41 protein-coding genes and 1 tRNA gene are annotated in these 44949 nt (G+C 39.0%); 17 read left to right on the top strand and 25 right to left on the bottom strand.

Going from position 1 to position 44949, the window contains the following annotated elements; genetic code table 11:
• Positions 1-93: 93 nt before the first annotated feature.
• Complete coding sequence (locus R0J88_RS16325) at positions 94-780, bottom strand: M48 family metallopeptidase (RefSeq protein ID WP_410900458.1); 687 nt, start codon at positions 778-780, stop codon at positions 94-96.
• Positions 781-1056: 276 nt separating this feature from the next.
• On the opposite strand from R0J88_RS16325, the gene R0J88_RS16320 reads away from it, so the two are divergent.
• Together R0J88_RS16320 and R0J88_RS16315 are read left to right on the top strand one after the other, a co-directional pair.
• Positions 1057-4380 (top strand): MHYT domain-containing protein, encoded by a 3324-nt coding sequence (locus R0J88_RS16320; RefSeq protein ID WP_410900457.1) that lies wholly within the window; start codon positions 1057-1059, stop codon positions 4378-4380.
• Between the two features lie 8 nt (positions 4381-4388).
• On the top strand, positions 4389-5381 hold the full coding sequence (locus R0J88_RS16315; RefSeq protein WP_410900456.1) for a two-component system response regulator: 993 nt from the start codon (positions 4389-4391) through the stop codon (positions 5379-5381).
• Here the strand turns inward: R0J88_RS16315 and R0J88_RS16310 are convergent.
• Both R0J88_RS16310 and R0J88_RS16305 read right to left on the bottom strand, forming a co-directional pair.
• Positions 5378-5818: a VOC family protein gene (locus R0J88_RS16310; RefSeq protein WP_410900455.1), complete on the bottom strand. Its 441-nt coding sequence runs from the start codon at positions 5816-5818 to the stop codon at positions 5378-5380. The two genes, R0J88_RS16315 and R0J88_RS16310, sit on opposite strands and share 4 nt — an antisense overlap.
• A gap of 1 nt (position 5819) precedes the next feature.
• Entirely contained in the window at positions 5820-6509 is a 690-nt protein-coding gene (locus tag R0J88_RS16305) for an HD domain-containing protein (RefSeq protein WP_410900459.1), read from the bottom strand.
• A 106-nt stretch (positions 6510-6615) separates the two neighbouring features.
• Between R0J88_RS16305 and R0J88_RS16300 the strand changes: the two genes are divergently transcribed.
• Positions 6616-7806 carry a class I SAM-dependent methyltransferase gene (locus tag R0J88_RS16300; RefSeq protein ID WP_010557560.1) on the top strand — a complete coding sequence of 397 codons (1191 nt, stop codon included), beginning with the start codon at positions 6616-6618 and terminating at the stop codon, positions 7804-7806.
• Between the two features lie 15 nt (positions 7807-7821).
• Here R0J88_RS16300 and R0J88_RS16295 read toward each other — a convergent pair whose 3' ends face one another.
• The 11 genes from R0J88_RS16295 to R0J88_RS16245 all read right to left on the bottom strand — a co-directional run bounded on the left by R0J88_RS16295 (position 7822) and on the right by R0J88_RS16245 (position 22931).
• Positions 7822-8118: a PilZ domain-containing protein gene (locus R0J88_RS16295; protein ID WP_006792347.1), complete on the bottom strand. Its 297-nt coding sequence runs from the start codon at positions 8116-8118 to the stop codon at positions 7822-7824.
• 8 nt (positions 8119-8126) lie between these two features.
• The gene (locus tag R0J88_RS16290; protein ID WP_008129771.1) at positions 8127-8507 is read right to left on the bottom strand and encodes a response regulator transcription factor; all 381 of its coding nucleotides are present in this window, start codon (positions 8505-8507) and stop codon (positions 8127-8129) included.
• 75 nt (positions 8508-8582) lie between these two features.
• The gene (gene hrpA / locus R0J88_RS16285) at positions 8583-12470 is read right to left on the bottom strand and encodes an ATP-dependent RNA helicase HrpA (RefSeq protein WP_410900454.1); all 3888 of its coding nucleotides are present in this window, start codon (positions 12468-12470) and stop codon (positions 8583-8585) included.
• Positions 12471-12594: 124 nt separating this feature from the next.
• The gene (locus tag R0J88_RS16280) at positions 12595-13629 is read right to left on the bottom strand and encodes an isoaspartyl peptidase/L-asparaginase family protein (RefSeq protein ID WP_410900453.1); all 1035 of its coding nucleotides are present in this window, start codon (positions 13627-13629) and stop codon (positions 12595-12597) included.
• 125 nt (positions 13630-13754) lie between these two features.
• Entirely contained in the window at positions 13755-14459 is a 705-nt protein-coding gene (locus R0J88_RS16275; protein WP_410900452.1) for a SapC family protein, read from the bottom strand.
• A 344-nt stretch (positions 14460-14803) separates the two neighbouring features.
• Entirely contained in the window at positions 14804-15514 is a 711-nt protein-coding gene (gene pgl / locus R0J88_RS16270) for a 6-phosphogluconolactonase (RefSeq protein WP_410900451.1), read from the bottom strand.
• Positions 15515-15516: 2 nt separating this feature from the next.
• Positions 15517-16989 (bottom strand): glucose-6-phosphate dehydrogenase, encoded by a 1473-nt coding sequence (gene zwf / locus R0J88_RS16265; RefSeq protein WP_276755012.1) that lies wholly within the window; start codon positions 16987-16989, stop codon positions 15517-15519.
• Positions 16990-17257: 268 nt separating this feature from the next.
• Complete coding sequence (pgi, locus tag R0J88_RS16260) at positions 17258-18904, bottom strand: glucose-6-phosphate isomerase (RefSeq protein WP_410900450.1); 1647 nt, start codon at positions 18902-18904, stop codon at positions 17258-17260.
• Positions 18905-19278: 374 nt separating this feature from the next.
• Entirely contained in the window at positions 19279-21525 is a 2247-nt protein-coding gene (locus tag R0J88_RS16255; RefSeq protein WP_410900449.1) for an aminotransferase class V-fold PLP-dependent enzyme, read from the bottom strand.
• Positions 21526-21640: 115 nt separating this feature from the next.
• Complete coding sequence (locus tag R0J88_RS16250) at positions 21641-22720, bottom strand: AI-2E family transporter (protein WP_058428673.1); 1080 nt, start codon at positions 22718-22720, stop codon at positions 21641-21643.
• A complete protein-coding gene (locus R0J88_RS16245) occupies positions 22713-22931 on the bottom strand; it encodes a hypothetical protein (protein ID WP_410900448.1) in 219 nt (72 codons plus the stop codon). Before R0J88_RS16245 ends, R0J88_RS16250 begins: the two co-directional genes overlap by 8 nt.
• Before the next feature lie 159 nt (positions 22932-23090).
• Between R0J88_RS16245 and R0J88_RS16240 the strand changes: the two genes are divergently transcribed.
• The 5 genes from R0J88_RS16240 to R0J88_RS16220 are packed head-to-tail and all read left to right on the top strand — an operon-like array spanning position 23091 to position 26609.
• A complete protein-coding gene (locus R0J88_RS16240; RefSeq protein ID WP_008129788.1) occupies positions 23091-23756 on the top strand; it encodes a hypothetical protein in 666 nt (221 codons plus the stop codon).
• 1 nt (position 23757) lies between these two features.
• Positions 23758-25215 (top strand): M48 family metalloprotease, encoded by a 1458-nt coding sequence (locus tag R0J88_RS16235; protein WP_006792335.1) that lies wholly within the window; start codon positions 23758-23760, stop codon positions 25213-25215.
• Positions 25216-25267: 52 nt separating this feature from the next.
• Complete coding sequence (arsC, locus tag R0J88_RS16230) at positions 25268-25615, top strand: arsenate reductase (glutaredoxin) (protein WP_033035949.1); 348 nt, start codon at positions 25268-25270, stop codon at positions 25613-25615.
• Entirely contained in the window at positions 25615-26169 is a 555-nt protein-coding gene (gene wrbA / locus R0J88_RS16225) for an NAD(P)H:quinone oxidoreductase (RefSeq protein WP_010557550.1), read from the top strand. The genes arsC and wrbA overlap by 1 nt, the downstream gene beginning before the upstream one ends.
• Positions 26166-26609 (top strand): DUF2069 domain-containing protein, encoded by a 444-nt coding sequence (locus R0J88_RS16220; RefSeq protein ID WP_410900447.1) that lies wholly within the window; start codon positions 26166-26168, stop codon positions 26607-26609. Before wrbA ends, R0J88_RS16220 begins: the two co-directional genes overlap by 4 nt.
• 66 nt (positions 26610-26675) lie before the next feature.
• On the opposite strand, the gene R0J88_RS16215 is transcribed toward R0J88_RS16220, so the two are convergent.
• On the bottom strand, positions 26676-28013 hold the full coding sequence (locus R0J88_RS16215; protein ID WP_006792331.1) for an ankyrin repeat domain-containing protein: 1338 nt from the start codon (positions 28011-28013) through the stop codon (positions 26676-26678).
• Between the two features lie 223 nt (positions 28014-28236).
• Positions 28237-28830, bottom strand: coding sequence for a phospholipid-binding protein MlaC (locus tag R0J88_RS16210; protein ID WP_006792330.1), 594 nt, complete (start codon positions 28828-28830; stop codon positions 28237-28239).
• Positions 28831-29073: 243 nt separating this feature from the next.
• Between R0J88_RS16210 and R0J88_RS16205 the strand changes: the two genes are divergently transcribed.
• Entirely contained in the window at positions 29074-29604 is a 531-nt protein-coding gene (locus R0J88_RS16205) for an acyloxyacyl hydrolase (protein ID WP_058428670.1), read from the top strand.
• A 76-nt stretch (positions 29605-29680) separates the two neighbouring features.
• Positions 29681-29827 (top strand): DUF2897 family protein, encoded by a 147-nt coding sequence (locus R0J88_RS16200; protein ID WP_006792328.1) that lies wholly within the window; start codon positions 29681-29683, stop codon positions 29825-29827.
• A gap of 31 nt (positions 29828-29858) precedes the next feature.
• Here the strand turns inward: R0J88_RS16200 and R0J88_RS16195 are convergent, their stop codons facing one another.
• Positions 29859-31229 carry a YjiH family protein gene (locus R0J88_RS16195; RefSeq protein ID WP_410900446.1) on the bottom strand — a complete coding sequence of 457 codons (1371 nt, stop codon included), beginning with the start codon at positions 31227-31229 and terminating at the stop codon, positions 29859-29861.
• A 65-nt stretch (positions 31230-31294) separates the two neighbouring features.
• Positions 31295-32353, bottom strand: a complete 1059-nt coding sequence (bamC, locus tag R0J88_RS16190; protein WP_410900445.1) for an outer membrane protein assembly factor BamC — start codon at positions 32351-32353, stop codon at positions 31295-31297.
• A 358-nt stretch (positions 32354-32711) separates the two neighbouring features.
• Between bamC and R0J88_RS16185 the strand changes: the two genes are divergently transcribed.
• The 4 genes from R0J88_RS16185 (at position 32712) to R0J88_RS16170 (ending at position 34583) form a co-directional block, all read left to right on the top strand.
• On the top strand, positions 32712-33245 hold the full coding sequence (locus tag R0J88_RS16185) for a glycine cleavage system protein R (RefSeq protein ID WP_410900444.1): 534 nt from the start codon (positions 32712-32714) through the stop codon (positions 33243-33245).
• Between the two features lie 9 nt (positions 33246-33254).
• Positions 33255-33734, top strand: a complete 480-nt coding sequence (gene bcp / locus R0J88_RS16180) for a thioredoxin-dependent thiol peroxidase (RefSeq protein WP_410900443.1) — start codon at positions 33255-33257, stop codon at positions 33732-33734.
• A 190-nt stretch (positions 33735-33924) separates the two neighbouring features.
• Entirely contained in the window at positions 33925-34143 is a 219-nt protein-coding gene (locus R0J88_RS16175) for a DUF6500 family protein (protein ID WP_410900442.1), read from the top strand.
• 86 nt (positions 34144-34229) lie between these two features.
• Positions 34230-34583 carry a 2OG-Fe(II) oxygenase gene (locus tag R0J88_RS16170; protein WP_277054282.1) on the top strand — a complete coding sequence of 118 codons (354 nt, stop codon included), beginning with the start codon at positions 34230-34232 and terminating at the stop codon, positions 34581-34583.
• Positions 34584-35151: 568 nt separating this feature from the next.
• Here the strand turns inward: R0J88_RS16170 and queE are convergent.
• A complete protein-coding gene (gene queE / locus R0J88_RS16165; RefSeq protein ID WP_039036702.1) occupies positions 35152-35817 on the bottom strand; it encodes a 7-carboxy-7-deazaguanine synthase QueE in 666 nt (221 codons plus the stop codon).
• 144 nt (positions 35818-35961) lie between these two features.
• Here queE and queC point away from each other — a divergent pair, with 144 nt between their 5' ends.
• Positions 35962-36618, top strand: a complete 657-nt coding sequence (gene queC / locus R0J88_RS16160; protein ID WP_006792320.1) for a 7-cyano-7-deazaguanine synthase QueC — start codon at positions 35962-35964, stop codon at positions 36616-36618.
• Between the two features lie 96 nt (positions 36619-36714).
• Here queC and R0J88_RS16155 read toward each other — a convergent pair whose 3' ends face one another.
• Positions 36715-37164 (bottom strand): methyltransferase family protein, encoded by a 450-nt coding sequence (locus tag R0J88_RS16155; protein ID WP_006792319.1) that lies wholly within the window; start codon positions 37162-37164, stop codon positions 36715-36717.
• Positions 37165-37420: 256 nt separating this feature from the next.
• On the opposite strand from R0J88_RS16155, the gene R0J88_RS16150 reads away from it, so the two are divergent.
• Positions 37421-37663 carry a hypothetical protein gene (locus tag R0J88_RS16150; RefSeq protein ID WP_286889202.1) on the top strand — a complete coding sequence of 81 codons (243 nt, stop codon included), beginning with the start codon at positions 37421-37423 and terminating at the stop codon, positions 37661-37663.
• A gap of 34 nt (positions 37664-37697) precedes the next feature.
• Here R0J88_RS16150 and R0J88_RS16145 read toward each other — a convergent pair whose 3' ends face one another.
• The 5 genes from R0J88_RS16145 to R0J88_RS16125 form a co-directional block, all read right to left on the bottom strand.
• Positions 37698-38723 (bottom strand): hypothetical protein, encoded by a 1026-nt coding sequence (locus tag R0J88_RS16145; RefSeq protein WP_410900441.1) that lies wholly within the window; start codon positions 38721-38723, stop codon positions 37698-37700.
• Positions 38724-38826: 103 nt separating this feature from the next.
• The gene (locus tag R0J88_RS16140) at positions 38827-39507 is read right to left on the bottom strand and encodes a tRNA (adenine(22)-N(1))-methyltransferase TrmK (RefSeq protein WP_410900440.1); all 681 of its coding nucleotides are present in this window, start codon (positions 39505-39507) and stop codon (positions 38827-38829) included.
• On the bottom strand, positions 39508-40446 hold the full coding sequence (locus R0J88_RS16135; protein ID WP_138740312.1) for a class I SAM-dependent methyltransferase: 939 nt from the start codon (positions 40444-40446) through the stop codon (positions 39508-39510).
• Positions 40447-40449: 3 nt separating this feature from the next.
• On the bottom strand, positions 40450-42444 hold the full coding sequence (gene uvrB, locus R0J88_RS16130) for an excinuclease ABC subunit UvrB (RefSeq protein WP_410900439.1): 1995 nt from the start codon (positions 42442-42444) through the stop codon (positions 40450-40452).
• Complete coding sequence (locus tag R0J88_RS16125) at positions 42441-43820, bottom strand: MATE family efflux transporter (protein WP_410900438.1); 1380 nt, start codon at positions 43818-43820, stop codon at positions 42441-42443. The genes uvrB and R0J88_RS16125 overlap by 4 nt, the downstream gene beginning before the upstream one ends.
• A 1053-nt stretch (positions 43821-44873) precedes the next feature.
• Between R0J88_RS16125 and R0J88_RS16120 the strand changes: the two genes are divergently transcribed.
• Positions 44874-44947: transfer RNA gene (locus R0J88_RS16120), tRNA-Asn, on the top strand.
• Positions 44948-44949: the final 2 nt, after the last annotated feature.

Here is a 44949-nt window from a genome sequence, read left to right as displayed (position 1 = left end):
TATTCCTATATTCCTATATTCCTATATTCCTATATTCCTATATTCCTATATTCCTATATTCCTATATTCCTATATTCCTATATTCAAATTAGCTTAAAACACCCACTGTAAACTTGTTCCGCTTGCTTTTAGCCAATCTGATGCAATTTTATGATCAGGAAAAAATGCCTCTACTCTAGCCCAAAAGTCCTTACTGTGGTTTAAATACTGCAAATGAGCAAGTTCATGCACTATTACATAATCAATCACGGCATGAGGAGCCCCTATTAGGTGTAAATTAAAAGTTAGCTCTCGCCTGCTGTTGCAACTCCCCCAACGGCGTTTATATATGGCAATACTTAACTTTTGAGGCAATTCTTCTTTCATTATTTTGCAATAATAGCTAATACGCATTTCAATATACGCCGCCAACTTCTCTTCTAAATACTGTTTAATCAAACTTTCGTATTTACCATTGTGATTTTTTACTCTAGTAGAGTGTATTACCAACAAAACATTATTGTGTTCTTGAATATCAGATAACGAACTTTCTAAAAAACTTAATTTAACCCAGTCAGAAAATATCTTAATTTTATTATGGATAAGGGGATACTGCTTAATATCGACTGCATTAAGCTGCTTTTTTAATTGTGCTTCAATCCAGGGCTGCTTTTCAAGTAACCAACTATCGATTTGTTTTTGGGCAACATAATGGGGAGCATATACAGTAACAGCTTGATCATGTACCTTTATAGCGACTGTTTTTCTTCGTTTACTTTTTTTTAGCTGGTAATCAAACACTACTTTTTCTCATTAACCTAATTTTAAGTATTCACTACAAATATTTATATGCTAATTTGATGTAACCCCATGTTGGTTATCATCTGTGTCATTCATATAATAGCAAAATATTTTTCTATCAGTTTGCATAAAATAAATATAAAAAATAATAACTTGAAAACTATACGTTAAAAAATTGAAACAAACTCATTTTTTATACCGCTCTAGTTAATTAAGTATTTATTTATATGATGAATATATTAAACTGGCTACCTAAAGACTAATTTTTGAGCCAATATGCTATCTGCATTTTTTATTACAGACCACGACCCTAGCCTAGTAGTTAACGGCGTTTACGACCCTCTTTTAGTATCTATATCTGTTTTAATAGCAATATTCGCTTCTTTTTTTACAACCCGATTGATTGATTTAGCCAAAGAAACAAAATTTCATAATTATGAACGCCTAGCAAAATTTACTGCCGCTGCTATATTTTCAGTCGGTATTTGGAGTATGCACTTTATCGGTATGCTGGCCTTCTCGCTCTGCACAAATATTAAATACGACCCAACAATAACTATATTGTCTTTTCTTCCTGCTTTTTTTGCTTGCCTATTTGCAATTTCTATTTTAATTAACAATAAAGCGAGCTTCAAAATACTTGGTTTATGTTCTGTATTATTAGGCGCAGGCATTGGCACAATGCATTATAGCGGCATGGCCGCTATGGAGTTGGCTCCTTTATTACGCTACGACCCACTTATGTTTGTTTTATCAATATTTGTTGCAATAGCACTTTCTTTTATTGCTCTTTATAGTCGATTTAACTTAGATAAATTTTTCCCTACATTAACGCCTCTACAAAGCCGCACCATAAGCGCAATTATTTTGGGCCTTGCTGTTGCAGGAATGCACTATATGGGCATGGCAGCAACCCGTTTTGTTGCAACTTCGCCACTGCTATTCGATGATATTAACGCATCCGCCGGTCTTACATTTGTCGCAATTGCTGTTGCTACAGCAACGGTTGCTATTACAAGCGTCGTGGCGGTTATTAACGGAATGGTTCGTTATAAAATGTTGCTAGAAGAAAAGTCTGCCGATGAGTCTCGCCTGAATGCCATACTCGAAACAGCCATCGATGCCATAGTAACGATTGATCACAGAGGGCATATTTTAAGTTTTAATGCCTCAGCCACACATATTTTTGGCTGGCAAGAACATGAAGTAAAAAACAAAAATATAAAAATGTTAATGGATGAAAAGCTCGCTAAGCATCACGATGAATACCTCTCTAATGCAAAAGATGTTAACTCAAACAAGGTGCTCGGTGTAAACCGTGAAATTTTTGCAAAACACAAAGAAGGCTATCTTTTTCCTATTAGAATAGGCATTGGTGAAGTTAACCAGCCAGGACAAACTCCATTATATGTTGGCTATATTACTGATTTAACCGAACAACGTGAATTACAACGCAGCCTTGTTGAAAAAGAGCAAAAATACCGTTCTTTAATAAACAATATGCCGGGTGCTGTATTTAGATGTAGGCTAGATGATAATTGGAGTATGTTATTCATAAGCCCAAGTATTTTAGAGTTAACAGGTTATCAATCAGATGAATTTACTGAGCATTGCTTAGAGTTTAACGACCTTATTTTAAAAACTGACCAACAGGCAGTAATAGATGCAGTAACTTCAGCAGTTAAAGAAAAGCGCCAATATTCTATCGAATATAGAATTCGTCATAGAAATGGTAAAGTTTTATGGTTATTAGACCAAGGTAGTTTTTACTTTAATAATAAAGACGAAGCTCAGTGGATAGATGGCGTGTTTGTTGATATCACCGAGCGTAAAGAGTACGAAGAGAAGCTCGAAAAAGCGAAACTCATCGCTGAAGAAGCCGCACAAGCAAAACAGTCGTTTATGGCTAATATGAGCCACGAAATACGCACCCCTATGAACTCTATTATCGGCTTTAGCGACCTGCTCATGGATACACCACTCAATAATGAGCAGCAAAAGCACCTTGTTACCGTTAATAACGCAGCCCGTTCGCTTCTTCGCTTGCTTAACGAGGTACTCGATTCAGCTAAATTAGAACGTGGTAAGTTGACCATTGAGGCAGTTCACTTTAGCCTTAAACCCGTTATAGACAGCATCATTTCAACGTTTTGGTTAGAAGCAAAAAAGAAAGATCTTTTACTTCATCTTATTATTAAAGAATCAGTGCAAAATACCTATTACGGTGATCCTGACAGGTTAAGACAGATTTTAACTAACCTTATTGGCAATGCGATTAAGTTTACAGAGCATGGCTCTGTGACCATTACCGTAAGCACCACACAAAATGGGCATTTATTTTTTGAAGTACAAGACACCGGCATTGGGATTGAAAAGGATAGAGTGAGCGCTATTTTTCAACCTTTTGTCCAAGCTGACGGAACGACTACCCGCCGCTTTGGTGGTACAGGGCTTGGAACAACTATCAGCAAACAACTTGTTGAGCTGATGGGGGGAACTATAAATTTAGTCAGTGAAATAAATAAAGGCACCTGCTTTTATTTTTCGCTTCCTCTTAAAGTGGGTGATGAAGAAAAAATTGACTATTTTGATGGCCTTCATACACAGTTACCTGCCCTAAGAATTTTGGTTGTTGACGACATAGAACAAAATACTGAGCTTCTCTCGTTATTACTTTCCAGGGATCACCATGCGGTTACAAAAGCGAGTAACGGTCTTGAGGCAATTGACACCTTCAAACAACACGATTTTGATGTCATTTTAATGGATATTCACATGCCAGAATGTGACGGTATTGAAGCTTCGATAAAAATACGCGAGATAGAAAAACAACAACAGTTAAAAAATATTCCTATTATTGCTTTAACCGCCAGCGTTTTACAGCAAGATAAACTATTAGCTAAAAAAGCAGGCATGAATGGGTTTGCAAACAAGCCAATTGACATTAATCAATTAAATCAAGAGATTGCACAAGTACTTGGTTTAGGTGTTTCGAAAGAAATCGAAATAGCACAAACAGATCCAAATGCAAAACACATCGATTTTAAAAAAGGATTAGCGTTATGGGGATCGAAGTGTAAACAGCTGACTGAAATCACTAAATTTATTAAAGACAATGACAAACGCTTCGACACACTTATAAACGAGCCTCAGCTAAACACTCAAAATAGCTATAGTTTAATACACACTTTAAAAGGGATTGCTGGAAACCTTGGTCTTATTGCACTAATGAGACTTTTATCCAATCTAGAGCAAGCTATTAAACAAGGCGAGGACGTTGATAATATTTTACAATCAATAAAAGCTGAACTGTCTGTTATTTCACAATTGTTAACGACAAAAGAATGTGATCAAACTGATAAACCTGAAAGTAAAAACAATGTAGTGTCAATTGATGAATTAACACAGCTGTGTGAAGCACTTTATGACTCAGCGCAAAACGCTGAATTAAACGATAATGCATTGACGAACCTGCAAACGTTTTCAGGTGAACCCTTTTCAGATGACATTGCCGCAATAGCTGATGCATTTGATGAATTTGATTTTGAAAATGCGATTCTCAAATTAGACACATTGATAAACAAACTAAACGATATATGAGTATATAAATGATTTTTGCTACACACAGGCCTCGGGTTTTAATTGTTGATGATGAACCTGCAAACCTTAAGGTTATGCGAGAAATACTGGGCAATCAGTACCGACTGTCCTTTGCAAAATCAGGAGAAGCAGCCTTAACGTTGCTTGAAAAAGAATTACCTAAACTCATTTTACTCGACATAATGATGCCAGATATGAATGGGTTTGAAGTATGTGAACACGTTAAACGTAATCCAAAAACAGCACACATCCCCATTATTTTTGTCACAGCACTTGGTGACGAGAGCGATGAGTATAAAGGGTTTGAATTAGGCGCGGTCGACTACATAACCAAGCCAATAAGCCCTGCTATTGTAAGAGCGCGTGTTAAAACACACCTTTCTTTGGTACAAGCAGAGCAATTAAAGCAAGCACATATAGATTTAGTTCAGCGCTTAGGGCGTGCCGCAGAGTATAAAGATACCGATACCGGTGAGCACATAGTTCGTATGAGCCAGTACAGTAAAGTTCTTGCGTTAGGCATTGGCATGTCAGAAAATCAAGCAGAGCTTCTACATCAGGCAGCCCCTATGCATGATGTTGGAAAAATAGGCATTCCCGATGCGATTTTATTAAAGCCTGGAAGGTTATCAGAGCAAGAATTTGAACACATGAAAGAGCATGCTTTAATTGGCGCAAAAATTTTAGCTAATTCATCTTCTCCATTGCTTCAACTCGCGCACACATTAGCAATAGAGCATCACGAAAAATGGGATGGAACAGGTTACCCTTTCGGTTTACAAGGCGATGAAATTTCAATCGAAGGAAGAATTGTTGCTGTTGCAGATGTATTTGATGCACTCACATCTAAGCGTCCATATAAAGACGCGTGGAGTGTAGAAAAAGCAATTGCTCATATGAAAGACCAAGCAGGTAGCCACTTTGACCCAGCTATTATTGATTTATTAGTTAATAAACTAGACGAAATACTCAATATCAAGCAAAGCAATCAAGAGCGTTAACTCTTTTTAGCACTGTGCGAGCCCTGCTCAACAGATGGGTAAAACATCTTGATATGTTCATATTCATGAGATGTTATTTCATGGCTATTACCGCTTTCATCTTTAAAGTATATTGAGAACGTAACACCGTGGTCGGCTAATACTGTTTTTATGTCCATTGATTTGAAGTGCGCGAGCCACGCTATAAATTGTTCTCCAGTAGCACCAAACGCAATTCCTTTGCTGCGAACTTGACCTTCAAACAATGCTAAGCGTGTTGTGGTATTTTGGTCTTGGAGTGTTAAAGGCCCTTTGCCTGTCTCGTCCCAAAACGCAAGCTCCTCAACTACTTTAAAGCCAAGTACTTTTTCATACCAAGTCACTGCATTCGAAAGGTTATTTACGTTTATGTGGCAGTGATCAATCCCCGATAGTAAAGGCATTGTTTTGTTGCTCATATTACTCACCAATCTCTGACTTTAACTGCTCTAAAAACGCATCCATATAGTGAGTGCGTCTTTGCGCTTCAGCTTTAGCTGATGGCGTGTTCATACTCTTAGCAATATTTAAAAGTTTTATAAAAAAATGATCTAAAGTAAATTTTTTATCGTCAGGCTCTCTAGTTGTACAAAAAGGATCGTCAGGGCTGTAAAGTAAACGCCCTATAGAGCCCCCTACTTTCATGCAACGGCTAACACCAATGGCACCAAGAGCATCCATTCTATCTGCATCTTGTACTATTTGCGCCTCAAGCGTTTTAATTTTAATGTTAGCACTAAAGCTATGTGCCGCTATTGCATGATGAATTTCTTCAAACAAGTTTGCGTCATAACCTAACCCTTTTAAAAACCCAATCGCTTTATCGGCTGCCATAGTCGATGCTTTGGATCTGTCAGGGTGATTTTTAGCCACTGCGACACAGTCGTGTAACCATGCTGCAGGCAAAACAATCGCCATATTGGCATTTTCAGCTTCACAAAGTTGTATTGCCACTCTAACCACACGTTCTATATGGGTAATATCATGAGCAACATCAGCATGTTTAAGCGATGTAATAAAGTCACGACATTGCCCAGAGAGTATTTGTAATGCGGGAGATAACGTGGTTTCTGCCAAGGTAGTTTCCAAAAATTTATTAACATATTGAATTAGTCATACTTTACCGCGCTTTATAGGCTTCATGCAAAACATTCATTGTATGTTGCCCCTGCCTTGACTAAAATACAGCGCTTATTTAATACAACCGAGAAGCCTTATGTCATCTGCCGTTTATCTCCAAGCTGGTCGCGATAAATCATTAAAAAGAAAACACCCATGGTTATTTTCTAAAGCCATTAAAAAGATCAAAGGTAAACCGGGACTGGGCGATACGGTAACTATTCACGACAGTGAAGGTAAATATTTAGCAACAGCAGCCTATAGCCCGCATTCTCAGATTCGAGCGCGTGTTTGGAGCTTTGACGAAAAAGAAATTATAGATCAACACTTTTTTGAGAGACGCTTACGCCGAGCACTTGAAGCTCGTAGCCAAGTAATTGAAGAAGGCGGATTAACTGGTTACAGATTATGTGCCGCAGAGTCTGATTACTTACCGGGTGTTACAATCGATAAGTTTGATAATGTACTTGTATGCCAACTACTAAGCGCAGGAGCAGAGCGCCACAAAGGCGAAATTGTAGGCGCGCTGATGGCTATATTTCCGGGCAGCAGTATTTATGAGCGTTCAGACGTAGACGTGCGTACAAAAGAAGGGTTAGAGCCAATTAAAGGGATACTCTGGGGCTCAGAGCCAACGCAGCCAGTGCTCATTGAGGAAAATGGTTTAAAGCTTGAGGTAGATATTTTAGAAGGTCATAAAACCGGATTTTACCTAGATCAACGCGATAGCCGTGCAGCACTTGAGCGTTTTTCAAAAGATAAAACTGTTCTTAACTGCTTTAGCTACACAGGGACATTCTCACTTTATGCGCTGCGTGGTGGCTGTACACATGTTACCAACGTTGACGTATCGCAACCGGCACTCGATACCGCAAAACGTAATGTTGAGCATAATAATTTAGATTTAAATAAAGTCGATTTTGTTAAGCAAGATGTTTTTAAACTTTTACGCCAGTACAGAGACGAAGGTAAACAGTTCGACACCATTGTTATGGACCCGCCTAAATTTGCCGACAACAAGGCACAGCTAACAGGTGCATGCAGGGGCTATAAAGATATCAATATGATAGCTATGCAAATATTAAAGCCAGGCGGCACACTATTAACATTCTCTTGCTCGGGCTTAATGGAACAAAACTTATTTCAGAAAGTAGTTGCAGACGCAGCACTAGACGCGGGTAAAGACTTGTTAATAATGGAACGTTTAAACCAAGCAGCTGACCACCCAATTGCGGGCAGCTACCCTGAAGGCTTTTACTTAAAAGGGCTTATCTGTAAAGTTTATTAATTAACATTTAATTGGTTAATTAAACTCTATTATCTCAAGCCCTGCCGTAATCGTGCCATCATCTTCTTTGCTGGCACGTATTACCTTAGCGGTCGCTTTTAAAGGGGCAATACTTGGATGAGTTGATGCAATATCAACAGACAAAAGTGTATTTGGTTCTAATAAATCATCTAAATGCAATGACAATCCCGTTGCACTTAAGTCTACGCATTCAGCAGTGTAAGTTAAGCCTGCAACCGGCTCAATAGTTGTAAGCATTGCAGTAGCGTTTACCTGCATGCGTCTATAGTTTCGTTTATCTTCTGTGAACATAATTCCCTCTAAACTATTGTGTTTATTTGCTCTAACAGTGCACTTATGGCAAACGGTTTGACTACATAAGCATCACAACCGGCGTCAAACCCTGTTTTCTTCTCAAGCTCAGACTCAAGGCCTGACACCATAACCACAGGAATGTTTTTAGTTTCTGGCGTATGTTTTAGCATTCTGCATGTATCATAGCCATCAAGGCCTGGCATACATACATCGAGTAAAATAATGTCAGGAGGATTGGCAATTGCAGACGCAAGACAGTTCTGACCAGAGTCAGCATAACTAACGTCAAATTTAGACTCTAGTGCAGGTTTAAGCATTTCGTAATTAAAATACTCATCATCTACAACTAATAATCGTTTTGTTTTAGGTTCAATCACCGAGGACATGCTTATGTCGTTTCCTTCTCAAAACAAAAATAAATCCTACCTTTAAGGTACTAACCTTCTTGATAAATGCAAGCATTATTCAACTTCTTTTATAGCATTTAAAATTCGTTTAGACGAAATAGGGTAAGGCGTTCCTAGCGTTTGTGCAAATAATGAAACTCTTAGCTCTTGTTGCATCCAAAATATAGCTTCTATCTCGCTGGGTATTGGCATACCTTTGGGTATTTTATTAGTCAGCTTTTTATACTCAGCTGCCACTTTATCAAGCTCAAGTACACACACTCTGTCTCTGTTTGGGTCAACAGGGAGCTTTTCTAATCGCTTTTGAATCGCTTTCAAATAACGAATTAAATCAGTCAGCTTAGTCGCACCATGTTGACTAACAAACCCTTTAAAAATTAACGACTCAAGCTGAGACTTAATATCGCCATGCGCAGTGATCATGGTCAAATCAACCCGCCCTTTCATTTTTTTATGTAGCGCATGCGCAATGCTAAGAACTTGTTCAACGTGAATAGCTATATCGACTACAGCGTCACCTAGCTCGCCACGTATTTCTTCTTTTACACTTTCAAACTCACTGCTCGTTCTAATATCGCCATATTTGAGTAATAAGCTATCAACACCCGCGGCAATACAATCATTAATTAAATCGGCTATTTTTCCAAAAGGATTAAAGTACAATCCCAACTTAGCCTTATTAGGCAGATTTTGCTGTAAATATTTAATAGGTGAAGGCACATTTAATAATACCAATCGGCGAAGGCCTTGCTGATGTGCAATCTGTGCCTTTATTTCGTTATCAAATAGCTCAACCGCAGCACTTGATTTTTTATCCACCAGCGCTGGATACGCTTTTATTTCGTACTGGCCTTGCTTTTTAACGTAAGACTTAGGCAGTTCACCAAAGTTCCATTGTGTTAAGTCTGCTTTTTCTATACCGTCATCCGCAACTTTAGAAAGTGTTTCGGTTACCTCTCCTTGAAGCTCTGCTTTGAGCTTCGCAAGGTCTAGACCGCGAGCAAGTAGTTTATTGTGCTCATCGCGTACTTCAAAATGTAAGCGTAAATGAGAAGCAAGTGATGTTAAATCCCACGCTTCAGGATCAACGCGTACACCGGTCATTCTCAACAAACGTGTGGTAAGTGCGTCAAGCAACGTGCCTTGCATCGGCTCTACCGCCGCAATAACAGCATCTGCATAATTAGGAGCGGGCACAAAGTTACGTCGAAGTGATTTTGGTAGCGATTTAATCAAGCCACTAACAAGTTCGTGCCTAAACGCAGGGATATGCCAATCAAAGCCGGTTTCTTGCACTTGATTTAATAAGGCAACGGGTATTTGCACCGCAACACCATCAACCGCTTGACCTGGATCAAAGTGATACGTAAGCGGTAATATTAAATTATCTTGCTGCCATGTATCTGGGTAATCAAACTCTGTAATACTGTTTGCACCATGGCGCATTAACTCATCGCGAGTCATATGTAGATAGTGTTTATTTTGTTGTTTTTGAGTTTTATACCACTTTAAAAAAGCGGCTCGATTATTAATTTCTTTTGGTATTTTTTTATCGTAAAACTCAAATAAGGTTTGTTCATCAACTAAAATATCACGTCGGCGCGACTTATTTTCAAGAACTTGTATATCTTCGATTAGCTCACGGTTAAACTGTAAAAAACGCTCGTTCAAACCAAGCTCTTGTTCAACCAGTGCGGTGCGTACAAACAGCTCACGACTAACTTTAGGGTCTATATTGCTATACACACAGCGGCGCTTATTAACAACTAACAACCCATATAAAGTTTGTTGCTCAAAGGCAATAACAGCCCCAGGTTTTTTCTCCCAGTGGGGCTCAGAGTAGCTGCGTTTTACCAAATGTTGGGCTAAAGGTTCAACCCAACTGATATCGATTTTTGCATTAGTGCGCGCATACAATTTACTCGTTTCAACAAGCTCTGCTGACATAATCCATTTAGGCGCTTTTTTAAATAAACCTGACCCCGGAAAAATATGAAACTGACTATTACGCGCACCTTTGTAAGCTTGTTTTTCGTCCTTAAAACCAATATGGCTAAGCATACCGCTTAGTAAGGCTTTGTGTACGGCTTCACTATCAGCAACATCACTTGTTGCCTTCATGCCCATTTCGTTACACACAGTACTTATTTGATATACGATATCTTGCCATTCACGCAGGCGCATATAGGCTAGAAAGTCTTTTTGGCATAATTTTCTAAACTGACTGTTTGTCAGCTGGCTTTGTTGCTCTTCTAAGTAATTCCACAAATTTAAAAAGGCAATAAAGTCTGAATCAGGATCATCAAAGCGGCCGTGTTTTTCATTCGCTGCTGCGCGTTTTTCCTGAGGTCGTTCACGTGGGTCTTGAATAGATAAAGCAGCCACAATGATAATAACTTCACGAAGTGCACCTAACTTATGCGCTGTTGACACCATTTTAGCCAAACGCGGATCAACGGGTAATCGGCTCAGCTCCCGACCTGATTGCGTTAACGCAGTTCTATTATCTCGTTTAGACGACTTTACTGCTTGTAACTCCTCAAGCAGAGTCAAACCATCATTAATATTTCTGCTATCTGGCGCTTGCACAAATGGAAATTGCGCCATGTCACCCAAGCCCAAAGCAAGCATTTGTAAAATAACAGAGGCTAAGTTTGTACGTAGAATTTCCGGGTCAGTAAACTCGGGGCGAGATAAAAAGTCATCCTCAGAATACAGGCGAATACAAATACCCGCTTCAACACGCCCACAACGGCCCATACGCTGATTAGCGCTTGCTTGTGAAATAGGCTCAATTGGTAAACGCTGTACTTTTGTACGGTAGCTGTAGCGACTTATGCGCGCAGTACCTGGGTCTATAACATAGCGAATACCCGGTACGGTCAATGACGTTTCAGCCACGTTGGTCGATAAAATAATATGGCGGCGCGAATGCGGCGCAAATATTCGATTTTGCTCTGCATTTGATAAACGCGAATACAATGGGAGCACATCAGTGTGTTTTAAATTTCGCTTACTCAACGCGTCGGCAGTGTCACGAATTTCACGTTCACCATTTAAAAATATAAGTATGTCGCCAGGGCCTTCTGCGCACAGCTCGTCAACGGCATCAAAAATACCTTGTAACTGGTCACCTTCAGCTTCCATACCCTCTTTTTTAATATCGCTAATTGGGTTGTAACGAACATCAACAGGGAAAGTACGACCTGATACCTCAATAATTGGTGCATCGTTAAAATGCTTAGAAAAACGCTCAGGATCAATCGTTGCTGAGGTAATTATAACTTTTAAGTCTGGACGCTTAGGCAGTAAGTTTTTTAAGTACCCTAAAATAAAGTCAATGTTTAGGCTACGCTCGTGGGCTTCATCAATAATTATGGTGTCGTATTGATTTAAAAAGCGATCTTGCTGAATTTCGGCCAGTAAAATACCGTCTGTCATCAGTTTGATGTATGTGCTGTTAGAAACCTGATCGCTAAAGCGGATTTTAAATCCCACTTGTTGGCCAAGTTCACACTTCATCTCATCAGCAATACGGTTTGCAACGGTGCGTGCGGCTAACCTACGTGGTTGTGTATGGCCAATAAACCCATCAACTCCACGGCCAAGCTCTAGACACATTTTAGGTATTTGCGTCGTTTTCCCCGAGCCCGTTTCACCGGCAATAATAACAACTTGGTTATTTGCTATTGCGTCTTTAATGGCTTGTTTTTTTTGACTTACAGGCAGCTGCTCAGGGTATGTTACCTGTGGCAAGTTAGCTAATCGTTTTTCTTTTGATTGTTGGCTGCGGGTTATATCTGCGGCTATTTTTTCAAGCGCATTGGCTTGTTTAGTTTCGTCGGCTATTTTTTTAACACCATGAAGGCGTTTTTTGAATATGAATTGATCTTTTTTTAAGCACGTTTTTAGCTCGCCAAACAACTGACCTAGGTTAACCACCCGCATACCTTATAAAATATGTAAAAGAGCCATAATTGTATCAAAGTTAACGGCTCGGGTTAATCCTACAAATCATTAAACACTCAGTTGTTTGACATTTAATCACATGCATCAGGCTATATTCCTATTCGCCTTTAAAAATGCCTACATAAGTTGCTTGCGTATTCGATTTACTCGCGCGATACATACCCGACGTATTAAACGGTAAACTAATATTGCCCTGCGTGTCGATAATAATAACACCGCCTGTACCACCTATTGGCTTTAATACCTTGTTTATTACTTCATCACCGGCTTGAGAGATTGTACTGCCTTTGTATTTAACACGAGCGCAAATATCGCTTGCCACATTGTAGCGAATAAAATATTCACCATGGCCGGTTGCCGATACCGCACATGACTCATTCTCAGCAAACGTACCAGCACCTATAACAGGAGCATCTCCAACACGGCCGTAGCGCTTTGCCGTCATTCCACCGGTTGATGTGCCTGCAGCTAAATTACCATTTTTATCAAGAGCAACAGCGCCAACAGTGCCCATTTTAAAGTTATTAGGGAGCGCATTGTGTGCAGCCTGATATGACTTAGTTGTTGCTTTGGCTTTATCGAGCTTATCTTTTGCTTTAAGCAGAGCATCGTAACGATGTTTAGTATCAAAAATATTATTTTCGATAAGTTCAATACCTTGCTCTTTTGCAAATTCCTCAGCACCTTGTCCACTGAGCATAACGTGCACTGAGTTATCCATAACTAAACGAGCAAGTTTAATTGGGCTCTCTACATGTTTTACACCTGCAACAGCCCCAGCTTGGCGGTTACGCCCGTCCATAATTGATGCGTCGAGTTCATGCCCACCGTCGTATGTATATACTGCACCGCGCCCTGCATTAAAAAACTCAGACTGTTCTAATACTGTAATTGCAGCAGTCACCGCATCTAAGCTTTCCCCGCCTTTTTCAAGTACGCTGTAACCTGCTTCAACAGCTTCGGATAATTTAGCACGGTAGGCTTTTTCTTGCTCAGGTGAAAATTTTGCTTTATCTATTGTTCCTGCTCCACCATGAATGGCAATGGCAAGCGGAGATTCTTCACTTAGTACACTGTGACTAAACCCTATGCTCGTACTGGCTAAAATAGATAATAAGATTATTTTTTTCATGACTGGCCCTTATCAAAAAAGTATTAAAACCAATGTGAACGGTTAAAACGTAAATTTCAACTAAAGTAAGTTTAAAGGCATAAAAAAAGCGCCTTGAGGCGCTTTTTATAGTTAACGTGTTTAAATTAAGCTTGTTTGGCTTTTAAACGCGCTAAACGTGCTACTTGGTGAGTAGACGTTAAGAAAGAGTAAATTGGTGCTAAATAGCCGCGCTTACGAAGCTCTAAGAAGTCTGCATCGCTTAGCTCATTTAGTTTTTTCTCGTCGATAAGGTAAATACCGTTGATGTCTTTTTTCTCGCCCTTGATGTCTACTGTTAACGTTTGTGCTATCAGTAGCTCTTTGTCAGCAAGGAATTTAGTGAACGCATCTGTTACTTGAGAAAATTCAATGAAAGACACTAGCGACTCTTTGCGACGTTTTAGGTAATCTGTTTCTTCACCGTTTTCAAACAACGCATTACCGTCTGTTTCGCTTACAAGTGGGCTTGCTTCATCAATAACAATACCAAATTGGTCTTGGTCTGGGTGTTTAACTAAACCTAGTGGGTAACGTGTAGACGCCATTGGTGCAAAAGAAGCTGTCCATTTGTCGCCTTCAACAAATAAGTTTTCGCCTGGCTCTAGGCCAAACATTGCAACTGCTTGGAAAGTACCTGCTTCGTTATTTTTAACAAACGACATAGGAAACTCATTTGCTACACGCGCAAACTCATGTGCTACTACAGGCACTAAATGTTGAGTTTTCATAAATTCTACATTGATGCCGTTTTGAATTTTAATGTTGGCATGTTTTTCATTGTGTAAAGGCTGTACTTGTTGCTCCGCCATGTTACTGCTCCGTTTTTAATTTTATAAGTTTCATTGTTAATGCACTAAGGCTAATGCTTTTGAGGCGAAAAAGGAAGGGAAAGTTTTATGACATAAGCCATCTAAAAATAAAATTTAAATAAATCTGCACGTTGCCAAAAAACATACACGTAATAATTTTAAAATACGCTTAAAAATAAAGCGTTACGCGGCTATTTAGCATACAAGACTAAGCAACCCATTTACAATAGTTAACAGATTTTCACCTATAAACTTACTCATATTGGAGAATATTTAAACAAACAAAAAGGCAGCTAATTTAGCTGCCTTTATAAAATTGAGTGAGTACTGCAAATTTGATTAAATTATGGAGCCCAATAAACTTCAATATTTATATCAGGATGGTTTAGCACAGCACGCAGAGGCATATCGTTAACATCGCCCCCTGCCTTAGCTTGCTTATAAACAGCGAGTTTTTCTTCACCGCTAATAAGTAGTTTTACCACTTTAGAATTTGCTATTGCATGCAAGGTAAGCGTCATACGCTCGGTAATACTCCCCGTCACGTCGCTTTGTATTGCGTTAATCGCACAAACCGTTTGAGTGGTGGTTAAACCATTTTCTAATCCATCTGCGTGTGGAAACAAAGACGCAGTGTGCCCATCAGGCCCCATACCTAAAATAGTTACATCATAAGGCGCTTTCAGTGCACTATACGCGGCTTCACATTTTTCAGCACCTTGTTGTGCAGTAGAAGCATCGTTTTTCATTGTTATAAAGTTGGCTGCATTGCCAAAATTTTGCAACAACGTACATTTAATAAAAGCTTCATTACTTTTCTCGTGATTTGGCTCAACCCAGCGCTCATCAACCATGGCTACATCAACGTTCTGCCAATCTAAATCAAGGGTTGATAAATGCTTGTATGCTGCAGCGGGTGATGACCCGCCTGATACCATTAGTACCGCGCGGCCATCATCTTTAATACCATCTATTAATGATTGCTCTAAGGTTGCCGATAACTCTTTTGTTAGTGCATCTTTGTCATCAAAAAATTTTTCAACTAAAGTCGCCATAATTATGCCTTATCACCTGTGTTAAACCACAAGTGGTTGTTTTCTGCTAATAACTCATCGGCATCATCAGGCCCCCACGTACCGGCGCGGTAAAGTGCAGGCTTACCTTTTTCTTGCCAACGCTCAACAATCGGGTCAATCCATTTCCATGCTTGACGAACCTCATCACGGTGAATAAACAATGATGGGTTATTTGCAGCCGCATCAAGCATTAAACGTTTATATGCATCAGAATGGAAACCGTTACTGTAAGCTTGTGATAACTCAATGTTCATCGTTACCGGCTCTAATTGCATTTCAAGGTTATCCAAACGTTTTGACATAAGCGTTAGCTGAATCGTTTCTTCAGGCTGAAGACGAATAACTAAGCGGTTTGGTTCAATGTTGCCAACATTTTCTTCATAAATATTGTGCGATACTTTTTTGTACTCAACCACTATTTCAGCACAACGTTTTGCCATGCGTTTACCTGTACGAAGGTAAAATGGTACGCCAGCCCAGCGCCAATTATCAATGTGTGCACGAATAGCAACAAAGGTTTCTGTTTTACTAGCGCCTTCATTTAGCTCTTCTAGGTAGCCAGGAACTATTTTTCCGTTTAAATCGCCCGGTACATATTGGCCGCGTACTATGTTGCTATCAACATCTGAATCAAAAAGTGGACGAAGCGCTTCGAGTACTTTTAGTTTTTCGTTACGAATACTATTAGCATTAAGCTTATTAGGTGCTTCCATTGCAACAAGGCACAAAAGCTGTAATAAGTGATTTTGAACCATATCACGAAGTGCACCGGCTTTGTCGTAAAACCCAGCTCTGCTCTCAAGGCCTACGGTTTCAGAAAGACTAATTTGAATATTATCAATCGATTTAGCATCCCACATGTTTTCAAACAATGAATTTGAAAAACGCAGTGCCATTAGGTTTTGTACTGTTTCTTTACCTAAGTAATGGTCTATACGGAAAATTTGGTCTTCTTCAAAAAATTCAGCAATTTTAGCGTTTATTGCTTCTGCAGATTCACCACAGTAACCAATTGGTTTTTCTACTACTACACGCGATGTTGGCGTAATCAAATCTTTTGTAGAAAGAATTTCACAACACTTGCCATAAACGGCTGGTGGTAAAGATAAGTAAAACACGCGAGATTTAGTGCTATCGTGCTCATCTAAGATCTCTTTAAGTACATCCCAGTTATCGTCAGCTTCGGTAACATTACTCACCACTGGCACTAAGTAAGTAGAAAATGCTTTCCAATCTTTGGCGTTAAATTCACCTTTACTTAAAAACTCTTGCAGTGCTTTGTGCGCTGTTTCAATGTATTCGGCACGTTTGCTTTCTTCACGAACTGTTGGCAGGATGCGTGAGCCTTCAGGTAAGTTCCCTTCTTGATATGCTCTGTACATTGCAGGTAGTAATTTGCGTAACGCAAGATCACCACCGCCCCCAAAAATTATGATATCAAAAGGATTAAGCATAGTTACTCTCTACGTTGTGATACCCCGTCCTAAATAAGTTCGCGGGTATGCCTGTTTATAACTTGGATTATGATAGCTTTTATAATGTGTTAAAAAGCCTGCTGAATTGTTCTTGATTGATGATGTATTATTATTTTTTTATCATCTACGCTTTATTAAATGAGCCTTAGGATTCTGTATCTCCTCTCACAAAAATACAGACCCTAAGCACTCCAGCGCTACCCGTTCAAAGGTACTCGGTTTACCTACTTTTAAGTAGGTTAAATTGTTACTGCGTACGGTGTTGCTTATAGTACGCCATCAGTCCACTTGTAGAGCTATCGTGATCGTGATTTACACTATCATCTGTCAGCTCACTTTCAATTTTAGATGCCAAGCCTTTACCCAGCTCAACACCCCATTGATCAAATGAACAAATGTCTAAAATTATGCCTTGGCAAAAGATTTTATGTTCGTATAACGCAATTAAACGCCCTACCGTTTTAGCATCAACAGTGTCTAGCAACATTGATGTTGTTGGACGGTTTCCTTGATGAATTTTGTGATTTAGTAGTTCATCAATCTGCGCCTGCGATTTACCTTTAGCTGTTAAGTCGGCTGTAACTTGTTCTGCATCAACGCCACTCATCATTGCTTCTGTTTGAGCAAAAAAGTTTGATAATAAAATGTCATGATGCTTATCAACATTAATTTGTGGTTTAACAGAGGCAATAAAATCTGCTGGCACAATCACGTTGCCTTGGTGCAGGCATTGATAAAACGCATGCTGACCATTAATACCAGTCATACCCCAAATGATTGGTACCGTGGTGTACGGTACTACTTTGCCTGCAAAGTTAACATGCTTACCGTTACTTTCCATTTCACCTTGTTGTAAATACGCAGGTAACATGTGAAGAGATTGGTCGTAAGGTAAAATTGCTTGCGACGTATACCCTAAAAAGCTGGTATTCCAAACACTTAACAAAGCCATTATTAAAGGAATATTCTGCTCAAGCGGCGAATTTTTAAAGTGTTCATCAACTTCAAAAGCACCTGTTAGTATTTCTTCAAATGCGTCATAACCTAAATACAGCGCAATTGGTAAGCCTATCGCACTCCATAATGAAAAGCGACCACCTACCCAATCCCACATAGTGAATACGTTTTCATCAGCAATACCAAAGGCAGCTGTTTTTTCTAAATTTGTACTTACTGCAACAAAATGTTTAGCAATTGTGCTTTCATCTTTTGTTGTTTTTAAAAACCAATCTACCGCTGTTTTAGCGTTCGTCATGGTTTCTGATGTAGTAAATGTTTTTGACGAGATAACAAATAATGTTGTTTCGGGATCAATATTTTTAAGTACAGAAGCAATTTGTACACCATCGGCATTTGACACGTAGTGCACATTTAACGTGTTATCTGCGAGTGCTTTTAACGCCTCAGTTGCCATTTGAGGACCTAGATTTGACCCGCCTACTCCAATGCTAACAACGTCTTTCACCGCTTTGCCCGTATAACCAAGCCATTGGCCGCTTCGCACTTTTTCAACAAATACTTTAATTTTGGCAAGTTCATTATCAACCGCTTGCGTTACATTTTCTCCATCAACAATTAATGGAGTATGTGCACGATTACGTAATGCAGTATGTAGTACAGAGCGTTCTTCGGTGATGTTGATTTTCTCACCGCTAAACATTTTATCTCGCCAAGAGGCAATATCGCACTCTTTAGCAAGCGACACTAAATTAGCAAAAACATCGTTATCAATTAATTGTTTAGAGTAGTCGAATAATACACCTGGGATCTGAGTTGAAAACTTAGAAAAGCGGGTACCGTCTTGTGCAAATAACGTTTTAAGATGTGTTTGTTTCATCTTAGCAGCACTTTGTTCAAGGGCTTGCCAACTTGCTAATTGCGTTCGGTTCGACATTTAAATATCCTCTAAAAATTTTAACCGGTTGATTTATAGTTTCTTTTTATAATGTAAAAGTCTTTAATCCGCGCTAAACACACTAAAATAAAACGCTGATAGTATAGTTAAAAACGTAAAAAAAGCGCTGCTTTTACTATTTTATACGCAGATGATAACGCAATTTTTGTCTTTTGACACCGGTATCATAAATATTTTGCAAATTATTTTACCCGCAATTTCAAAGGCACCCACAAAGCTTAATCGATTAAGTTGCTATGTTCGTGAATTTTACTAAACGTTCAGTACTTTTTTAATAGTTATGACATTTATGTGAATAAATAAAAATCGGCTACCACAGCCGATTTAATTTGAATCCTATTAGTGTCGTATAATTAGAGGCTCAATGCCAAACCACCCTCTAAGTTATACACTGTTTGATACCCTAGTTGCGTTAGGTTAGCAGCCGCAAGCTTTGATCGGTTACCGCTACGACACAACAATATATATTTACCGCTCTTACTAAGCTGACCTTCCATCAATGCGTGAGCCATTCTACTAAGCGGTATATTAAGTGTTTTTATTTCTTTGGTGCGAAACAATTGCGATACATTATTGGCACCATGCTCGTATGGCTCTCTGGTATCAATCAAATACGCATCGTTTTTAGTAAGCATTGCCTTTGCACTATCAAAACTTAATTGCTGAATAGATGATTCGGGCAACGCGGTGACATAACCACACAATTGTGACCTCGATTTTTCTTTAGCCTGATCATCAAGCTGTTTTTTAATAACAAATTCATCAAGACTCATTTGGCCGTTTATTAATCCGTTTAATAAAGGTGTTTGTTGTTGCTCTGCCTCCCAGGTCATCGCAAAACATTGTAAATAATCATGTCCTGAACAAATCACACTTGTTTCATCTAGCTGCTCAGCAAGCGCTAGAATAGAATGAGCCATGGCCTTTGCATTGCCACCAGCTAAAGACGTGTTCCCCAAACCTGCGGGTAATATTAGGTCACCACAAAAGCAATAATTAATGTGATTATCTTCATTTTTTAGAACATAACTTACGCTATCTTCACTGTGCCCTGGTGTGGCTATTTTTTCTAATCGTTGGTTATTGAGGTCAATATACGCTGCATGTATTGGCCACCCCAGTTTATCTATTTCAATGTCATCGCATCGACTCGCTAATACATTGCGTAATAAAGTAACGCCGCAATGGCGCTCTTGGTGAGCATGCGTATTAAGCACTGCCTTAATAGTGAGGTTTTGTGTATTGGCTATTTTTTCTAAACGCGGTATGAGCTCTACAATAGGATCTATAATAATTGCCTGTTTATTCTCACTTACATATAACCAACAACAAGCTCCTTGGTGCCTAAACTGCGTTAAACCAATCGCGCACACATCTTGGTGAGGTGTTGCGCTATCAGATACGATTAAACAGTTAGCCTGCAAAATGGCTTTTAATGCACGTATAGATTCACACGCATTTGCTATTTCTTCGGCTGTAGCTGCGGGACCAAACGATAGCCTAATTGCATTTTCACTCTGCCATTGGTTAACGCCCATAGCATCAAGCACAAAGCTTGTTGAAGAACCCGTGCTACATGCAGACCCTCCACTGACACGAATACCAGCAGCATCAAATAAATCAATCACTTCTTTGCTTGTTAGTTCATTTACCGCAAAGTTGAGCGTTGTTGGTACCGAATGCTCAAAACTATGATTAAACGTAACCTCACCAAAAGTATCTTCAATCGCGCATTTTATTTGCACGCGGTAGCTATTGAGCACATCGATTGGTTTAAACGTGGTATCTGACCTGTCTAGCAGTAAGCTAAATAGTTTATTTAACCCGGCAATACCGGGTAAGTTCTCGGTACCCGAACGCATCCCGCTCTCTTGCCCACCCCCTGCTATAAACGGTGTATAGGCACTGCCAGCTCGTATATATAAAAAACCGATGCCTTTGGGTGCATAAAGTTTATGGCCCGAAAAGGGAGCGTAATCTATTGTGGTCGCGCTTAGATTAAGTTGCTTTTTGCCCAATGCCTGAACACAATCGACCATCCACGACACGTCAGGGTTTAAAAAACGAATCGTTTGTTCAATAGCATCTAAATCTTGATACACACCGGTTTCATTGTTTACCGCCATTGTGCATATCATAAGCGCATTAGGAATGTGTTCTGCAATGAAAGTAAGGTCTAGAATACCCTTACTATCTACCGGAATTGCTAAAATTTTGGCATTAATACCCAATACATCATTCCAATGTTTTAAGGTATTAGGTACCGCTTTGTGCTCAGTAGCACCATACAATAGCACTGGATTATCTATTTTATGAGTTTTAGCATTAATGAGTGTGGATACGACAGCGGTTTGAATGCCTTCAGTCGCGCCAGAGGTAAACAAAATATTTCCCTCTTTTGCGCCTATCACTGTTCGTGCGTTTTCACGGGTTTGCTCTAACAAATGCTTAGCTTGAATACCTGTAATGTGTGGGCTTGATGGATTACCAAAGCAAATTTGCATTGTATGAGAGACCACCTGAGCAATGCATGGCAACACCGGCGTTGTTGCATTTGCATCGAGGTAAATTTGCTCAGAGCTAAATAAAGAGTCAGACATCTAAAAACGCACCTTATTACTAAAAGATATATCTTATTACCAATATTACATAACTTTAGACGTATTGAGTAATAATCAATTAGTACTGACGGTGCGTTTTCTATGCCTTTTTGAACTAACCTTCTGTCAGTTTATTATTTAGCTCTTCTTGCGTTGAAGACCAAGCGGTAATCAATGCCTTAACAAGCGAAGCCAAAGGAATGGCAAAAAATACCCCCCAAAAGCCCCAAAGACCACCAAAAAACAAAACTGCGACAATTATAAATACAGGATTTAAATCAACCGCTTCTGAAAATAACAATGGCACGAGAACGTTGCCATCAAGGGCCTGTATAATCCCGTAAATAATCAAAATAGTCCAAAACTGAGTTTCTAATCCAAATTGAAATAACGCCACAGCAGCGACCGGAATAGTCACCAGCGCAGCACCCACAAACGGAATTAACACAGAAAAACCAACTAACACACCTAACAAGGCTGCGTAGCGCAAATCTAAAAATGTAAACGCAATAAACGAAACGCCGCCTACAATTAAAATTTCAAACACTTTTCCGCGAATGTAATTCATAATTTGTTGGTTCATTTCATTCCATACTTGCAAAATTAAACGACGCTGTTGTGGAATTAATTTAGCCACACTGCCCGTTAACTCGAGCTTATCTTTAAGCATAAAAAACACGAGCAACGGCACAAGTACTAAGTAAATTAACCACGCCACTAAATCTTTTAACGACGTTAATGAAAATGATAAAACCACTTGGCCAAACTCAATAACTTTAGCCTCGACAGTAGCAACAATACCCTGTACTTGGTCGGCATTTATTAAACTTGGGTATTGCTCGGGTAAGGCAACTAAATACGACTTACCTTGCTCTAACATATGAGGGGTTTCTTGCACTAAGTTACTGGTTTGTTTCCACAGAACAGGACCAATCACTAAAATTAAAGTAAGCATAATGCCTGTAAATATAAGCATTACGATCACGGTTGCAGTAAATCGGCGTAAGCCAAGGCGCTCTAAATGTACAACAGGCCAATCAAGTAAATACGCAATAACTAATGCTACTAAAACCGGGACAATTAACGAGCCAAAAAAGTACAGTAAGGCAACAGAAACGAGTAGTAAAAATAATAGGGTGACCGAATGAGGATCAGAGAATTTTCTTTCGTACCATGTTTTTATATATTCAAACACGTAATGGCTCCACTAATAATAAACCTTGTTGCTTATCTAAGTTGTAACTGTAAGCATATTTTTTTAAAAACCGCTCAATATCATCCACGCTCTCATCACTAGCAATTGTAAATGTGATGGCTTGCTGTTTGGATAATGCTTCACGTAGCCCTAATTTAAACTGAATAAACTGCTGAGGGCATCTATAACTTCGTAAATCTTGGTGTAACATACTCGCTTTACCGATTTATTAAAATGGATAATAAGTCGTATTGATGTGCATCGGTAGCCTATAAAATATCAACAAATGTAACTTTTTCTTAAAACAATGCCTGCAATGGTTTATTCTGTAATACATAGTTAGTAGTAAGGACAGGTTAAGGACAGATTAATGTCTCGCACACATAATAAAGCGCATTTACCAAGTAATCCAACACTCAAAGAGATTAATTGGTATAAAAAGCAAATAAATTGGGGGGAGCTTCCTCCTTTTTATCATTTAGTTGCCTCTTCAGTTAGCGAGTCTGAAGGTGTTTTAGAGCATGGATTTGATAACGCCGTAAAACAACTTATCGACAGACGTAACTGGAATCTAGACATACTCGACGGCTTTGAGGACGATTTAGGTGAGATCCATACCAAACATAAACCTCGCATTGCATTACACCAGGTATTTACAGACAGGGGCTTTGAATTGTGGGCACTGCCTTATGCAAAAGATATTATTGTTGACCAATACATAAAAGATAACCGCTTTATGGAGTTTAGAGTGTGGGATCCGCATTCAATGAAAGTACTTTTTAGGTTAAATCAATTACATAAATTTATTGGCTCTTACTTTGAGCGCGGTGATAAAGCCGATAAAGCCCTCATTTTGCACTCACACAAAGTGGTTCATAAAATTATTACTTTTTTGCAGCGAGAGTTGAACGTAATAAAGATAGATGGAGTCTCAATAAAAGAACTCTACCAATTGTGCGAAAAAGACATCCGTGCAAGCAGTGACGAAATAGACATAGCCAAAATTGCCATTGGCGAGCCAATAAACAAGGAATAAGATGCAGCTAAAATCAGCCTTTATCTCTTTATGCAGTGCCGTACTTACATTTAGCCTTCTAGTAAGTGAGCCATTAAAGGCGCAAACTAACTTTAATCTTCCTGACTTGGGAACTTCTGCATTACAAGTACTTCCCCTCGAAAAAGAACAAGCAATTGGGGAAGTAATGATGATGCAAATACGTGGTGGTTCACCGATTATTAACGACCCCGTATTAGATGAATACCTAACTACCATTGGTAGAAAGCTTGTTGCAAACGCAAACGATGTACGTTTCCCGTTTTCATTTTTTTGGATCAATAACTCTGACATTAACGCCTTTGCTTTTTACGGCGGGCATGTCGGTGTCCACACAGGTCTTATTGCGCAAGCCGATAGCGAAAGTCAGTTTGCATCTGTACTCGGTCACGAAATCGCTCACGTCACTCAGCGCCATTTAGCACGCAGAATTCAGCAACAACAAGATAACAGCGCAATGACCATAGCGGGTATGATAGCCGGTATTTTAGCAACTATTGTTGCCCCTGACGCTGGTATTGCTATTATTTCAGCAAGCCAAACACAATCTGCGTTTAGCCAATTAACGCACAGTCGCTCTGCTGAACAAGAAGCTGATCGAATAGGCATGCAAACACTTAATAATGCAGGGTTTGATGCGCGTGCATCTAGCGACTTTTTGACTAAACTGGCTGCACAAATTCGTTATAAGTATAAACCACCTGCATTTTTGCTTACTCACCCACTGCCAGAAAGTCGAGTGTCTGATGTACGTCTTCGTGCTGAGCAGTACCCAAAGCGTCGCTTACCTGCAAGCCTCGAATTTAACCTTGCTAAAAGCCGAGTACTTGCGCGTTACGACAACAAACCAGAAAATGCTGAAGCCTTATTTAGAAAACTCCTTCGTGAAAACAGCTACAGCAATACAGCACTTAATTACGGTTTAGCGTTAAGTTTACTTGATCAAGAAAAACTTGATGAAGCAGACACTATTTTAAGCAAGCTATTAAAAAGTGACCCTAAGAATTTATTTTATATTGATACGCAAACTGATTTACTGATAGCGCAAAAAAAAGCCGACGAAGCCGTTTCATTTTTAGCTGAACTACATAATTACCGCCCTAACAATCAAGTAATTACGCTCAACTATGCAAATGCAGCATTAGAAGCTAAGCAATACGAACTTGCTGAAAACGTGCTTAAAGGTTTTTTATTGGAAAAACCAGAGCATAGTTTAGGTAAAGAGCTACTGGCTGACGCGTACAAAAAACAAGACAAATTGGCGGCCTATCACGAGGCAAACGCTGACGTGCTATCTCAATACGGTGCTTACATGAAAGCCGCTGATGAAATCCAAAAAGCGCTTAACTTCGTAGAATCAACAGAGTTAATAAAACAGCAGCGATTAAAAGCATTACTTACTCAGTACCGCCGTTTACAAAAAGAGCTTGCAAGGCTTTAAGTCTGCAAGCTGTTGCCCTAAAATAGAGGCAATTCACACTATGGAAACTTTTATGTCTGTTACTATTTATCATAATCCGCGTTGTTCTAAATCGCGTGAAACACTTGCCCTTTTGCAAAGTAAATCAATTGAGCCCACCGTTGTTGAGTATTTAAAAACACCTTTAACATCTGATCAAATTACTACACTTATAGAACAACTTGGTTTTAGCTCTGCTCGTGATTTAATGCGTACAAAAGAAACCGAGTACAAAACGCTAAATTTAAAAGACGAAACAAACGAAACCACGCTTATAAACGCCATGGTTCAGAATCCAAAATTAATTGAACGCCCTATTGTTGAACACAATGGTAAAGCCGCAATTGGTCGCCCACCAGAAAACGTTTTAAGCGTTTTATAATGAGTACAACCATCGTGGTACTTTACCACTCGAGCCATGGCTCGGTTGAAGCAATGGCCCATGAAATAGCTGAGTCAATAGAGCAACAAGGCGCAACAGCCCTACTGAGAACGTTTGTAGCTAAAAACCCGCACGACATTGTCATTAGTAAAGATGACCTTATACAGTGTGATGGCTTGGCTTTTGGTACACCTACCCGATTTGGTATGATGGCTTCTCAAGCCAAAGCATTTTGGGAAACCACCAGCGAGCTATGGCTCAAAGGCCAACTAATTGATAAGCCCGCATGTGTGTTTTCATCGTCAAGCAGTATGCATGGTGGTAATGAGGCCACACTGCTTAATTTATCATTGCCCTTACTACACCACGGAATGATGCTACTTGGTGTACCTTACGATGTGCCCGAATTATTAGGCACTCAAACTGGCGGGACCCCCTATGGCGCTTCGCACGTTGCCGGTAGCAACAATAGTGCCCAGTTAAGTAAAGACGAAATTAAAATATGCCAAAGCGTTGGTATACGCCTGGCAAAAATTGCGAGTAAACTTCAATGAACACAGCGCAACCCCCTGCTAAAAAGCCAATAACCGTAAAATTTCAACGCATTGCTTTAATTGGCTATATTGGCCTGCTCATTTTAATGCCATTATGGATGTACTTTGTGCCGCCTCAAGAAGGCCCGCTCGATGTTATGTCGTTATTTGTGCCTATAATTCCTCTATTACTTCCACTCAGAGGTATTATAAAAGACAATACTTATACCTACGCTTGGGCAAACTTTGTTGTTATGCTTTATTTTATTCATGGCTTAACTATGCTTTGGATTGCACCTGATGAGCTGATTTGGGTGTTACTTGAGTTGTTATTTGCATCTTTCATGTTTATTGGGTGTACTTATTATGCAAGGCACCGCGGGCAAGAGTTAGGCTTAAAAATTCGCAAACTAAAAGAAGATTTAGCTGACGAAAAAGCCGCTAACGAGCTTCACAAGTAAAATAAAAAAAGCGCGTTTACTATTGAATAAACGCGCTTTTATACATTCTAAATATGTATTAACTATTTAAACCAATTCACTTAGTGCAGCCAACGTCACTATACCCGCTAAACCTAGCTGAGCTAATAAGCTCAACAACGAAAAGCCCCTTAATACAAATAAACCCCAAGGGTGTTTTATATGTGGATACAAAGCGCAGCGCTTTAAGCTCATAGCAAAGAAAAAACAAATCACCGTAACCATAGTTAAACCAAGCGTCAATTCACTTTTTATGGTCAGCGCTTCATCAAAAAAGAAAAATAGCTGTAATGGCAATAATAAAGTCACAATAGCATGTAAAACATGCACTTTTTTAATACGATCAAATTGCCCTTCTGGGGATAGCTCTTTAATTCCAAAATCACGCTCTAGGCATTTAACTAGGTTTTGCGCTTTAATGCTCACAGCCAATCGGTAGCAACTTAGGCCCTCGTTATTACGCGCTCTAAAATCAAAGCCTGCTTTTATTAGCATCACCATTAACGATTCATTTTTAGAGAGCACAGCATAATGCAATGCAGTATTACCAAGGCTATCAAGGGCTTTTTTATCTTGCTTAGGCAGTAAGGTTTGCACAACGTTTACAAAACCACGCTCTGCCGCCCACATAAATGCCGTTTTACCGTTATCATCAGCTAATGTGCCTGTTGCACCTTGCTCAATAAAGCGCATAGCCATTGTTTGCTTGGCCGTTTTTTTACGTAAATGTGTTAGGAGCGCTTGCTCAAGTAAAACCACAGAATCAACATCAGGCGATACTTGTTTCAATAAAGTAAAATAGTCTTTACCCATTGCTACTTTGTCACTTGCAAGCCCACTTAACACTTCTAAGTCAGCAATTGACTCAGGTATAAAGTGACTTAAGCGATCTCTAAAATCAACCTCTTTCCATAGCGATAACGCATCAACAGCACTAAGCTTACTGCCATTATTTAAAGCATGTTCAATGAGTGTAAAATAGCGTTTGCTAAAAAATAAATTAAATAATGAAAGCGGTGTTTCAACTGCATTTTGTGCGGCAACACTCGCGTATTTTTCTAAACGCTGACACAACAATAGCACTAAGCTTTCTGGAGTATATTCGTTATCGTAAAAGTGGGTTTTCATTGCGCCTACGTATGCCTGTGCATCTTCGTCGTATTCACAAATATGTTGAAAATAGCATTCTTCAAAAGGCTCAAGCGGTGTTAACCACGCCAAATAATAAATCGGGGGCAAAACAGTGGTACACACACCATCGTCTTCATTGGTAGAACGACAAGCTGGCCAAGCTTCTAAAGCATCTAAAATAAAGGCACCGTTTTGCTCTACAAGGCCTTTAATGAGTAACGGATATTCCTTTGGCCAAATCAGTACATTTTCCATTAAAACAACACAACTCCAGTGTAGCTTGGGTAAGTGGTCAGGTTATAGCAGCTTTCAGCTGACACCACGCTTAATCAAAGAGGCGATATTCTAGCACACCCAGATCGCCACGCTAGAACAAAGTAGATGAATAATGAAAAATATAAAAGCAGCCAAGTAAGTAATTACATGGCTGCTTTTTAGGTTGGAGTTGGGCTTAATCTCTTCCACACAAAAAGATTAATTATTTATTCTTTAACTCGCTAATTACTTGGTCAATGCCTACATCTGAAATGCGCTGAATTATCTCTTTTTGCTTAGCACTTAAAAGCGAAATACCCTCGGCTACAATATCATACACCTTCCATTGGTTATCTTTACCTAGGCGTAACTTAAAGCTTAAATCAATTGTGGGGGCGTTAGGCTCTATAATTTGCGTATTAACCGTGGCATATTCTGAATCGCTTTGTGCATTATTGTGCTCAAAAACCACTTTTTGACCTGTGTATTTCATTAATGCACCGGCATATGTACCAGTTAAGTAATGCTCAACCGCGTTAATAAAATCAACAGCTTGTTGGCGCTCAATGCCTTTAATGTGTTTACCTAATAGTTTAAAAGACACAAACTTAATATCAATATGTGGCATTAAACGTTTTTCAACAATTCCCGACATTTCACTTTTACTGGCATTACCTTTACTGTTCACTTTGCCTATATCAGCAAAAAGGGTGTCTGCTACAGACTCTAAAAGTATATCTGGTGATTGCTGAGCTTGTGCATAAAGCGATGTGCTTAAAAATGCGGTAGCAATTAAAAATAGTTTAATAAGTTTCATAATATTTTTTGTTTGTGTGATTAAGTTAAGGCTAATTTACGTCATTAATACGCAATAAAAAAGGCACAAATAAGCAACTTATTAATGCCCAAAAAGCATCAATAGATTAAGTAATTAAATTTCAATAAGTTAATAAAACCTATTAACACACCGTATACATCCCCATTTTCGCTCGCCTTGAATTTATAACCTCCCCACCCTCATCATTTGTTTTTTCGATAAACCAACTATCAGCGAGCAGCTATGAAATCCTTTTTTAAAATACTTATTTTATTAATCGCCTCACTTTTTATTAATACTACAGCATTAGCGCAATCAAACCATGGCTACGCAGTCGACGTACTTAAAGGCACGGGTAATATAAATGGAATAAAATTAGCTTATCAATACCATATGCCAAAAATGCAAAACTTAGTTGGAGATACCCGCTTTTATATCGAAACCAGTGTAAACCTGTGGGAATTTGCGCATAACCACCACTCACAATCTAACATGGTATTAGCGGTATCGCCTGTATTGCAGTTTCCAGCGTTTAGTTTTAATAACACCCCGTTTTATGTTGAAGCAGGCATTGGTGTTTCACTTATTGACGAAACACAGTTTGGTGGTAAGAATTTAAGTAGCCATTATCAATTTGAAGATCGTATTGGACTCGTTGCTGACTTAGGTGATACAAACATTGCTTTACGAATTATTCATTATTCTAATGCAGGGTTTCAAAAGCCCAATCCAGGCCTTGATTTTATGACCTTATCGGTTGCCAAGCGATTTTAATACCCTCTGATTTGTTTGCTGGTAATTACTATTTAAAAACGTAAAATAATCAGCAAACAAAAACTGAGAAATTAAAATGCAAACATGGCAAGTAATCCTCATTGTGGTGATGGTATTTGGTGTTGTAATAGGAAATATTGCCTTAATAAAACACAGTGCTAATATGGAATTTAAAAAGTCAGACTCGCACTTAAAAAACAAACAAGACACAAAAAAGCCCTGATAAATCAGGGCTTTTAATTTAAAAAACAAGCTTAACCAACAAGCCAATGTGCCATTAACGAAATAATTGGCAATGTTATAAGTGTTCTGAGAATAAATATTACAAACAGCTCAACAATATTTACTGGGATTTTACTTCCTAACAGCAGCGCCCCCACTTCAGACATATAAATAAGCTGAGTCACACTCATCGCGGCAATGATAAAGCGTGTTACATCACTCTCAATAGTCCCAGCTGCAAGGATTGAAGGGATAAACATATCGGCAAAACCAACCATGATTGTTTGTGCTGCAGCCTCAGCTTCAGGCACTTGCAACAATTCTAAAAATGGAATGAACGGCATACCTAAATATTGAAATAGCGGCGTGTATTCTGCAATGATTAATGCAAATGTACCCACTGCCATAACAACAGGTAATACAGCAAATACCATATCAAGTGCGTTGTGTACGCCTTCTTTTAACGTCCCCACTATACCCGGCGATTTATCTGCCTTGGCCAGCGCAATATCTAAAGAATGACCCACTAATGATTTACCTTCAGGCACCAGCTCAGCGTTTGCATCAGGCTCTGAGCCATCAATAAGTAAATCTTTTTTAAACCTAAGCGGTGGCAAGCGCGGCACAATAATAGCAGCAGTAATACCTGCCAAGCACACCGTTAAATAAAACGGAGCAAATAAATACTCAAGCTTTACTTGGCCAATAACCACTAAACAAAACGTAATTGAAACAGCAGAAAATGTAGTACCAATAACAGCGGCTTCGCGTTGTGTGTAGTATTTATCTTCGTACTGGCGCGCAGTCATTAATATTCCCACACTGCCATCACCTAACCACGATGCCACACAGTTAACGGCACTTCGCCCTGGAACGCCAAATAACGGGCGCATTACTTTAGTTAATAACGTACCTACCAACTCAAGCAACCCAAAGTTAAGTAACAAAGGAAGTAAAAGTCCTGCCAGTATAAATACCGAAAACAACACAGGAAGTAAGTCGTTTAACACGAGTGCCCCTGTATTTTCAGACGTGATCGCATGCGGCCCCACGCCTAAAAAGGTCATTAATACAAATGCAGTACCAAATAAACGCGTAATCAACCAAATCCAACTAACATTAAATAAGTGGTTTAATAGTGGTACTTTGCAAATCACTTGAGGCTTAAAAACACTTACAATGAGTGAAAACGCACCCGTTATACAAATTATGGCAGTAATAATGGCTTGTGCTGTATCTGCAAAAAATACTTGCATGGCTTTGGCCATCATTGCAATAGGAATGGTCATTGCTTCACCGCTCGACACCGGCGTCATAAACAAAAACACACCAATTAGCGAAGGCACAAGGAACGCAAACCAAGTACGCCAATCGTACTGAGGTGAAGTTGATAATTGAGACATATTTTTAACCTATAAAAACCACAAAAAGAGCTAAGCGCTCTTTTTGTGGTAAAACGTATTATTATTTATATTTTAATGCCGCGCTTAATAAGTGCTGCTTCTAGTGCTTGCTGTAAACCATTCATGGTACCTGGCTCTAGCGTTTCGCCTTTATCGTCCATCCAGGTTAAGCTTGTGCCACCTTGCTTGGTTTTACTCACTAAAATTTGGTATTGGCCTTCATCTATTGGTAATTGCGCAATATCGTCGCCCCAAATCGAATCCCACATACTGCTTTCCGGTGCTTTATAGTCAGCTGTAATTAAACCTGTATCTTGGTTTATTTCAACAATAGTAAACGACAAACGCTCTAAAAAGCCTGAAAAACGATCAAATACCGCATCGTAAGACTGCTCAGTAACCAGTGCTGCATTACCTTTATTGTCAAAGCCCATTTCTAAAGAAATAATACCTTGGCGCTTGCGCATATCTACTTCAAGCTGGCGATAGCGGAAATCAAATTCAGTAATAACTTGGTTAAGTGCACGCACTTCTAATTGCTGTTTAAGCAAGTCTGTAAGTGTTGTATCACCTTTAAAATCGATTAGCTCAGCACGTAAAGAAGCTGTACGTTCATGCGATTTTTTTTCAATAGAAAATCTAAAACGTTGCAGGTCATCGTTCTTTTCATCGCCCCACAACCAGCTTTCTTCGGTTTTAATAATTGCGTACCAATCGGTTTCAATAATACCAAGTAGCTTGTCTTCTTTGGTTGTAGCGGTGTTGTTTTCAGCTAAAACAGCTTTAATTGAATCCCAAATAAAGTCATCTAAATCAACAATGCCATCGTTTTTATCAAAATATACGCGTGCTAAATTATCAGCCTCCTCCACCCAACTGCCTTTTGCTACAGTGAGTACTTGAGCTGGTGGACGATAATTGGTTGCGTCTGGATTATTATTATATTGACCTACTTCCATTTTATAAACTGGATCTTGAGCCGGCTGAGATAAAGACGCTGGCGCTTTTACTGGCTCATGCGCGCGGTAATTACGTTCATTATGCGCATCGTTAACAAATACACTACACCCTGATAAACTTACCAATACACTTACTGCAAGTGCTTTTGGGATCCAATACTGCACAGATAATTCTCCTTAGCATACCCTTTAATTGTTTTAACAAATATATGAGTGGGTTATGCCGATTTGGTTCAGTGTAAAATCAATATTAACTTTACATTTTTATTTGGCTGCTTAATTACAATAAAGTTCAGCACCTCAACTTAGAAAAAACTAAGGGCAAATAAGCAAATTTTAACTATGGTACTTTCCTGTGCTAGTAAAAACAAGAAACACCGTACTTTAAACACGCTTAATTAGCCCGCATTGTAGTTTACACACTGTTTTGTGTTAAACTTCGCCGCCGAGCAAGTCCTCGAGTGTATTTAGTAGTGTTATCCATTGCGTTGTTATAACCCTTGTAACTTAGGTATTTTAACCCATGACTGCATTTTCAAATCATCAAATTGTGTTAACTGCTATCGGCGAAGACAGGCCTGGTATTGTCAGTGAACTGACGCAATTAGTCAGCGACTGTCACTGCAATATTATTGACAGCCGCATTGCCATTTTAGGCTGCGAGTTTACCTTTATAATGTTATTGCAGGGCGATATGTCGGCCATTAGCCGAATTGAACATGTGTTACCAACCAAAGCAATGGAACTTGGCTTGTTAACCATGATGAAGCGCACAACCAGCCATACCCCTAGCGAGTTTTGTGCCGGTTACACATTAGAATACACGGGTATAGATACCCCTGGTACGCTAAGCAAAGTGACACGCTTTTTTGCCGATAACCACATCAGCATTTGCTCTTTAAAGTCAGATACGTTTGATGAAGAAACTGACACTAAGATGCGCTGTGAAGTAGAATTTAATATCCCCATAGATGTAGACATAGATAAATTTAAAATTAGTTTTGAGAGCCTTTCTCATACCCTAAACGTAGATTATATTTTTAAACGCATTCGTTAAGGAAATAGCATGAACACAATTAGTCCATTACAAGCTGGTGATACAGCACCCGCTTTTAGCTTACAAAACCAAAACGACGAAACAATCACATTAAGTGAATTGTTAAAAGAACAACAAGTACTTGTGTACTTTTACCCTAAAGCGTCTACACCAGGTTGTACCGTGCAAGCAGAAAACCTGCGCGACCAACAAGCTGAGCTTGCTAAATTTAACACCCGTGTTGTAGGCATCAGCCCAGATCCAATTAAGCGCCTTAAAAACTTTGAAACTAAAAAAGAGCTTAACTTTGATTTACTCGCCGATGAAGATCACACCATTGCAGAAGCATTTGGTGTATGGGGCTACAAAAAGTTCATGGGTAAAGAATACGACGGTATTCACCGCCTTACATTTTTAGTAGGCCAAGACGGTAAAATTAAACACTTATTTGATAAATTCAAAACCAAAGATCATCACCAAGTGGTGCTTGATTATTTGGCAGCAGAATAAGCTAGCTAACTACGACCAAAAAAATACATAAAGCGTTGCCCTAGAGCAGCGCTTTTTTATGTTATTTACTAAATAACGTGGTTAAATAAAGCATCTTCGAAAAATAAATAAACAACTGCTCGTTTTGAATTTAAAGTTACAGTTTGTTCCTTTTTGTTTTCACCAATACGCTTTATTAGGTTACTCATATATGAGACAAGAATTAAGAACTAAAATCATTGAAGTATGTGATAAAAAAATTGCCAGTAAAGGTGATAGTGTAGGTCTGTCTTTCTACGCTTTTTTTGCTAATAAAAACAACAATCCTGAACTTTTAATGGAAGCTGCTACTTGGTGGATTCAAACTCATCAATTAGATCACTTCGTAAAAGCTCATAAAATAAAACAAATGGTGCTGGATAATTTATAAGCCCTAAAGTGCTTATATTCGATGTGCATAATGCTTTAAGCAACAATTAAAAGCGCGATTTAAAGTCTCTAAATCAAGGAGTGTGTATGTCTTTTGTAAAAAAGCTATTTCGGTGGTCACGAGGCAGGCAAAAATCGGGCTATGATAAAATGCTGCTTTGTGGTGCATTTTGGCCCATAAAGTTTGATGTGTATTTATTAAAGTTCCCAAAAGGAAGTGAAATACCACCGCACACTGATCATGTTAAGGATGGTCAGCATTACAGACTAAATATTGTGTTAAAAAAAGCGGATATAGGCGGAGAGTTTATTTGCTCTAGCCTCATATTTGAAACAGAAAGGATCAAGTTATTTCGCCCTGATATCAGCAGGCACCAAGTATCAAAGGTAGAAAAAGGTAACCGATATATACTAAGTATTGGCTGGATAAAAAATACTTAGTCAAAAACTCCCCTTAAAGTGCACTTTAATCTAGTACTCACCATCTTTCACGGTATAGTCTATTGATATATTGAGCATAAAAAACTAAATATAAGGATTTAAATTTGAAAAAGGCAGTTAGGTTTAAAGCGTATTTAGTGGCTTTAATCACATGTATTATTGGGTTTCAGTTTTCGCCGGCAAGTAATCAGTTTTATGCAAACCCGTTTTATATTGGCGGTATTATTTTTGCAATCGTACTAATTGTGAATGTTATTAATTACTTCTGCCCAAAGTGTAAGAAAAACCAGGTAATGCAATCAGCTACTAGCTATCGCCTGCCAACAAATAATTGCTATCACTGCAGGGAAGAAATTAACTAACATTGTCGGATGGCGCTTTGCTTATCCGACCTACGTGTTTAAATAAGCTTGTTAGAGTTTGATATAAAGAGTGCTTGGAAAGAGTGAGCATTGAAGTTGCTGTGTTGGGTTTCGTTTCACTCAACCCAACCTTTTATTTACAGAATATAACTTAACGCAAAGCAGCTTATCGCTTACAGCTAACCACTTAAAGCCGCCTTTGCGCTTTAACTAATTCCTAAATACTTGTGTACTTGTATTGATAGGCGCCAGTTTTTGGCTATACAGGTGTCGATTGCTAATTTGGTTGCTGATACTTTTTGGCTAATTGGCTGTAAGTAAACAAGCTTTGGGTTAACACCTGTTTTAGCAAATAATTCTTCAAGCTCTTCTACGTGCTTTTGCATCGCTACTGGGTGCTTTATCTCGTTGGCGCGTTTCATGGCGCTGGTAAGTACTTCATAACCGCCGCGCATGTTTATTTTAGGCGATACAGTAACCCATGTTTGCTCAGGGGCAAGTATTTCAAACGTGCCGCTGGTTTCTATTTGTGTAGTAAAGCCTTGTGCATGTAATAAGTTACATACTGGGTTTAAATCGAACATGCATGGCTCGCCGCCAGTAATTACTACGTGCTTTGCGGTATAGCCACGTGATTTAAACAGCTCAAGTACTTGCTCGGCGCTGGCATCGGCCCAATGATCTGAGTCGGCTTTTTTCTCTACGGTTTCGTCAAGAGACACTTTGTATACGTTGTCTACATCCCATGTTTGTTTTGTGTCGCACCACGAACACCCTACAGGGCAACCTTGCAGGCGTAAAAATATTGAGGGTGTGCCAGTAAAGCTTGCTTCACCTTGAATGGTTTCAAACACTTCATTAATTTTGTACAAAAGAGATCTCACTTACTACCTAGTAGCCAAATTGCTACTATTAAAGACGAAAAAGCGCTGTGCAAAAATTGTTATTTAAGCTGCGGCCGTGTAGTATATCGCGCCCTGATATAAACCTCTATTAAAACTAAGAGCAAAACAGATATGACGCAAAAAGTAGTTGTTATTTATTCCGGCGGTATGGACTCATTTACCGTATTAAATAAAGCCCTGCAACAAGGCCATGATGTATATGCCCTCTCATTTGACTATGGTCAGCGTCATGTAAAAGAGCTTAAAGTTGCTGCGCAAGTATGTGAAAAGCTTAATGTTCCACACAAAATAGTTGATATTTCAGCTATTAATCAGCTTATTGGTGGCTCATCATTAACCGATAACATTGATGTACCAGAAGGCCACTACGAAGAAGAAAGCATGAAAAGCACGATTGTGCCAAATCGTAATATGATTTTGCTCTCGCTTGCAGTTGGTTACGCAGTATCACTTAAAGCAAGCCAAGTTTATTACGGTGCTCATTCTGGGGATCATGCTATTTACCCCGATTGCCGTCCTGAATTTGTGCAAAAAATGGATGATGTATGTCGTATTGCAAACTACGATGCAGTAGAAATTTTTAGCCCGTATTTGAATAACACCAAAATTGATATTTTAACTGACGGTATTAAAATGGGTTTAGATTACAGCCAAACATGGACATGTTACAACGGCCGTGAAAAGGCCTGTGGTAAGTGTGGTGCGTGCCAAGAACGTTTAGAAGCATTTGCACTAAACAATATTACAGACCCATTAGAATACGAATAAGCAACACATACATACCCACATAGATACAAGAGAAAGGCTATGTTACATAGCCTTTTTTATTGCACAGTAAATTAATTACGCGGCATTTTTGCAACCCTATAGCCAGCGCCTTACCCGAGCTTTGTAGATAGTAAATTCATCACCAAATAATTTAGTAAGCGCACGTTCTTCTGGCATTATTTGAAACAACGTTAAATAGCCAATAAACCCAATAACACCTAACATTGCCCAAACAGAGCTTAACCACACACCCCACCCAGCTAAAATAAATGCAAATCCTAAATACATGGGATTACGTGAAATTCGGTAAATACCGCTGGTAACTAATTTTGATGCCTGTTCTGGTTTATTGGGGTTTACTGTGGTTTTGGCTAGCTTAAAGCTCACAACACCCGCAACACAACTTGCACAACCAATAATAACTAAGCTTGCCGCCAAGTAGGCAACAAATACAGTAAAGTCAATAACACTGTAATGCGCTATAAGCGCCATAATGCCTGCAAAAAATAGAACAACTATAACGGGAGGTATTTTATTATTTAGCATAATAACTCTCTGATAAAATTAGTTTATAAAATAGTGTGTTAGTAACTATATGGCGATTGATTTGACATTAAACAACCCTGTTACTGTATAAAGTATGAACACCAGACAAAAAGCACTGATGCACATGTTTATAGCCACAGTGTTAATTGATTGATTTCAAATCATCACCCTTTACAAATAAAGTTACAATTGTCAGCTTTATCTAAATTGAAGAAAGCGTATACTTTAAAAATAAAAATATAAAAGGAATATAGTTATGTCTGGTACTACGATGATTGTGCTAATTGTGCTTATATCTGTGGGTTCGGGTGTGGTTTACGATATGTATAAAAAGCATTTAGAGTTTAAACATAAAATGCAAAACAACAATAGCGATGCTCATAAACAACTTGCTGAAACAAAAGTAGAATTAGTTGCACTAAAAGAACGTGTACAAACACTCGAAGCCATTGTGACCGACTCAAGCTTTAACGTTAAGCAAGAAATCAACAAACTGTAAGCGTTGTTAAACGCTTACTTGTTCGCTAAGGCCATTAAAGGTAGTTTGGGTATAAATGGGCATTTTCTGGTTGCTCTATTCCATGGGCTGCTAAAAACCCACCTATAGCTTGTCCACATCCCTGAGGTGCCCGCCCGCTGTCTATTTCGAAGTTTAATTGATTAGCTTCTTGCTTACCCATTGAGCACAAATCAACTGTATTTGGTGAGCGCATTGCAATGCTTAACTTACCAATACTTTCTACAGCCACATTTTTACTAAAACGGGCAAAACCTTGATACTTAAACTGCTCGTTTACGTAGTCGTTGCTAGTATTAACTAAGGCTGTAATAAAACCATGTAAAAAGTGGTTAGTAGACGAACCCGTAGTTAAAAACGCAATTGTTTTGTTATTAAATTCATTAAGCTGAGCGTTGTCGCAATGAAGCTTTACTGTATACAAGTGTTGCTGCTCGTTTATAACTTGATGGCTGGTAAGCTCAACAGTCGAGTCAGCAAAAACAATACGGCTGATTAAATCTTTAACGTCATTACTATGCCGAGCTTGTATGACTAGTTCAGGGTTTTGCGCCATGACAGGTAAGTCGTGGTGATTATTAAATGGTGTGCTAATTGCACCATTTTGTTTTAACTGAAACAACTCTCTCACTTCGTGCTCACGCGCTACTTTTAAAGCTAAAAAAGCAGTTTGAATAAGTTCTGAGGTCGGTAAGTTTTCTTCTACTATCCAGCGCCTACCGAATAGTAATTTTTTTGCCTTATCGGCATTTTGATGGCCACTTTTTTTGTAGTTGTCAGGGCTTAGTACTGCAACTTGTAGGTATATTTCATCGCCTTTTTGTGCAGCAAGAACTCTAAAGTGCGCCGAAAACTCTATGCTTTCGAGCACTTCATTTACACTTTCAAGTGTATGCTTGTAACGTAAAAAATGCTGTGGAACGACCCAATTATTATTAGCTAATTGCACAAGCGGCGCATAGGGAATTGGCTGCTCGTAGCTATGTTGCCATTTTTTGTCGTTACTGAGTAACGTATTTAGGTGACTATTTTTATCTGACATAAATAAACCAAATAAACTCGCACTGGGCAAGATATTAACTGTGCTTACATTACGTGTTTTGTTATGTAATTAGATCACAGCCGCCCGACAAAATTGGGCTTTTTTAACTATCGTATAGACTTTGATAGTCGCTTATAACTTTTTGATAATAAAGCTCATCTTTATTGAGCATTTTATTATAATGATTTAACAGTCGTTGAATGTAAGCCGTATGCTGTTTATTATTTAAGTCCCACATGGCATCACCTGTTTTACTTACCGTTTGGTTGCTTTTAAAGCTAACCTCTATGAGTTCGTATATACGGTTTTTATCGCTTATGATGTGCTCACTATGCAAACCCAAATTAAGCGTGTGTAAACCACTGCGCAGTAAATAGGTGTGGTGAATTGGACATAAAATAAATCGAACATGCTTTACACACTCTGGCGAGTTGTTAGCTATTATTTGCTGCACTAAACGCAGCGCTAATTCACCACCTATACCCGCTATAACCACTACCTGATTTGTTACATCATCAAGCTTTATACTTCCAACGTCCTGACACAAGACCTGCCATTCAGGCTTTTTATCACCAGGCGTCCTTAATTTTTTGTTACGTGTAAGCGTTGCCTCAAGGTCGGCCATGACATTGGATAAAATATCAACAAATATGACCTTATCCGCAGCTGAGCGCTTTAACAAAGCCATTCCCAAATAGCCATGATCGCAGCAGCAATCCCAAATAGTGTTTTGCTGGCGAGTGATCAGCGCATCAATCGCAGCCAGTCGTTTACTGAGCTTCATTTAATCAGGCGAATGTGACATTTTATAGACAAGCGCTTTTAAACTTTTATCACTGTCTATTTCAATAAAGCGTGCGGTAGGTGCAAGGCGCTCTACAAATTCAATCGCACCTTGTGTGTGCTCAGCAATAAGTGCTTTAAATGCATCCTCAGTTAGCTCGGGGCTATTGGCGCATAAAAGCAATTTAGTTGTTTGATTAAGTAACTCAGGGAGCCTACGGAGCACTTTTTGGTAATCTTTAGTTAAAATAAAGCTACCTTTTTGAAAACTTGGTGGGTCAACAATAATCAGATCAAACGGGGCCGCTTTTTTTAATTTACCAAACGACTTTAAAATATCGTGAGGTAAGTAACTCACGCCTTTGTCAAAGCCATTTAACTGATGGTTTTGCTTACCTACTTTGAGTACTCCTTTGCTCATATCCATATTCATTACGTGATCAGCGCCGCCCTGCATTGCTGCTAACGAAAAGCCGCACGTGTACGAAAATAAATTAAGTACTTTGCCATGCTTACTATTCGCCATTACAAACTCACGGCCGCTTCGCATATCTGGAAAAATCCCCGTATTTTGGCGGCTTTGCAAATCAACTAAAAAGCGAATTCCGTTTTCGGTTACTGTATGCGGGTTAGGAAGCGCTCCAAACATAACGGTATTTTGGCTTTGTACACCTGCGCGCTGCTGATAAACAAGCGAGGTAATTAACTCTGGGTAATGCGCTTGCGCCCACTGCCAAAGTGTTTCGGTTAGCTGATTAAGCGTGTTGTCGTCTATTTCATCGTAAGAAACTAAAAATAAGCTGGGCGGGTAAAAATCTAAATTTAAGTGGCTTAATGCCTCAATACTATGGCCTCGCCCGTGAAAAACACGACACAGTTCGTTATTTAAAATAGGGGCACTCTCAAGTGCCGTGATAAGAGGCGTAAAATTTATAGTCATTTTTTAATTAATCAACTGTTGTTGTAGTTCGTGTATTTCGTCGCGCACAGAGCCCGCCTTTTCAAATTCTAAATTACTCGCATACGCGTGCATTTTAGTTTCAAGCTGCTTGATTTGCGTTGCAATTTCTTTCGCGCTAAGCACCTTTTTAGACTCTTTACGAATAAGTTGTAGGTTATCTTTAGGTCCAGCTTCTTCGCCTACATCCATCACATCAAGAATCTTTTTGGCTAAAGCACGTGGCTCTATGCCGTTATCTATATTGTATTGATGTTGAATTTCGCGCCTGCGGCTTGTTTCATCTATCGCTTTTGCCATAGATTTAGTCACTTTATCGCCATATAAAATAGCACGGCCATCTAAGTGACGCGCGGCACGACCAATAGTTTGAATAAGCGAGCGAGTTGAACGTAAAAAGCCTTCTTTGTCAGCATCCAGTATGGCAACCAGTGCCACTTCAGGCATATCTAAACCTTCTCTTAGTAAGTTAATGCCTACTAGCACGTCAAACACCCCTGCGCGTAAATCACGAATTATCTCTACACGCTCTACAGTATCTATGTCTGAATGCAAATAACGAACTTTTACGCCGTGTTCACTTAGGTAATCGGTTAAATCTTCAGACATACGTTTAGTAAGCGTAGTCACTAATACGCGCTCACCTTTATCAACACATTGGTATATTTCTGATAATAAATCATCAACTTGGTCGCCAACAGGCCTTACTTCTATAAGCGGGTCTAAAAGTCCTGTTGGACGAATAATTTGCTCTGCAACTTCCCCGCCACTGCGCTCCATTTCAAAGTCACCAGGCGTTGCCGATACATAAATGGTTTGCGGAGCAATGGCTTCAAACTCTTCAAACCTAAGTGGGCGATTATCCATGGCTGAGGGCATTCTAAAACCATACTCTACAAGGTTTTCTTTACGGCTTCTGTCGCCTTTATACATAGCGCCGATTTGCGACACCGTTACATGGGATTCATCAATAATCATTAATGCGTCATCAGGCAGGTAATCAAGCAATGTTGGTGGCGGATCGCCAGGAGTTCGCCCCGATAAATATCGACTGTAGTTTTCTATTCCCGAGCAATAACCCAACTCGGTCATCATTTCTATATCGTACTGAGTGCGCTGCGCAATACGCTGCTCTTCTACCAATTTATTGGCACTGAGTAATTGAGCTCTTCTATCTTTTAGTTCTATTTTAATATTTTCGATTGCGCCAAGAATTTTTTCTCGCGGAGTTACATAGTGCGTTTTAGGATAAATAGTGGCACGCACAATATGTTTTTCAACAGCACCTGTCAGCGGATCAAAAATACTCAAGCGCTCTATTTCGTCGTCAAACATTTCTACCCGCACTGCATATGTTTCTGACTCTGCCGGGAATATGTCGACCACTTCGCCGCGAACTCGGTAAGTACCACGGCTAAACTCTATGTCGTTACGCGTGTATTGTATTTCGGCTAAGCGGCGAAGCATGTCACGCTGGTCAACTTTTTCGCCGACTTTTAAAAGCAACATCATTTTCATGTATGACTGAGGGTCACCCAAACCATAAATAGCCGAAACCGATGCAACAATAATGGTATCGCGGCGTTCAAGAAGTGCTTTAGTAGCACTTAAACGCATTTGTTCTATGTGCTCATTTATAGAGGCATCTTTTTCGATAAACGTATCACTCGATACAACATAGGCCTCTGGCTGGTAATAGTCATAATAAGAAACAAAATATTCAACGGCATTTTTAGGAAAAAACTCTTTCATTTCACCATAAAGCTGCGCAGCCAACGTTTTATTGTGGGCCATAATAATTGTTGGGCGATTTAAGTCGCTAATAATATTAGCCATGGTAAAAGTTTTACCCGTACCTGTAGCCCCTAACAATGTTTGATGAGCAAGCCCGGCTTCTAAACCTTCACATAATTGCTTTATTGCGGTGGGTTGATCCCCTGCTGGTTTAAACTGTGATTTTAACTGAAAATGATCACTCAACTATTGCACTCCTGTAACGACTGACTGCTCAAAGACTCAAGCTCTTTTATAAACCATTTATACGCTACCAATGCGGTAAATAAATTACCGACAGCAGCGCCTATAAATAATCCCGTTAACCCTGCAAAATGACTACCTAAATAAGCAAACGGAACATAAAAAATAAACAACCGAATAACACTTAAAAACAGCGCGTTCATTGGTTTATGCAAAGCATTAAACGATGAGTTTGATAATATGATCACACCTTGCAGACCATAACTAAGTGGAATGATATAAATAAAAAGTTTAATTACATCTATTACCGCTTGCTCTTTACCAAATAACTGACTTATAACGCCAGAAAAAATAATCAGTAAAATATAAATTATGAACTGCCAAACCATGACAAACTTCAAGGTACCTATGTATGCATCCTTCACTCTACATAACTTTCCAGCCCCAAAATTTTGACTAACAAATGGAGGGAGTGTCATTGATAAGGCAAGCACTAAAATACTTGCAATAGACTCTATTCTGCTACCAACACCAAACGCGGCAACAGCCTCAGGGCCATGATTAGCAACAAGTGCAGTCATGACTGCCATTGCAACAGGCGTGAGCATATTAGCACCTGCAGCAGGTACACCTATTTTTAAGATTTTTCGGATTGCCCCCACAACCGTTTGTGAGCCCGCTTTTAAGCTAAGTAGTCGCTTTTTTACGATTAATATATATAAAATAATCACAACGGCTACAGCCCAAGCTATTACACTTGCAATCGCAGCCCCTTGAATACCCATAGCAGGTATAGGGCCAAAACCAAATATCAGCATTGGGTCAAGTATTGCATTTATTAGCCCAGCCCCCCCCATTACAATACTTGGCGTTTTAGTATCACCACTGGCACGTAATACGGAGTTACCAATCATTGGTGTGATCAAAAATACACTGCCAATAAACCAAATATTCATGTAGTCATGAATTAACGGAAGCACCTGCTGCCCTGCCCCCAATAATGTAAATACAGGGTCAATAAGTAGATAACCAATAAGCGATGACGCAAGCACCAGTACAACAGCCACTAATATAGAGATACTGGCGTCAAAACGGGCTTCATCTATTTTGTTACTGCCTAATGCTTTTGCAATGACAGCTGAAGTACCTATTCCTAATCCAATAGCCAAACTAATTACAGTAAATGTAACAGGGAATGTAAAACTCACTGCCGCAAGGGGCTCAGTACCTAACAAGCTAATAAAAAAGGTATCAACAATATTAAACATCATTAACATGATCATGCCAAAAATCATTGGAACAGTCATGGTTTTCAACGTGGGTAAGATGGGATCATTGAGTAAATCTGGGCGAGTCTTGGTATTTTGTCTTGCGCGCATGAAATAAATAGCCTCTTTTACTGAGTTGATCATTTTAAAGCATCAGGGCAATTCAAGCCACGGATTTATCAATAGATTTAATGCAATAAAACTGCTTAAAGTGCGCCCTTGAAGTAAACGTTGCTTTTTAAACGGTTTTGTTAAAACAGCGGGTTAACGCGCCAAAAAACAATTAAGACACATAATTGTTACTTTTATTACAAAACACACGCGTTACCTGATGCTTTTTTGCACAAACTTCCTTTTTGATTTATCGTAACGAAAAATTCCACTCATCGTATCACACACAATAAAACAAAAACCTTAAGTCATTGTTTTTAAATGAAATAAAAATAATGATTTAAAAGCTTGAAATCGTTGTAGCACTCTAAATTACTGGTGCTGCTGATGTTCTTAAAGTTTCATAAACAGAGTTATCCACAGAAACCGTGGATAACTCATTGGACCCCGCATTTATAAAGGGTTTAAGAGAGATACATTTTTACTACTAACTTAAAAAGTGATGAGATTTGCTTTTTTAGTGTTTTATAACCTTTGCAAACCTATTTCATCAGGTTAGTAAATTTTATTTGCAATGTGATTATTAAGCTAACCTGTATTCAGCATTTATAATTGCAAGTTATTGATTGTATTATTTATGAACACCTTTGCTTTTACTTGCATATATGGTTAGGTGCTAAAATTACAAATGTTTAAAAAGCATACGCTTTAGATTTTATTACTTAGGATTAAAAATACCCTAACGTCAGGTTTTTGAGTATAAATAGCTAAAACGAAGAGTCAGTACTTTTAAATTTTGTGTTTTACACAGACCAAATCATTTCAAAGTCGTATTTTATTTACTCAATTGGCTATAGCAAACGATCACTTAGCGCTAGTTTACCACTGATGGTTTTATTGAAAGACCAATAAATGGTTTCAAATAAAGCTATAAAACACGCAGATTGCACATAAAAACAACGAATAAACCTCTTTTTTTAATTTATGACTTTTATATGTTGACACTTTGCAGCGCGGTCATTAATATTTCGCCCCGTTGAAAGGCAAGACGCTTCCCCCTTAGCTCAGTTGGTTAGAGCGACGGACTGTTAATCCGCAGGTCCCCCGTTCGAGTCGGGGAGGGGGAGCC

Origin of the sequence: Pseudoalteromonas sp. SIMBA_162, assembly GCF_046535955.1 — a bacterium.
In the GTDB taxonomy this organism is placed as follows: domain Bacteria; phylum Pseudomonadota; class Gammaproteobacteria; order Enterobacterales; family Alteromonadaceae; genus Pseudoalteromonas; species Pseudoalteromonas marina.
Note: the sequence above shows the minus strand (reverse complement) of the source record. Positions and strands in the feature narration are given on the sequence as shown.

Coding starts and splice junctions, on each gene's coding strand:
- R0J88_RS16175 (WP_410900442.1), top strand. CDS start 33,925: ATGAGACAAGAATTAAGAACTAAAATCATTGAAGTATGTGATAAAAAA.
- R0J88_RS16200 (WP_006792328.1), top strand. CDS start 29,681: ATGCAAACATGGCAAGTAATCCTCATTGTGGTGATGGTATTTGGTGTT.
- R0J88_RS16235 (WP_006792335.1), top strand. CDS start 23,758: ATGCAGCTAAAATCAGCCTTTATCTCTTTATGCAGTGCCGTACTTACA.
- zwf (WP_276755012.1), bottom strand. CDS start 16,989: ATGCTTAATCCTTTTGATATCATAATTTTTGGGGGCGGTGGTGATCTT.
- R0J88_RS16290 (WP_008129771.1), bottom strand. CDS start 8,507: ATGTCCTCGGTGATTGAACCTAAAACAAAACGATTATTAGTTGTAGAT.
- R0J88_RS16215 (WP_006792331.1), bottom strand. CDS start 28,013: ATGGAAAATGTACTGATTTGGCCAAAGGAATATCCGTTACTCATTAAA.
- R0J88_RS16315 (WP_410900456.1), top strand. CDS start 4,389: ATGATTTTTGCTACACACAGGCCTCGGGTTTTAATTGTTGATGATGAA.
- R0J88_RS16210 (WP_006792330.1), bottom strand. CDS start 28,830: ATGAAACTTATTAAACTATTTTTAATTGCTACCGCATTTTTAAGCACA.
- pgl (WP_410900451.1), bottom strand. CDS start 15,514: ATGGCGACTTTAGTTGAAAAATTTTTTGATGACAAAGATGCACTAACA.
- wrbA (WP_010557550.1), top strand. CDS start 25,615: ATGAGTACAACCATCGTGGTACTTTACCACTCGAGCCATGGCTCGGTT.
- arsC (WP_033035949.1), top strand. CDS start 25,268: ATGTCTGTTACTATTTATCATAATCCGCGTTGTTCTAAATCGCGTGAA.
- R0J88_RS16255 (WP_410900449.1), bottom strand. CDS start 21,525: ATGTCTGACTCTTTATTTAGCTCTGAGCAAATTTACCTCGATGCAAAT.
- R0J88_RS16150 (WP_286889202.1), top strand. CDS start 37,421: ATGTCTGGTACTACGATGATTGTGCTAATTGTGCTTATATCTGTGGGT.
- R0J88_RS16280 (WP_410900453.1), bottom strand. CDS start 13,629: ATGAAAAAAATAATCTTATTATCTATTTTAGCCAGTACGAGCATAGGG.
- R0J88_RS16125 (WP_410900438.1), bottom strand. CDS start 43,820: ATGCGCGCAAGACAAAATACCAAGACTCGCCCAGATTTACTCAATGAT.
- bcp (WP_410900443.1), top strand. CDS start 33,255: ATGAACACAATTAGTCCATTACAAGCTGGTGATACAGCACCCGCTTTT.
- R0J88_RS16275 (WP_410900452.1), bottom strand. CDS start 14,459: ATGGCGGAGCAACAAGTACAGCCTTTACACAATGAAAAACATGCCAAC.
- R0J88_RS16310 (WP_410900455.1), bottom strand. CDS start 5,818: ATGAGCAACAAAACAATGCCTTTACTATCGGGGATTGATCACTGCCAC.
- R0J88_RS16240 (WP_008129788.1), top strand. CDS start 23,091: ATGTCTCGCACACATAATAAAGCGCATTTACCAAGTAATCCAACACTC.
- R0J88_RS16295 (WP_006792347.1), bottom strand. CDS start 8,118: ATGTTCACAGAAGATAAACGAAACTATAGACGCATGCAGGTAAACGCT.
- R0J88_RS16135 (WP_138740312.1), bottom strand. CDS start 40,446: ATGACTATAAATTTTACGCCTCTTATCACGGCACTTGAGAGTGCCCCT.
- pgi (WP_410900450.1), bottom strand. CDS start 18,904: ATGTCGAACCGAACGCAATTAGCAAGTTGGCAAGCCCTTGAACAAAGT.
- R0J88_RS16205 (WP_058428670.1), top strand. CDS start 29,074: ATGAAATCCTTTTTTAAAATACTTATTTTATTAATCGCCTCACTTTTT.
- R0J88_RS16170 (WP_277054282.1), top strand. CDS start 34,230: ATGTCTTTTGTAAAAAAGCTATTTCGGTGGTCACGAGGCAGGCAAAAA.
- R0J88_RS16140 (WP_410900440.1), bottom strand. CDS start 39,507: ATGAAGCTCAGTAAACGACTGGCTGCGATTGATGCGCTGATCACTCGC.
- R0J88_RS16320 (WP_410900457.1), top strand. CDS start 1,057: ATGCTATCTGCATTTTTTATTACAGACCACGACCCTAGCCTAGTAGTT.
- R0J88_RS16195 (WP_410900446.1), bottom strand. CDS start 31,229: ATGTCTCAATTATCAACTTCACCTCAGTACGATTGGCGTACTTGGTTT.
- R0J88_RS16155 (WP_006792319.1), bottom strand. CDS start 37,164: ATGCTAAATAATAAAATACCTCCCGTTATAGTTGTTCTATTTTTTGCA.
- R0J88_RS16300 (WP_010557560.1), top strand. CDS start 6,616: ATGTCATCTGCCGTTTATCTCCAAGCTGGTCGCGATAAATCATTAAAA.
- R0J88_RS16220 (WP_410900447.1), top strand. CDS start 26,166: ATGAACACAGCGCAACCCCCTGCTAAAAAGCCAATAACCGTAAAATTT.
- R0J88_RS16145 (WP_410900441.1), bottom strand. CDS start 38,723: ATGTCAGATAAAAATAGTCACCTAAATACGTTACTCAGTAACGACAAA.
- R0J88_RS16245 (WP_410900448.1), bottom strand. CDS start 22,931: ATGTTACACCAAGATTTACGAAGTTATAGATGCCCTCAGCAGTTTATT.
- queC (WP_006792320.1), top strand. CDS start 35,962: ATGACGCAAAAAGTAGTTGTTATTTATTCCGGCGGTATGGACTCATTT.
- R0J88_RS16185 (WP_410900444.1), top strand. CDS start 32,712: ATGACTGCATTTTCAAATCATCAAATTGTGTTAACTGCTATCGGCGAA.